The following is a 57671-nucleotide window of genomic DNA, read 5'->3' as shown; positions in this document are numbered from 1 at the left end:
CGGGCAATGGCATGATCCATCTCTTCCAGCACCAGGCAGCCACCGCCACCGGCGATGACAAAGCCATCCCGCTCGGCGTCGTAAGGGCGTGAAGCCTTGGTAGGCGTATCGTTGTAATTGCTCGACAGTGCGCCCATGGCATCGAACAGATGCGTCAGGCTCCATGCCAGCTCTTCGCCGCCACCGGCAAAGACAATGTCCTGCTTGCCCATCTGGATAAGCTCAGCGCCATTGCCAATGCAGTGTGCGCTGGTCGCACAGGCGGATGAAATGCTGTAGTTGACCCCTTTTATTTTAAAGGGGGTCGCGAGACAGGCGGAAACCGTGCTGCCCATCACCTGGGGGACGCGAAAGGCACCAACACGGCGTACACCCTTTTCTTTCAGGGTTTGCGCTGCATCGATAATGGCCGCGGTGGACGTACCGCCGGAGCCCATTACCAGTCCGGTGCGCGGGTTGGAAATATCGCTTTCTTCCAGGCCGGAGGTGCGCACAGCTTCCTGCATCGCAATGTAGGCGTAGGCAGCCGAGTCGCCCATAAAGCGCAGATGCTTGCGATCGATATGGTCTTTGAAATCGATGTCTACAGGGCCCGCAACTTGGCTGCGCAGTCCCAGTTCCCGATACTCTTCATTTTCGCGAATACCGCTGCGCCCGAGGCGCAGAGACTCTGTGACCGTCTCGAGGTCCGTGCCGATACAGGAGGTGATTCCCATTCCGGTGATAGCTACCCGACGCATATTTGGTCTCCAGTAATGCTTTTCGACAATTATTGAGGCGAGCGTACCGGAGCCTGATGACTCCGGTTGTGTTCGGCTCGTTTATTAGAAGTCGTCCGTGCTGGTGAACAGGCCTACGCGCAGGTCTTTTGCGGTGTAGATCTCACGACCATCCACTGCCACGGAACCGTCACCGATGCCCATGACCAGTTTGCGCTCAACCAGGCGGCTCATCTGGATATGGTATGTCACCTTTTTGGCGGTTGGGAGAATTTGTCCGGTGAATTTCACTTCACCGCAACCCAGCGCACGGCCGCGGCCCGGGTTGCCTTTCCAGGCGAGGAAGTAGCCGAGCAACTGCCACATGGCATCGAGGCCTAGGCAGCCGGGCATGACCGGGTCGCCGGGGAAGTGGCAGTCAAAGAACCACAGGTCCGGGTGGATATCGAGTTCGGCGATCAGCTCGCCTTTGCCGTGGGCGCCGCCATCCTTGGAGATGTGGGTGATGCGATCCAGCATCAGCATGTTGGGAGCGGGTAGCTGAGCATTGCCCGGACCGAACATCTCACCCTGCGAGCAGGCGAGGAGTTCTTCACGGGAATAGCTGCTTTTCTGAACGAAGTTACTCATTTTGTCCCCAATTTTGGGCGTTTTTGCAAGAGCAGGCATTCTAAAGTGTGGGGGTGTGATGTCCAGCCAGTCATGCAGCTTTTTGTGGCTGGCACACCCTTTGCTGACTAGATTGCAGGGGTGAACGCCGCAAATGCCCGGTTTCGGCGCAAAATCCAAGGCGGACCAAACAGGTGAACTGCGTCACAAATTTGTGCTAAGTTCCGGGCCCCGGGGGGGGCAAATTAGAACCATTGCCATAGGCAGGTCGAAATGCTGAGAAAATGTTTGTTCCCTGTGGCGGGCTACGGAACCCGGTTTCTGCCGGCCACCAAAGCCATGCCAAAAGAGATGTTACCGCTGGTCAACAAGCCGCTCGTGCAATACGGCGTTGAAGAGGCGATCGAGGCGGGGCTGAGCGAGATCGGATTTGTGACCGGTCGCGGAAAACGAGCCATCGAAGATCACTTTGATACCAATTTTGAACTGGAAGCACAGATTGCCGGTACCGGTAAAGAGCGCTTCCTGGAGTCGGTACAAGATGTGATCGACCGCGCGAGCTTTTCCTATACCCGTCAGGGGGAGATGCGTGGGCTGGGCGATGCCATCTTGCAGGGCGAGCGGCTGGTGGGTGACGAGCCTTTTGCCGTTGTGCTGGCGGACGACCTGTGTCTGTGTGACGAACTGGGTGTCCTTGGGCAAATGGTGCAGCTGCACAAGCAGTTTCGCTGCAGCATCGTTGCGGTGGAGGAAGTTCCGCTGGAGCAGATCCACAAGTTCGGTGTGATTGCTGGCAACGAAATTAAACCGGGCCTGTATCAGGTGACCAGCATGGTCGAGAAGCCCGCGGCGGAAGATGCGCCCAGTAATATGGCGATCATCGGGCGCTATATTTTGACCCCCGATATTTTTGACCTGTTGCGTGAGACGCCACCGGGGAAAAATGGCGAGGTGCAGATTACCGATGCCCTGCTGGCCCAGGCGCAGCGCGGGTGCGTGCTGGCCTATCGCTTCAAGGGGCGGCGATTTGATTGCGGGTCTGTGGATGGCTTTGTAGAAGCCACGAATTATGTTTACGAAAATATCTATTTACCGTCATAAAATGGGGATTTCTGATAGTGGAGAGTGATCTAGTGGCCGAATTGACTTGTTTTAAGGCCTATGACCTGCGGGGGCGGGTACCGGACGAATTGAATACGGATGTGGCTTACCGGGTAGGGCGCGCTTTTGCCCAGTTCCTGGGCGCGAAGAAGGTCGTGGTCGGTCATGATATTCGCCTGACCAGTGGCGAGCTGACCGATGCGCTGGCCAATGGCTTGCGCGATGCGGGTGCAGATGTCTTTCATATCGGCGAGTGCGGTACCGAGGAAGTTTACTTTGCCACTTTCCACGGGGATTTCGACGGTGGTATCTGCGTGACCGCGAGTCACAACCCCATGGACTACAACGGCATGAAATTTGTTCGCGCAGGCAGTCGCCCGATCAGTGGGGATACCGGCCTGCTCGATATCAAGCGCCTGGCGGAAGAAAATGATTTTCCGGCTGTTGCCCATCGTGGCGACCTGCAGCGTTTCGAAAGCCGTGCGGATTTCGTCAAGCACCTGCTTGGTTATATCGACACCACATCGCTCAAGCCTCTCAAGCTGGTTTCCAATCCGGGTAATGGTGGTGCCGGTGCGGTTGTCGAGGCGCTTGAGCCGCACCTGCCGTTTGACATTGTGCGCGTGCATCACGAGCCGGATGGCAATTTCCCGAATGGTATCCCCAACCCGATCCTGCCAGAAAACCGTAGCGCGACTGCAGAAGCCGTGAAAGCCAGTGGTGCTGACTTCGGTATGGCCTGGGACGGTGATTTCGATCGCTGTTTCTTCTTCGATGAGCAGGGTGAGTTTATCGAGGGTTACTATGTGGTGGGCCTGTTGGCGGAAGCCTTCCTGGCCAAGCACAAGGGTGCCAAGATCGTGCACGATCCCCGCCTGGTCTGGAATACCCAGGACATTGTCGAGTCCGCGGGTGGCGAGCCGGTGCAGAGCAAAACCGGACACGCGTTTATCAAGGAACGCATGCGCAAGGAAGACGCCATTTACGGTGGTGAAATGAGTGCGCATCACTACTTCCGCGACTTTGCCTACTGTGACAGCGGTATGATTCCCTGGCTTTTGGTGGCGGAGTTGGTCAGCTCTTCCGGCAAGTCCCTGTCCCAGCTGGTGGGTGAGCGCATGGCCGCCTTCCCCTGCTCAGGCGAAATCAATTCCAAGGTGGCGGATACTGCGGCATTGCTGAAAGCGGTTGAGGAAAAATACGGCCCGGACGCGGACAGTGTCGAGCACGTGGATGGCCTCAGTATCGCCTATCCGGACTGGCGCTTTAGCCTGCGTATGTCCAATACCGAGCCGGTGGTTCGCCTGAACGTCGAGTCCCGAGGTGACGTCGCGTTGATGGAAGCCAAGACGGCCGAGTTGCTGGAGATGATTCAGGGGTGAATGGCGCTATTGGCTTAGGGGTGCGCCGTGGCAATTCTGCTGCGGCCGGTCCTGTGCCTGTCTCGCTGTAGAGACTTCCCTCCAGGCGCTGCGCGGCCATCTTTGGCTGCGCAGGGTCTGACTCAACACCCGTCTTCGCAGGGTTTTCATTTCTGCCTGTCATCACCTTCCCGCATCTATCCGGGCAGCCCCAAGCCCTTCTTTTTCTTTATTTTGGGTCTTTTCTCAACGAGCGTCGAAGACTGCTGGACGGCTGTTTGCCTGTCTAACACTGGGAGTCAAGGAAGATCGGCTATAGGTGCGCGGTTAAACAGGAAGTACGGCCATGGGGGGCCGTGAAGAGCCAGCTGGGTTGCGACATGCGTGTCTTGCGCATCACTCCTGGCGGCAAGGCCGCCAGGGAGCTAGTGCGAAGTTTAAGCGGCAGCCGTGCAGATAAAGAGAAGCTTAAACAGTGCGTTCCACTGCAAATGAAGCCAGCTGCTGTAGTGCGGTTTTGTATTCTCCCGCTGGCAGGAATTCGAGTCGGTCCTTGGCCTGTTCAACCGCGGCACGTGCCCGGTCCAGGGTGTAATCGAGGGCGCCGCAGGCCTTGATCGCTTCGACAATTTCTTCGAGTTTTTCACCGCTACGCTCAGTGATCGCTTCCCGCACCAGTTGCGCCTGGGCTGTCGTGCCGTTGGCCATGGTGTAAATCAGGGGCAGGGTAGGCTTGCCCTCGGCCAGGTCGTCACCGACGTTCTTGCCGAGCTCTTCCGGGTTGCCCTGATAGTCGAGGGCATCGTCCACCAGCTGGAACGCCAGGCCCAGTTCGCGCCCATACAGTTTCAGTGCCTCGCGGTCTTTGGCGCTGCAGCCTGCCAGCACCGCAGCCGTTTCACAGGCGGCCTCGAACAGGGCGCCGGTTTTCTTGTGGATCACGGTAAAGTAGTTGTCTTCACTGACTTCCGGGTCGCCGGCATTCACCAGCTGCTGTACCTCGCCCTCCGCGATGGTATTGGTGGTTTCCGAGAGGATGGCCATGATGTCCATATCTTCCAGTGCGACCATCATCTGGAAGGCGCGGGAGTAGAGGAAATCGCCAACCAGAACGCTGGGTGCGTTGCCCCACTTGGCGTTGGCGGTCAGCCGGCCGCGGCGCATGTCGGAGGTATCCACTACATCGTCATGCAGCAGTGTGGCGGTATGGATGAACTCGATGATCGTTGCCAGGTCGATGTGGTTGGCACCGGTATACCCGGTGGCGCGGGCGCAAAGCAGCACCAGCAGGGGGCGCAGGCGTTTGCCGCCGGCTTCGACCAGATAGTGGCCGATGTTCTCAACCAGCGGGACGTCGGAGTGGAGCTGCTCCAGGATGCGCTGGTTGACGGCGGCAAAGTCATCTGCCGCGACCCGGTGAAATGGCAACATTCAAAGTTTCCTTATACTGCAAGTCAGGGGTTGCGAATGCCCGGCCGGCGGGCTTTTGCGGGCTGCCGGGGGCGAAAGGGCGGCTATTGTATCAATCTCCCGAATTGATTAGAATCTGCGCCCCGTTCTGGCTGTCCCTGTGGACGTCAGCGGTCTTTAATTGGTAATTACACGGCGCAAGCTCCCGAAATGCGTGGAGGAGGCTGCTTTTGGCACCCCTGGCGCTGCTTCGTGTCGTCCATTCCGGAGCATAGAGATATGTACGCTGTATTTGAAAGCGGTGGTAAGCAGCACCGTGTAGAAGAAGGTGAAGTACTTCGCCTCGAGAAACTGGAAGTCGCTACTGGCGAATCCATCGATTTTGACAAGGTGTTGATGGTTGTCGACGGTGACAGCATCAACATCGGCGCTCCGCTGGTAAGCGGTGCCAAGGTCACTGCTGAAGTGGTTAGTCACGGCCGCGGCGAGAAGGTGAAAATCATCAAGTTCCGTCGTCGTAAGCACTCCATGAAGCGTCAGGGCCACCGTCAGTGGTACACCGAAGTTAAAATCACTGGCATCAAAGGCTAATCACCAGGTAACAGAAGAGGAGTAGCTACTCATGGCACATAAAAAAGCTGGCGGTAGTACGCGAAATGGTCGCGATTCCGAAAGTAAACGCCTGGGCGTAAAGCGCTTTGGCGGTCAGGCTGTAGCAGCCGGCAACATCATCGTGCGTCAGCGCGGTACCAAATTCCACGCTGGCGTTAACGTTGGCATGGGCAAGGATCACACCCTGTTCGCGACCGCCGATGGCGTTGTGAAGTTCGAGGTGAAGGGCCCCAATAACCGCAAGTTCGTTTCCATCGAAACTGCGTAAGCGGCGACCCTGCCCGATCCGAAAAGCCCCGCCAATGCGGGGCTTTTTTATTGCGCCAGATTTGTTTCGGCCCGGCGCAGCCTGTGAGGAAGAATTCCGCAGATTACACTGCAGGAAGGAAAGAAAGCCGCTAAGGCGGTGGAGAAACCATGAAATTTGTCGATGAGGCCCCTATTCACGTCCAGGCCGGCAAAGGTGGCAATGGCTGCCTGAGCTTCCGCCGGGAGAAGTTTGTTGAGAAAGGGGGTCCCGACGGTGGCGACGGAGGGGACGGCGGTTCCGTCTATCTGTTAGCCGACGACTCGCTGAACACGCTGGTGGATTATCGCTACCAGCCGCGCTACGCCGCCGAGAGCGGCCAGCCCGGGCGTGGTCGCAACTGCACCGGTGCCAAGGGTGAAGACCTGGTTTTGAAGGTGCCGGTTGGTACCACCGTGATCGATGTCGAGACGGAGGAAACCCTGGGAGATTTGACCCATGCCGGGGAGCGACTCAAAGTCGCGCAGGGCGGCTTTCACGGACTCGGCAATACCCGTTTTAAATCGAGCACCAACCGCGCACCGCGACAGACGACCAATGGCACCCCCGGGGAGGAGCGCAGTCTCAAGCTGGAACTGAAGGTGCTGGCGGACGTGGGTATGCTCGGTTTGCCCAATGCGGGCAAGTCGACCTTTATTCGTGCAGTTTCTGCCGCCAAGCCCAAAGTGGCCAATTATCCGTTCACAACCCTGGTGCCCAATCTGGGGGTGGTGCAGGTGCAGAAGCACCGCAGCTTTGTCATTGCCGATATTCCGGGTCTGATTGAAGGGGCGGCCGAAGGGGCCGGCCTGGGTATCCGTTTCCTCAAGCACCTCACGCGCTGTCGAGTGTTGCTGCACCTGGTGGATCTCGCTCCGTTTGATGGCAGCAATGCGGTTGAAAATGCGCTCGCCATTGAGCGTGAGCTGGAGTCCTTCAGCCCTACCCTGGCGGGACGTGAGCGCTGGCTGGTGTTGAACAAAACCGATCTGGTACCGGCGGCTGAACTGGAAGAGCGCTGCCAGGAAGTGGTTGATGCGCTTGGCTGGGAGGGGCCGGTGTTCCGTGTCGCGGCGATCCGTGGTGAAGGGACGGATGTGTTATCCGGCCGTCTGATGGATTACCTGGAAGCGCGCCGTGAAGAGGAAGAGGCAGATCCCGCTGTGGCGGAAGCCGAGCTGGAGGCGCAGCGCCAGATGCAGCGCGAAGCGCGAGAGCTTATTGATGCGTTGCGCGAGGCCCAGCGTTCGCGTCGTCGCGGTGCCAAAGGGCAGGACGATGACGATGATTGGGACGACGATGATCACGATGTCGAGATAGAATATCGGCAGTGAGTTGTTACCGGGCAGAGGTTTTGCCCGGTTTTCCGCCCTTCGGGGCGTTTTCCAAGGGAGGGATACCGTGCACGCACGGCATCAACTGGCGGGTTGTCGCCGCTGGGTAGTGAAAATCGGCAGTGCGCTGCTGACGGATAACGGGCGTGGGGTAAACCGCGCAGCGATCGACAATTGGGTGGCGCAGATGGCCGCCCTGCGCGAGCGCGGAATCGAAGTGGTGCTGGTGTCTTCCGGCGCCGTTGCAGCCGGTATGGATCGTCTGGGGTGGAGTCGTCGCCCTGAGTCCATTCACCAGCTGCAGGCAGCTGCCGCCATTGGCCAGAGCCACTTGGTGCAGGTCTACGAGCAGGCATTCGGTCGCTTCGACTGTCGCACCGCGCAAATCCTGCTGGATCACGACGATCTTTCCAATCGAACGCGTTATCTCAATGCGCGCAGTACCCTGCGTACCCTGCTCGGCCTCGGTGCGGTACCCATCATTAACGAAAACGATACCGTTGTAACCGACGAGATTCGTTTCGGTGATAACGATACCCTGGCAGCACTTGTGGCCAACCTGGTTGAAGCGGATGCGCTGTTGATTTTGACCGATGCCGATGGCCTGTTTACTGCGGATCCCCGCGACAACCCCGATGCAGAGTTGATTGCCGAGGCAGCGGCCTCTGATGCGCGATTGCTGGGAATGGCTGGCGGTTCTCGCAGTGGGCTCGGTCGGGGTGGTATGACCACCAAGGTGCGCGCCGCGCAGCTGGCGGCCCGCTCCGGCGCGTTGACGGTCATTGCTGGAGGTGCGCGCGACAATGTCATCGAGCGCGCCTGCAATGGAGAGGATCTCGGTACCCTACTGCTGCCGGATGCCGACCCCCTCACTGCGCGCAAACGCTGGCTGGCCGGCCGCCTGCAGGTTAGTGGCGTTTTGACCCTCGATGCGGGGGCAGAGTTGGCGCTGCGGGAGCAGGGTAAAAGTCTGCTCGCGGTCGGGGTCTCTGCGGTTGATGGTCGCTTCCTGCGCGGAGAGCTGGTGTCCTGTCGTAATGTGGCGGGCGAGGAAATCGCCCGTGGTCTGGTCAATTACGATAGTGGTGAGACGGCGCGGATCCTCGGGCAACCGTCGGAGCGGATTGCCGAACTGCTCGGGTATCGCGACGATGATGAGCTGATTCATCGCGACAACCTGATCCTGCTTTAGCCCCCCCTGCTTGCCAGCTACGCCGGTGGTGTCATTCGCGCCACTGGCGGCTCCTTTTCCCTTTTTCCCGATCATTGCGGTTAGGCTAGATGTCCTGACAGCAGCGGAGGGGTCCATGGACAGGATTCAGGAATTGGAGCGGCAAATCGGCGAATTGATGGTCGAGCTGCGCGAGCTACGACGTGAGCATGCCGGTGCCCCGGTGGAAAACTATCGCTTTGAGACGCTGACGGGCCAGGTGTCCCTTGGGGATCTCTTTGCCGGGCGAGATCGATTGTTGCTGGTGCACAACATGGGGCAGGGCTGTCGTTACTGCACCCTCTGGGCGGACGGCTTTAACGGGTTATTGCCGCATCTCGAATCGGTGATGTCGGTAGTGCTGGTGTCCAAAGATGCCCCGGCGCAACAGCAACGTTTTGCCGGCAGTCGCGGCTGGCGCTTTCGGCTCGCCTCTCATGGTGGCGGGCGTTATCTGGAGGAGCAGTCGGTGATGCCCGGCATGGGGAACATGCCCGGTGCGGTACTTTATGAGCGTGACGGAGAACAGCTCTATCGCAAGAGCAGCTGCGTTTTCGGCCCGGGGGATATCTACTGTGCCATGTGGAGTTTGCTGGGGCTGGCGGGGCTTGGAGAGGGTGACTGGACTCCACAGTTCAGTTACTGGCAGCGTCCGCAACAGCTCGAGGATGGTGGCGAGAATATTCAGGAGTAAAGTCCGGTACCGGGCCGCTATCTTCCCAAAAATAAAAAGCCCCGCATTAGCGGGGCTTTTTTAAGCGTAACTCAACGCGAGATCAGGCAGCCAGGGCCTTGATCTGAGCGTTCAGACGGCTCTTGTGACGGGCGGCCTTATTCTTGTGAATAATGCCTTTGTCTGCCATACGGTCGATGACCGGTACTGCTTCTGCGTAAGCAGTCTTGGCTTTTTCCGCGTCACCTGCATCGATGGCTGCAACTACCTTTTTGATGTAGGTGCGCACCATGGAGCGCAGGCTAGCGTTGTGGTTGCGGCGCTTGTCGTTCTGGCGCGCGCGCTTCTTCGCTTGAGGTGAGTTGGCCACCGGTTGCTCCTGTAGGAATCTAAAAATCAGTAACTAACGGGCCGGGGCCCGATTGGGACGCGACATTATCCCCACAGTTGGTTGTTTGTCAACCGCTCAACCGACTGGAAACTGCTGGTTCGCGGGCAGTTCTGTGCGCTATGGATAGACTTGTCGGTCGCTCTGGCTGTGCTGCGCTGTGCGGACGCCTTCATCGCGCTCGAGGGAGTTCCAGTGTGAAGGTGACACCGTCGCCATCGGCGCGGTCTTTGGCAGAGAGTTTCCCCTCATGGAATTCGGCAATTAACCGGGCAATATGCAGTCCCAGGCCAAGGTGTCCGCCGCGGTCACCGTCAGCACGCACGGACACTAGCGAATCAAACAGCTTCCTGTTGAAGCCCTCGGGCAGAGAGGGGCCGTGATTGCTGACAGATAGCCGATAATATTGAGCGTCGGCGACTAGCGTCAGTGATATTTCACTGCCCTCTGGTGCGAAGCTCGCCGCGTTGTCCACCAGTTTGTCCAGCAGTTGGGCCAACAGTTCCGGGGCGCCGAAGCAAGGCTGTGGCGATGGCGGACAGTCGAGCGAGAAGACGTGCTGCGCATGCGCATCGCGGTAGCAATCGCACATCACATGAAGAAAGTCTGCCAGATCAAACTGCTCCTTGCTGCGCCCACCCGGCTCGCCCTGTGCCCGGCGAATGCTGGCTTCGAGATCGCTCGCCGCCGACAGGCTGTTGAGGATGCCGGTCAATCGGTTGCTGCCCTCCAGTGCACGTTCCGCAAACCGACGGCTGTCGCCGTCCAGGTCCCCGGCGGTGAGATTGTCGAGTGATCCGCGCACGACGGCCAGTGGCGTGCGCAATTCATGCGACAGCTTGCTCGCCAGGGTGCGCAGGTACTGGTGGTATTGATCCAGTTCCCCTAGCAGGCTGGCAAATGCGTGGTTGAGCGCGCCGAGCTCATCTCCGAGGCGGGAGCGCGGAAAGGCGCCGCGCAGTCGGCCGCTGGAATCTACCGCACTGCGGGCGGCCCGGTGCAGGCGCCGGATCCGCCAGGACAGCCAGCTGGCGTAGCCCAGTAGCAGGATCAGCGCGGTGCCGGCCGCGGCGGCCGAGACCAGCCACAGCTGGAAGCCCGCGGATTGGGTGAGGGCGGTTGCGGCATGGCCCGATTGCAGTGCGATTACACGACCGAGCAGCGGGCGCTCGATGATGTTATCGACACGCGTGATCACTGGTGCGCTTACAGCCCCCAGGCGGGTTTCCCGCGGACCGCTGAACCAGCTGCGCGCGATGTGGCGCCCGGACGGGTCGCGCCCGGTCAGGGCAGCGGCGAGTTGATGCGACGGTGGTTGTGGGGGCATTGCTGCCTGGCCTTGCAGGCGCCGATAGAACCAGTTCTTGAGCCAGTGAGGCTCGCTGCCCGATTGGGCGAAGGCCTCGGTATCACCGGCATCAGCCAGGATGAACCCTTCGCTGTCGACCACCACCAGGCGCAGCTGGTCGCGCTGGAAATGTTTGAGTTCCTCCTGCAGCCCCGCCAGTGGGTGTACCAGCCGACCCGGCAGGCCATCGCTGGCGAGGCTGGAGGTGCTGTGCAGTATGTCCCCTGAGGTCGACCGATCCAGAACACGCACACCGAAGTCGCCTGCGGTAAGTGCCAGAGGCAGGGTGAATTCAAGCTGGTAGCCGCCGGAGACGCGACTCCAGCGCCCGCGCAGGCGCAGCTCCCGCTCATCGCGACGGGTGCGGGGGTTGCGCCAGAAGGCTTTGGCGTTGCCCTGCGCCGCCACAGGGAGCGTGTAGGTGCGCGCGCGGGTATGGATCTCGATAGCGTCGCCGCTGGCGACTACATTGCTGCGGGGATCGTGCTCGCTGGGTGTGGCGTCAGCGACAGTGAGCAATCCATGCAGCGTGTCCCGGTGGCGTCCCAGGGTGATCAGGGCACGGTCGTCGCCGGCACCGTCCTGCAGTCGGCGGGCGGGGAGCTGCCATAGCCGCCACTCTTCCCCGTAGCCGTCGAGACGCGGTGCCTGTGGAAGAGCATTGAGGTATAGCTGCGCCCCTGGCGGGCGACCGAGTCGCAGAGTGTCCGGCGCGATCAGCTCCGGGGCACTGGCGAGGCGTCCTGCGACGGCCTGGGCGGTGGCCTCCAGGGCTTGCAACTGCCCTTCGGCCAGCGCGGCGTCGACCTGGCGCAGGTACTGGCAACCCGCCCATGGCAGGGCCAGGGCAACCAGACTGACGAGCAGCAACTGGCGGCGTAGTTTCACCTTGTTTCTACCCCCTGACCATGACCGTAGACCTCACACCTGCCAGCGATAGCCCATGCCATAGGCTGTGGCAATGGCGTCAAAGTCACCGTCCAGGCTCTGGAACTTGCGGCGAATTCTCTTAACGTGGGAGGTAATGGTGTTGTCGTCGAGCACCACGCGCGCGGACTCCATGAGCTGTCCGCGACTTTTGACATGGCCGGGTCGCTTGGCCAGCGCATGGACGATCCAGAATTCGGTGACGGTCAGGTCCACCGGTTGTGCCTTCCAGTGACAGTGCATGCGCGCAACGTCGAGTGTCAGGTCGCCCTGGGTGAAGGTGTCATCGGTATCGCTCTGGTCGCGCAGGACATTGACCCGGCGCAGCAGGGCATTGATTCGTGCCTGCATGTGGGGCAGGGAGATGTCCTTGGTCAGGTAATCATCGGCTCCGAGGCGCAGTCCGGAGATGATGTCGAGCTCGGAATCCCGTGCGGTCAGAAACAGGATGGGCAATGTCGGCGCCATGGCGCGCAATTCTCGGCAGAGTTCGAACCCGCCTTCTACTTCGGCACCGAGGCCGACATCGATCACGGCCAGATCCGGCAGGCGTTGCCTGAACGCGTCGAGTGCCTCTGGACGGCTGGTGTAAAGGTTCACCGCGTAGCCGGTGCGGCGCAACGCATCGCGGTAGTTTTCGGCGATCGCGCGTTCGTCTTCGACGATGGCAATGGTGGCAGTCATGCTGTTGTTGTCTGTCATGGCGATTTGAACGATTGCAGCGCGCATGGCGCCGTACTCGCCAAGATCATGCCGGAAAAAGCCGCTCGACACCAAGTGCCGGCTCGAAGGTGTAAATGGGGTGCGGCATTTCACGGCGACGCCTGGGGCGCCGCCGTGCGATTAACGGGATAGGGGAATTAGAAGTGTCCGGCGACCGCTTCTGCGGGGCGGAAGAAGATGTCTACCCGGCGCTCCATGGCGTAGGCGTCAGCATCACCGCGAGTGGCCTGGGAGTAGGTGGAGCCGAGTGCGCGACGACTGATCCGGCTCGGGTTAATACCGTGTGCTTCCAGGGCACGTTGAACGCTGAGAGCGCGCTGGTCGGACAGGACATTGTTGTAGCCGTCTGTGCCGCGGGGGTCTGCGCGACCTTCCAGTTCAATTTCCAGGTGCGGGTGACGCTGCAGGAAGTCCGCCAGTGCGGCTACCTGTTCGAGCTGGGATTCCTGCAGCTCGTCCTCACCAGTGGTGAACAGCATTTTGAACTGGAGGGATTCGAGGGCCAGTTGGCTGGCGTCGTTGGCCGACAGGCGAGTAGCGTCCAGTTGTTGTGCCAGGCTGGTGAGCTCTGCGCGGCTCTCGGTCAATTGTGATGCCAGCATATCTGCCTCTTCTGCTTGCTTGATCTGTTCGCCCAGCCAGGCTCCGCCGAGTGCACCAGCGATAAAGCCTACCGGACCGCCCACCGCGGCTCCTGCAATGGCGGCACCGCTGAATACGGTGGCCTGCTTAACCGGGGTTAGTTTCGATCCTTGAAACTCGTTCGATCCGTGAACAGCTGCTTGGTCGGCCTGCGCGGTGCCTGCAATCAGAGCGCCCAGGGTGGTGGCCAACAGAACCTTCTTGGTTGTCTTCATTAGTCTTCTCCTTGCGGTTTTCTTTGCCTTGGTGTCAGCGGGACTTTCTGTCCCGGTCGAGGCTTATTAAAAAACCGCAAGGAGGCCTTGGAGTGGCACCAATCGGGCCGATTCCAGCGCAATTATGGCGAATTATGGCTCTGTGGCTGTGTGACCCTTAGTTGGGTCAGCGTTGCTGGCGGCGATAGCGCCGGTCGCGCGGTGCATCAATGCGCACACGGACGCGCGGGGGGCGAGGCCCAAGCACTACCGCGACATACAGCACAAATGCCAGCGCAAGAGCGATAATCAAGGCGTTGAAGGTCATCCGTTATCTCCTTAACGCGGGCAATCCGTTGCTGCGCGCCATAATCACACTTTGAGTATAGTTTCCCAAGCCGGCGCAGGTAGGAACAAATTGGCAATTCTGGGCAGGCATCCTGGCGGCAGAATTGCGTTAGACTTGCGAGCCACGCCCAGTCATCGTCTTCAGGAGCCCGGTTTGCCCGACTCTCAGTCCGACCAAACGCCGCTAGAGCAGTCAAATCCGACGGCGGACACCCCAGCCGGTCAGAAACGGGATGGCGGGGCGCGTCGGCTACTGCAGGGTAGTTCCGTTGTGGGCGGTGCCACCATGCTCTCCCGGGTGATGGGGTTGGCACGCGATGTGGTGCTGGCCCGTGTCGCTGGCGCCAGCGATGCTGCAGATGCCTTCTTTGTCGCGTTCAAAATCCCCAATTTCTTTCGCCGACTGTTTGCCGAGGGGGCCTTTGCCCAGGCCTTTGTGCCGGTTCTGGCCGAGTATCGCCAGAACGGAGGTATTGCTGCCGCCCGCGAGCTGAACGATCGGGTGGCCGGCGCGTTGGGCGGGGCCCTGCTGCTGTTTACCCTGATTGGGGTGGTTTGCGCGCCACTGGTGGCCGGGTTGTTTGCATTTGGCTGGTGGTGGGATGGCGCCGAGCGGGAGAAGTTCGAGCTGGCAACGGATATGTTGCGGGTGACCTTTCCCTACCTGATGCTCATTTCCCTGGCGGGATTCTCCGGCGCCATTCTCAATAGTTTCGATCGCTTTGCGGTCCCGGCGTTGACGCCGGTGTTGCTGAATCTGGTGCTGATTGCCGCGGCACTGTGGGCCACCAACTGGTTCGACCCCCAGATTATGGCGCTCGCCTGGGGCGTGTTTGCGGCGGGTGTTATACAGCTGCTGTTCCAGTTGCCATTCCTCGCCCGTCAGGGGTTGTTACCGCGACCGCGTTGGGACTGGAAGCATCCTGGTGTTCGCAAAATCCTGAGATTGATGGCGCCGGCCATTTTTGGTGTGTCGGTGACCCAGATCAGCCTGGTACTCGATACTGTGCTCGCGTCGTTCCTGCCTTCGGGCAGTGTCTCATGGCTGTACTTTTCCGACCGCCTGACCGAGTTGCCACTGGGGGTGTTCGGTGTGGCCGTGGCCACCGTCATCCTGCCCAGCTTGTCGCGCCAACACAGCGGAGGGGATCCCGAGCGCTTTCGTCATACGCTCGACTGGGCACTGCGCAGCGTGACGCTGATTTCCCTGCCGGCGGCGTTGGCGCTGGTGGTGCTGGCGGAACCCCTGTTGACCACCCTGTTCCAGTACGGGCGTATGGAGCCCCGGGATATGGAAATGGCGGCCTGGTCGCTTCGCGCTTATGCGCTGGGGTTGCTGTCTTTTATGTTGATCAAGGTGCTGGCGCCGGGGTATTTCGCCCGCCAGAACACCGCGACACCGGTGCGATTTGGCCTGATCGCGATTGCCGCAAAGATGGTGTTGAGCCTGTTGTTTGTGATCCCCCTCAACCACTACCTGCAGCTGGGCCATATGGGGCTGGCGCTGGCCACCGCGGCCCAGGCGGCGATCAATGCCTGGTTATTGTACCGGGGCCTGCGTAGCGAAGGGGTCTACCGGCCGGAGCCGGGCTGGGCCGCCTTTTTGACCCGCCTGATACTGGCCTGTGTGGCGATGGTGGCCTGTTTACTGGTGGCCCTGTACTTCTGGCCGGGGTGGAGTGACTGGAGTTGGTGGGAACGCTCCTGGCGGATGGGGGTATTGGTCGCCAGCGGAAGTGGTGTCTTTGCCCTGACGTTGCTGGCGAGTGGTATGCGGCCCCGGCACTTCCGATTGGGGGCTGGCTGAGAGCGGCTCAACGGTGGATCGTTGATGGCGTTTGCACCCACTGACCGGTATCTGCTTATCCGGTATACTGCGGCGCTTGTTTTTGTGAGCACGGAAAGAGCATTTTGGCTGGCGAACGGGAATTGATCCGCGGACTGCATAACCTGCACCCCTGCCACCGTGGCTGTGTCGCCACGATTGGCTCGTTCGATGGTGTTCACCTGGGGCATCAGGCGATCATTGATCAGTTGAACGGTCGCGCCCGGGAGCACGGCTTGCCGTCGGTGGCCATGATTTTCGAGCCGCAGCCCCATGAGTTTTTTTCCGGCGAGCGCGCACCGGCCCGTCTGATGCGCTTCAAAGAGAAGGTCCTGGCCCTGTTTGAGGCCGGTGTCGACCGGGTACTGTGCCTGCAATTCAACCAGTACCTGCGAACCCTGAGCGCTGAAGACTTCGTTGAGCAGATACTGGTCGAGGGCATGGGCACCCGGCATCTCGTGGTCGGGGATGATTTCCGCTTTGGCTGCGACCGCTCCGGTGACTACGCCCTGTTACAGCGAATGGGCGCCGAGGCGGGGTTCAGCGTGGAAGATACGGCGACCCTGACCATAGCGGAGGCCCGGGTCAGCAGCACGCGGATTCGTGCAGCCCTGCAGAATAGTGATTTTGCCCTGGCGCAGACACTGCTGGGCAAGCCTTACCGGATTACCGGAAGAGTGGCGCGAGGGCGTGCTCTGGGGCGACAGCTTGGTGCGCCGACTGCCAACGTGCGCCTGCATCGTTACCGATCCCCGCTGGTCGGGGTTTATACCGTGAGCGTGACAGCCACCGATGGCGGTCCGCTCGATGGTACAAGAACCCAGGTGAATGGTGTGGCCAATGTGGGCTTCCGTCCCACCGTAGAGGGCGAGGGAGCCCGGCCGCTGCTGGAAGTGCATTTGCTGGACTTCTCTGCTGACCTTTACGGCCGCGAGCTGGCAGTCGAATTCCGCCATAAATTGAGGGACGAGGAGAAGTTTGCCTCGTTGGACATCCTCAAGGCCCGCATTGCGGCTGATATCGCCGAAGCGCGCGACTGGTTTGAACACCACGCCTGAGGCCCTGTGCCTGTCGAATAATTTTTGAGTCTTGAAACCGAAGTAGACAACTGATGACCGACTATAAAGCGACCCTGAACCTGCCCGAGACCGGTTTTCCCATGCGCGGCAACCTGCCCCAGCGGGAACCGGCGACCCTAAAGAAATGGCAGGAGAGCAAACTGTACGAAACGATTCGTGCAGCCCGTGCCGGGCGCGAGCAGTTTATCCTGCACGATGGCCCGCCCTACGCCAATGGCGATATTCACATTGGTCACTCGGTTAACAAGATCCTCAAGGACATCATTGTTAAGGCCAAGACCCTGAGCGGTTTTGATGCCCCCTATGTGCCTGGATGGGATTGTCACGGTCTGCCGATCGAAAACCGTGTCGAGAAAAAAATTGGCAAGGCGGGGGTAAAGGTTGATCACAAGACCTTCCGGCAGAAATGTCGCGATTACGCAGCCAAGCAGGTCGAGGGGCAGAAGAAAGACTTCTTGCGTCTCGGGGTGTTCGGCGAATGGGATAACCCCTATCGCACCATGGATTACCAGTTCGAAGGCGACATCATCCGCGCGCTAGGCCGTATCGTCGAAAATGGCCATCTCGCCCGCGGCGTTAAGCCGGTTTACTGGAGTGTGGTTGGTGGTTCCGCACTGGCGGAAACTGAGGTCGAGTACCAGGACAAGGTCTCCTTCTCTATCGACGTTTGCTATCCCGTTACCGATGAAACCGCGCTGGCGGTTGCGGATGCCGCCGGCGGTCACGCCGGTGATGGCCCGCTCTCTGTGGTGATCTGGACCACGACGCCCTGGACCCTGCCTTCGAGTCAGGCGGTCTCGGTGAATGGCGAGCTGGAATATGTCGTCGTGCAGCTGGATGGCCGACGTATCCTGTTGGCAGAAGAATTGAAAGATGCGGTGCTGGAGCGCGCCGGCTTGTCAGGCGAAGTCGTTGGCCGTATCCGCGGCGCGGCGCTTGAACACCTGAAAGTGAACCATCCGTTCTACGACAAATTGCTGCCGATGGTGCTGGGTGATCACGTAACTACCGATGCGGGTACCGGTTGTGTGCATACCGCACCGGACCACGGCCCGGACGATTTTCAGGTAGGCAAGCGTTACGGCATCGAAACCCTGAATTATGTCGATGACAACGGTGTTTACCGCGATAGCGTGCCGCTGTTTGCCGGTGAGCATGTGTACAAGGTCGATGGGAAAATTGTCGAGCTGCTGCGCGAGCGCGAAGTATTGCTGCACGAGGGCAAGCTGGAACACAGCTACCCGCATTGCTGGCGCACCAAAACCCCGCTGATTTATCGTGCGACGCCGCAGTGGTTTATCAGCATGCAGCAGAACGATTTGCTGGATCACGCCCAGAAAGCCGCGGATGACGTGCAGTGGATTCCGGGTTGGGGTAAAGCGCGTATCGATGCGATGCTGGATGCGAGCCCGGACTGGTGTATCTCTCGGCAGCGTACCTGGGGTGCGCCCATCGTGTTGTTCGTGCATAAAGAGACCCAGGAGATTCACCCGGATACGCCGGCGCTGATGCAAAAAGTGGCCGAGCGTGTCGATGCGGGGGGCATGGATGTCTGGTTTGATCTGGATCCGGCTGAACTGCTGGGCGACGAGGCTGACCAGTACCAGAAAGTCACCGACACCCTGGATGTCTGGTTCGATTCCGGGGTGACCCATTACGCGGTACTGGAGCGTCGCAAAAACCTGCGCTTCCCCGCGGACCTGTATCTGGAAGGTTCCGATCAGCATCGTGGCTGGTTCCAGTCGTCCCTGAAGACCTCCATCGCCATCAATGACTGTGCGCCCTACAAGCAAGTGCTTACCCACGGTTTCACCGTCGATGCCGAGGGTCGCAAGATGTCCAAGTCCATCGGCAACACCGTCGCGCCGCAGGACGTGATCAACAAGATGGGGGCAGACGTACTGCGTTTGTGGGTGGCGGCCACCGACTTCAGTGGCGAGATGGCAGTCTCCGACGAGATTCTCAAGCGTACCGCGGATTCCTATCGCCGCCTGCGCAACACCGCGCGCTTCTTCCTGTCCAACCTGGCTGGCTTTGATCCTGCCACCGACCTGTTGCCGGCGGATGAACTGCTGGCGCTGGATCGCTGGGCGCTGGACAAGGCCGCGCGCCTGCAGGATGAAATTATCGCAGCGTATGACGATTACCAGTTCCACCAGATCTACCAGAAACTGCATAACTTCTGTGTGGTCGAAATGGGTGGTTTCTATCTGGATATCATCAAGGACCGCCAGTACACCACCCGTGCCGACAGTGTTGCCAGACGCTCTGCGCAGACTGCGCTGTACCATATCATTCAGGCATTCGTCCGTTGGGTAGCGCCGATCCTCAGCTTTACCGCGGATGAATTGTGGCAGTTTATTCCCGGTGACAAGGGCGAAACCGTCTTTGTTGAGGAGTGGTACGCACTGCCCAAACTGGAGGCCGATGCGGACAAGGGCGCGGATTACTGGGCGGCCATTGCCGAGGTCAAAACTGCGGTGAACAAGGTGCTGGAAGAGCAGCGAAATGCCGGCAATATCGGCGGCTCCCTGCAAGCGGCAGTCACTCTCTATGCGGATGATCCGCTGCGGGAAAAACTGGCTGCCCTGCAGGATGAACTGCGCTTTGTACTGATTTGCTCCTCTACCTCTGTGTTGCGTCTTGCCGATGCGGCGGGCGCACATGACACGGAGCTCGACGGCCTGAAAGTCGAGGTGCAAAAAGTCGATTACCCGAAATGTGCGCGTTGCTGGCACCATCGAGAGGATGTGGGTGCCCACAGCGAGCATCCCGAGATCTGTGGCCGCTGTGTAGAGAACGTGGAAGGAGAAGGCGAGGAACGTCTGTATGCCTAAGGGCAATTTGTTAACCGGTCATCCCTGGCGCTGGTACTGGCTGGCGCTGGTTGTGGTTGCAATAGATATTGCAACCAAGGTATGGGCAGTCGATCGGTTTATGTATGGTCCAGCCATGCAAATTATTCCGGGCCTGTTGCAATTTACCTACGCAGAAAACTACGGTGCAGCATTTAGCTTTTTGGCGGATGCTGGAGGTTGGCAAATTTGGCTGTTCGCTGTCATAACGATCTTTTTCTGTGGACTGGTGATCCCCTGGATATGGCGTGTGGAGGCCGGTAAACGGTGGGAACCTTTTGCGCTCGGGTTGCTGTTGGGGGGAGCCCTGGGCAACTTCTGGGATCGTATGGTGCTGGGCTACGTGAGGGATTTTATTTCCGTGTATTACGGCAACTGGAGCTTTCCGGTGTTCAATGTCGCGGATATGGCGATTTGTATTGGCGCCGCAATGATACTCATCGAATTGATCTTTTTTGCCGAGCACAAACAAGGTGACGGCGATAAAAAAAGTGACAAGGGTTCTGAAGTAGAGAAAGTATGAGCGATAACGTTATCGGCGAACACAGCCGCGTGACTTTGCATTTCAGCCTGAAGCTGGATGATGGCACGGAAGTAGATAGTACCTTTGAAGGGGAGCCTGCATCCTTTTCTGTCGGGGATGGCAGCTTGCTGCCGGGGTTCGAGAAGGCTCTGTTCGGCCTCAAGGCCGGTGACGAAGCGGAGATCGAGATGCCGCCAGAGGCGGGCTTTGGTCAGCGGAATCCGTCCAATATCCAGAAGGTACGGCGCGATCATTTTGCTCCGGACATGGAACTGGAGCCGGGGCTGGTGGTGTCCTTCGACAATGGCAGTGGTGAGTTGCCAGGCGTCGTCCGTGAAATTGGCGAAGAGGACGTCACTATCGATTTCAATCACCCCCTTGCTGGCCAGACGCTGCTGTTCCACGTAAAAATTATTGAAGTTGCCTCGGTGAACTGATGACTGAAATTCGTCTCGCTAACCCGCGTGGTTTCTGTGCTGGTGTCGATCGTGCGATCGATATCGTCAATCGGGCCCTCGATGTATTTGGTGCGCCGATCTACGTGCGCCATGAAGTTGTCCACAACAAATTTGTCGTGGAGAGCCTGCGGGAGCGCGGCGCCGTTTTTGTGGATGAGCTATCGGAAGTGCCGGATGATGTGATTGTCATTTTCAGTGCACACGGGGTGTCGAAGGCTGTACAGCGTGAGGCACAGGAGCGCGGCCTGAAAGTGTTCGATGCCACTTGTCCCCTGGTGACCAAAGTGCATATTGAGGTTTCCAAATTCAGTTCGGAAGGCAGCGAGTGCATCCTGATTGGTCACGAAGGTCACCCTGAGGTCGAGGGGACCATGGGGCAATATGACACCAGCACGGGCGGTGCCATTTATCTGGTGGAAGATGAAGAAGATGTGGCCAACCTGCAGGTGAAAGACGAGAACAACCTGAGTTTTGTCACCCAGACAACCCTGTCCATGGATGATACCGCACGGGTGATCGATGCACTGCGTGCGAGATTTCCGCATATTCGTGGGCCGCGCAAGGACGATATTTGTTACGCCACTCAGAATCGCCAGGATGCGGTCAAACAGTTGGCGCTGGAGAGTGATCTGGTCCTCGTGGTGGGTAGTCCTAACAGCTCCAATTCCAACCGCCTGCGTGAGCTGGCGGAACGGTGTGGGGCCAGTGCCCAGCTGATTGATCGCGCTGATGATATCGATCCCTCCTGGCTGAACGGTAAAAGTGCCATCGGGGTCACCGCGGGTGCGTCGGCCCCGGAAGTGCTGGTGCAGGAAGTGATTCGACGCTTGCAAACTCTGGGTGCCGAACTGCCCCAGGAAATGCAGGGCCGTCCGGAAAATATTCGCTTCTCATTACCGAAAGAGTTGCGCTAGGCGACGCCTGTCGCCTAATTTATTATTTTTGGCGCGATAATCATTTGTAATTGGGTGTAATGGCAGCAAAAAATTCCCGCCTGTCGGTATTAATCTACCGTTTATCCTGCTGCTGGCGCTAATTGGTACAAACTCACAGCTTTCCCGCTCCCCTTCTTATATCAATGTATGCGTTGACCAAGGACTGGTGAACGCAGCCTTTACGGATATGAAGGCAGCCATTCATGATCTCCGGCGCTCTCTTCCGGGGTCCTCAGGGGGCACCCCCCGTCCAGTCCAGCTCGATTCTTGTAACGGTTCGCGATGTTTTGCAACTTGCGCGCGGATATGTCGTGGACCCGGCGAATTCTGTTTCTGCAGCCATGGAGGGCTACAGCGATGTCACATTCACAGCGTGGTGCAACGCTCATTGAAGTGCTCGTCACCATTCTGATTATGTCTGTTGGATTATTGGGCCTCGGGGCTACCCAGATTCTCAGTCTCAAAAATGCCAACAATGCCAATCATACTTACTTCGCCTCCCTGGCTGCCTACGAGATTGTCGAGCGCATGCGGGCAAACCCCATTGCGTTAGAAAGCAATGCCTATGTCGTCGAGGACCTCGACAAAGACGGTGCTGACCCGGTGACCTGCTCCACCGCGCAATTTTGCGGAACCCTGCGGCTCGCGGAAATGGATTTGTACGAATGGGCACAAACACTATCGGCGAATTTACCAGAGGGTAAAGGCAGTATCGCAACCGAGCATACGGTTGATTCGCTGGGTATTGTTATCGCGTCAACCGCAACGGTCACCGTGGAGTGGACTGAGCAGAATACCGGAGCTGAATATGGCTCCGCCACCGGTGGCAGCGCGGCACGTTCCTTTGAGCTGGTCGTGGAGCTTTGACCATGCAAATTTCCGGAAAAAAAACTCTGAATCGTCAGCTTGGTCTGTCACTGATTGAGCTGATGATTGCGATCCTGCTCGCGTCGATACTGTTACTCGGCGTTCTGCAAATTTTCGATGGCAACCGGCAGACCAGTCGACTGCAGGACGCGATATCGCGCATTCAGGAAAGTGGTCGTATGGCCAGCGACCTGTTATCGCGGGAATTGCGCGGCACCGCGTTTACCGGCTGCCTGGCCTTTATCGGTGCGCCTCAGAACCATGTGGGCACCATGTTCGACGGGAATAAAATTGACGGCCAGGACAACGTGCCCGACGGCATCGTGATTGGTGGGAAAACGGTGACCAAAGACACCGATGTCCTGACCCTGCAGGGCGCCGAGGATGCCTGTGGAGGGCAAGGACGCGTCAGCAGCACGGTCAATACCACCCAGTTGCAGCTGGAAGGCAGTTGCGCGGGCGTACAGACCGGCGAATATGTGTTGGTTTCCAGCTGTAGCGCCGGCGATATTACAACGGTGGTATCGATTGCTGGAGATCCCCCCATCCTCACGGTGAACAATAACCTGAGTACCAACTACGGGGTACAGGCGCACATTTATCGGCCTTATGTGCGCGAATACTTTGTCAGCACAGATACGGTCACCGGAAATCCCGGTTTGTTTATCAGTGAAAACGGCGCGACCGCGGTGGAGTTTATGCCGGGCGTCGAAGACCTGCAGGTCGTCTTCGGCCGCGATTCGGGCGGTGGTGACGATATCGTTGATGTCTGGGGTGGTCCTCCCTCGTCGGCAGATGAAGCAGAAGAAATTGTGGCAGTGCGTTTCCAGTTATTGATTGCCGCTGATGAAAATGTCGGTGCGGAACCGTTTGCCTACATTCCGCTTGGCACCACCACTGAAGTGAGCGCGCCGGACGATGGCAACCTGAGAAAAACCTATAGCGCACTCACCAAACTGCGCAACCGGGGGAGCCGCTGATGATCCATCCTCGATTATCTGACGAGAGAGGGGCCGTGCTGGTCGTCTGTCTGATTGTGCTGCTGGTCCTCACCCTCATTGGCACCGTTGGTGCGCGAAACGTCATGCTGCAGGAGCGAATGACTTCGGCTTCCCGCGACGCGCATCTCGCACTGCAGGTTGCCGAAACAGCCATCCGTGCCGCGGAGCGTGAAATCGGTCAGCTGTCTTCCACGGCGGACCTCGTGAGTTTTGTCAGTAGCGGTACGAATGGCCGTTACAGCGAGGGCAACGGGCCTCTCGATCTTTTCGCCGAAGCCACATGGGGCAACAGTGTTTCCCAGTCTGTACAGACCAGTATGGGGGAGCAGGATTTTGAAGGCCGATATTTTATGGAAGTGTTGGGAGAGGCTGATCCAAGGGTACTGGCCGGCAGTGTAGAAATTCGTGGCGGAAATAACGCGGCTGCACCGACAGCGACCATAAAAGTATTTCGTATCGTCGCGCGCGGATCGGGATTGAGCGGGTCAAATCGTGTGGTGGTGTCGTATTTCGGAAAGTTATTGGAAGACTAAAGGGAATCAGTCATGCATCTTGCAGGAGCGCTACCGCAAAAGCCGTTGCACGGCAGTATCCGCCGGACGTTAACCATCGTTGTCTCAGGACTCCTGGGGTTTTCTACCCTGGTGAGTGCCGAAACTGCGCCCGGTCCAATCTCCAATGTACCGCTCATCACCCAGGGCGGGGCGCCGCCCAACCTGATGATGGTGCTGGATTCATCCGGTTCCATGGCCAATCTGGTTTCCGGGACCGACGACAGCCGCTCGACGGTTATGAAGTCTGCGGCAAGCAATCTCATTGACAGCCTGTCCAACGAGAGTATGCGCGTTGGCATCGCCCGATTTAACGGGGGCAACGGGGCGCGGGTTCTGCAGAATCTTACGCTACTGACTGATGCAGAAAAGCTTACGCTGAAGACGACCATCAATGGTATTCCCGCAAGCGGGGTGACGCCTCTGGCGGAAGCAGCCTCTGATATCGGCCGTTATTTTACCTATGGGTATGATTCGGATAACAACCTGGTGCTGCACCCGGCCAACTCCTACCGTCAAACGGAAGAAAGTGCCTCTGTTGCCAGTATCTTTGAGGACGAGCCGGCTTATTTGAATTCCATATCGGCGCCATCCACGGCCGTCCAATATTATTGCCAGAAAAATTTTATGCTGTTGCTAACCGATGGCCGTCCCAATGGTGACTTCGACGTTAGCGATGATCTGAAAGACTATGACCTGGACTGCGAACTGGATACCGATGGCGACGGGGTATTGGATGGAGTAGGGGATGATACCGCTTGTCGAACGTATTTAGACGGCGACGGATCTGATTATCTGGACGATGTGACCACAGCCATGTTTGACATGGATTTACGCCCGGATCTCACCGGCCCGGACTCCTCCAGCCCGGTGAAAAACAATGTGACGTCGTACATGGTTGGCTTTGCCGGATCGGGCCTGGACGGCGATAGCCTGCTGACTGCTGCAGCCGAACAGGCGGGCGGTAAGTTTTTCTATGCGTCTAATAGCGCCGACCTTCAGACCGCTTTTCAGTCCGTGTTAACCGATGTTTTCTCCAAACTGGGAGCATCTTCGGCGGCGTCTTTTAATTCCACGCGCCTGATTCCGGGCACCGTTGTGTATACGGCAGGCTACAACAGTGGTCGCTGGTCAGGCACGCTGGAGGCGCGGCAGCTGGATATTGATGGCGTCCCCGCTGAGGATGCCATCTGGGAGGCCTCGGAAGAGCTGGACAACCGCTCTGCAGATTCGCGCTTGATTCTGACGTCGGAGGATGGCGTCGGAAAAAACTTCACGCTATCGCTGATCGGTGGCGATACGGAAAATCCGGCGACGCCCCAGGAAGCGGATTTGCAGGTGGATACTGCTACCGCGACGCCGGACACGCGCGCTGGCGAACGCCTGGATTACGTGCGCGGAGACCGTTCCAAGGAGGGCTCCAACGCCGACGAGTTCCGAATCCGCGATAGCAAGCTCGGAGATATCGTCAACTCCACCCCGATCTACGTCGCCGCGCCGCCCGCGGGCGTGTATCCGGACTCATCGGTGTTTGGCGCAGACGGTAATCGCTACTCCGAGTTTGTGACAGAGCAGGAAGCGCGCACGCCGGTGGTTTATGTTGGGGCCAACGATGGCATGCTGCATGCGTTTGCAGCCGATGATGGCGAAGAGTTGATGGCCTATATTCCCGAGCTGGTTCTGAGTACCGAAACGGATGAGGGATTGCACTACCTTACCGCACAGAGTTACGCGCATCGTTTCTACGTGGACCTGACGCCGACCATCGCGAGTATCTTTCTTGACGATCAGTGGAGGACAGTGCTGGTCGGCGGATTAGGTGGTGGCGGTAACGGATACTTTTTCCTGGACGTGACAGACCCTGACAGTTTTAGCTCAACGAATGCAGGGTCTATCGTGCTCGACGAGATCGGTCAGGACGATGAGGATATGGGCTTGTCGTTCAGTCGGCCCAAGGTCACGCTGCTTAACAATCAGCGCTGGGCGGCAATTTTTGGCAATGGCTACAATAGTGAAAGCGGTAAGGCGCTCCTCTACATTTATTACTTTGATAACGGTGATATCAAAAAAATCGATACCGGGTGGACCGGTGATGAGGGAGATAAAAACGGTCTGTCCTCGCCATCCCTGGTTGACCTGAACGGCGACGGCATTACCGATCGGGTATACGCCGGAGACGTACAGGGGAATATGTGGGCGTTTGACTTGTGCAACGATAGCTCCGGCCTGTGGAACTGTGAAGAGAGCGACGCAAACTGGGATGAAGCCTATGGCGAGCCGCTGTTTGTCACGGGCACTTCGAGTAATCGCGAGGCGATCACCACGGAGCCTCGCATCGCCATGAATCTCGATGCGCCGCCACTCAGCGGTGGCAGCAACCCGAATCCAAACCTCATGATTCTGTTTGGCTCGGGCCAATACCTGAATACCGAAGACTTCAAGGACACTGATGGAACTGCGTTCTACGGCGTGTGGGATGCCGGGGAGAGCGGGCTCGACTCCAGAGACCTCGCATCAAGAACCCTGAATCGTGTCGGACAGTTTCGCACTGTGTCTGGGGCGGATATCGTCTGGTATAACGGTATCTCGGGGGAGTTTGGCTGGACGATTCCCCTGCAGGATGGCAGTGCCTCACTGGAATCGGTCACCGGCGGCGAGCGGGTGATTACAGAATCGGCACTTTATGGCCCGGTAATCTTTTTCAATACAGCGATCCCCAGCAGTGAGACCTGCTCATCGGGTGGCACCGGATTTCTGATGAACGTGGACTTCAATACCGGCCTCGCCTTTGACGAACCAATACTCGACGGAAATGGTGATGGCGTTATCGATGACCTGGATGTGGGGTTCGTTGGCGTAACGGCGGAAGAGTTCGTCGATCAGAATGAGCCCCCGGGTGGATTGCCGGCAGAGGTTGGGATCCCAACGGGGCCCTCCCTGATCGAGAAAGGGGATGGCAGCATTCAGCTCTGTCTGAATGTGGCGGGCACCGCCGTGTGCGGAGACCGGGATGGATTCCGCCAATTGGAGGGACGCCTGTCCTGGTTGGAAATTACCCCATTCTAATTTCCGGTCGCAGTCAGTGAAAGTGAGCGGCCTCTGGCTGCCTGCTCTCGCTCCTCAGCAGGCCAGGGGGTTGCCGGAGCCATCTTCGGCAACCCCGTCTTCGTCCATATCGCGGCCGAAGTAAGGGCGTCCGCCGATATGGAAAATAAGCGTCCAGCCATCCGCGGCCTTTTGGCTTGCCGGGCAATAGGCGAAGTGCCCCGATGCATTCAGTTCGCCATTGGGTTTGAAACGCAGGTATTTTGCCGTGGCGCCGCCGCGAAACACCAGTGTGCTGCCAGTGTTCGTATCTCCGAAAACCCGTAGCAACACCTCGTCATTCTCTCGCTGCCCATTGGTATTGCGGTCGGCAAATACCATTCCACCACCTGACCAGTCTTCACTGGTCGAACAGGTGCTCTTGTCCGTTGTGCTACACACCACTACTGGTTGCTGCTGGGCGACCGCCATGCTGCGTGCATAGTTGAAAGTTTGCAGCATTTCTTCACTGGCCGCCCGGGTCTGATGGCGTTCGATCATCGCCGTAAACGAAGGCGCTGCGACAGCGATCACAATGCCGAGAACCGACAAGGTCACCAGGAGTTCTACCAGGGTAAAGCCCCGGTCGTCAGGCCGTCGCGATGGGATGGTTGCGGTGGTGGGGCACGAGGTCTTTGATCGGGTTGTGGAGAGCACCAGACAATTCCTATGTCATTGGACTGGGTACAGAGTACCCGGGTAACGCGCTGCGGTGGTGAACTGGCCGTCATAACTGCAGCTTTTGGTTGTTTTTTATGCCATACGTACCGTGGTCCACTGAAATGTGACGGCCGTCAGACTTCCGTTGCCGCTTATCGGCACTTCTCCGCCGCTAATCTCCTGCCGATTGCAGCCCGGCGTCTGATTCATTTAAATCCCACCCTGGTAAAAGTACGTCGCAAAAGAACGTACATCAGCCGAAGTCCCAGTTAACAGGTTAAATAATGAGCATATCTCGCCGAGAGCGCGGATTCACGCTAATCGAGCTTATGGTGGTCATTGCGGTGCTTGGTGTCGTGATCTCGATCGCCGTGCCGTCGTTCACCACCATGATCCAGAACAACCGGCTGTCCGCCACCCTCAACGATGTGACGGGCGCCTTCCACTTTGCCAGGTCGGAAGCCGTACGTCGCGGGCGCACGGTGGGTATCGAGGCGCTGTCGACCAGTGACCTGACCGACGGCTTCCGCGTCTGGTTCGACAGCAACGGCAACGGCAGTTACAACAGCGGCGAAGAGCTGCGAGTGGTGCGTCTGAGCAGCGTGGTCGAACTGCGTGCGACCAATTTTGTCGATGGTTCCGAAGCCTCCCTTGATCTCAGCTTCAGTCCCCGCGGTACCGTGAGCGGTGCGGGCAACGAGCTGAAACTCCAGTTTTGTGACAGCCGTGCCGGCAATCATGGCAAGCAGCTGCGGCTGCTCGCCTCCGGCGTGTTGCGAACCAGTTCCAGCCTGACCTGCAGTTAAAGGGGAGAAGCGACATGAAGTATCAGCGCGGCGCAACCATGATTGAGGTTCTCGTCACCATCCTGATTCTCGCCGTAGGCCTGCTTGGGCTGTCTGCGACTCAGGTGATGAGCCTCAAGAACAGTAACAACGCCCATCATCGTTACCTCGCCGCACTGGCGGCGCACGAAATGGCCGAGCGCATGCGGGCAAATCCCGATGGTATGGAGCTCAACGCCTATGACGATAAAACGGTCACCGGCGAAGAGACCGCTGTCGATTGCAGCGTCGCCTGCAGTGCCGCTGATATCGCTCGCCTTGATTTATATGACTGGGGTCGGGTCATCGCCAACAATCTGCCGGCCGGAACCGGACTGGTTGAGCGTGCCGGGGAAGTGGTGACCTTTACCGTGAGCTGGAAAGAACAGCAAACCGGTTCAGGTGCCGGAACGAACGGGCTGTTGGATTCGAACTTTGTAATGGTGGTGGAGCTGTGAAAAAGATGTCCCTGATCAAGCAGCGCGGCCTGTCCCTGATCGAATTGATGATTGCGCTGGTGCTGGCGGCTTTGCTACTGCTCGGCGTTTTGCAAATTTTTGACAGCAACCGAGCGACCATGCAAACCCAAACCGCTTTTGCCCGTTTGCAGGAGAGTGGACGCTTTGCGATGGATTTGCTCGCCAAGGAAATCCGTATCGCGGACTACTGGGGTTGTGCGCCTGATGCGGGCAGTATTCGCAACCATCTGGACACCTCTGACCCGGATTACTCCTCAGACGTGCTCGATGGCCTCGGTACCAATGGCGTGCTCGGTACAGACAATGTGAGCGCTGGCACCATGATCGGTGGGGTCGAAGTCAAGGCGGGCACCGATATCCTCTATTTGCGCGGTGCGGATGATGCGTGCGGTGGCACAGGACGTATGGTGCCTTCCACGACGGCGGCAGCCTTGATGGTCAGCCAGGACTGTGATGTGCAGATTGGGCAAACCATATTGTTGTCGAACTGCCAGAGTGGGGAGCTGATGACCATTACCAATGTGCAGAATGGAAGCGGTGGTAACTCCGGCAAGCGAACGGTAGTGCATAACACCGGTTCTCTAGCGAATGGCTTTATTGAGAATGCCACGAAGAATCTGCAGCGTGAATATGGCGCGGATGCACGGATTCTTATGCCTTATGAGCGGATTTACTTCGTTGCCACCGGTTCGGATGGCGGCTTCTCTCTGTACGTCAACGAAGATCGCGGTGGTGCCCAGGAGGTGATACCGGGTATCGATAACCTGCAAATCCTTGCCGGTCGGGATAGCAATAATGATGACGTGGTGGACTTGTGGAGCTCGATGAGTCAGGTCGCCAACGACATGGAACAGGTGCTTGCGCTCAAGGTTGAATTGGTCGCGGTCAGTGACAACAGGGTCAATGCCGACGACGTCACGCTCACTGATATCGACGGGACGGATACCACCTATACCGACGGGCGCCTGCGCAAGGTGTACCTGTCCTCGGCGAAAATCCGCAACCGGGGGGAGATGTAATGCACACGTTGAATAGAGGGCTCGCCTCGCAGAGGGGCGCCGTGCTGGTGGTCAGCCTGATTGTCTTACTGGTGCTGACATTGATTGGTGTATCCACCGCGCGGACTGTGCAGCTGGAAGAGAAGATGACCTTCGCTTCCCGCGATGCCAAGGTTGCACTGGAAGTCGCGGAGTCGCTGGTTCGTCACGGCGAACGGTATATCGACTCTATCCAGACGACTGGGGATTTTGGTACCGCGGCGTGGCTGCATACCGAGGAAGATGCGCCCAACAGTCTTTACGACAGCACTACCTGGAATGACACCAATTCTTCCGAGCTGGAAGTGGAAATGCTGGATGCCGATGGCAACAAACTGAAGGGCCGTCTGTATATCCAGTTGTCGGGGCTCGCGGACAAAGAAGATCCGGCCGATGACATTACTGTGGGCGGTTATGGCCAGACCACCGGTGGTGGTGAAATCAAAGTGTTCCGTATTGTGGCGATGGGGTATGGCCTGTCGGGGCAGCTGGAATCCGGTAGTACGACTCGCACCATTATCAGCCATTACGGCAAGCGCTTCTAAGGCGCCCTGGAAAGGAAAGAAAATGCATACCCGAAACTTTGCTCTCAAGCCGCTGGTCTTCGGCCTGTTTGGTTTTTCCATGACGGCAGCCACCTGTGTCAGTGCTGCGGATCCGTTGTCTTTGTCCCAGGTGCCACTGCAGGCTACCGGGCAGGTAGAGCCCAACCTGATGATTTTGATGGATTCATCAGGCTCGATGAGGCGCGAGGTCAGCAGTAATAATGAGCCGGCAAACGTCGAGGACTCGCGCCTCTATATTGCGCAGACAGCGGCAAAAACCGTTGTGAGCGGATTGGGCGGGCTGCGCGTGGGTCTGGCACAGTTTAATGGAGAAAATGGGGCGACTCTGCTGCGCGGACTGGAAAGCGTCGAGGACAGTGGTGTGCGTGCCGCACTGCTGACGGAAATCGACGCTATCGTCGCCGATGGCTATACCCCGCTGGGGGAAGCGGTTGCGGATATCGGCAGCTATTTTGTTGCGGGTTTCCAGAATGGGGGCAACATTACAATCCACCCGGGCACCGCGACCGAGCAGACCGGTCTGAATGCCGGGGACGTGATTGGCAACAGCCTAAATTACAATGGCATCTCCGCGCCGTCCGCTGCTTCTCCGGCCATTCAGGAATACTGCCAGAAAAACTTTATTTTGGCGCTGACGGACGGTGAGCCGACGCGGGACTCTGCCAGAACAACCTATCTCTCGGACTATGATGAGGATGGCAATACCGGCAATAACAACGCGCTCGATGATGTGGCCAAGGCCCTTTACGATATCGACTGGCGGCCGGACCTGACAAACCCGAGTGACACTGACCACAAGAACAACATCACCAGCTATTTTATCGGATTTGCCGATCCGAACCTAGCCGACAACCAGTTGCTGGAAGATGCCGGTTCCCACGGCGGTGGTAGTTACAAGTTTGCCAGCGATGCGTCCAGCCTGCTGTCCACCCTGAATGATGCGGTGAATGCGATTACCAACTCGATTGGTACCCAGGCGTCGGTTGCCTTTAACTCCACCTCGCTGGATGTTGGCTCGGTTATTTACTCCGCAAAGTTTGATACCTCGGATAACAGTGGCCGGCTATATGCCCGTTCCATGAATCCGGATACCGGCCGCATTGCCGGTGAGTTGTGGGAGGCGGCGGAAGAGTTGTCCAATGAGTCTTCTGCGTCCCGCCAGATCATCACCAGTTCCGGTGGCACCGGCCTGCCTTTTGTTGCCTCCAACTCGGGGGTAGAGGGGACAGCGCACGAGTCGGATCTGCAGGTGGATGACAAGGATGGCGTCACCGATGCGGACTGGTCGAACCGCCTGGATTTCCTGCGCGGTAATACCGCCAACGAAGGCACCGATACTTTCCGCAGTCGCGGTGCTTTCTCACCGTTGCTTGACGGCCTGTCCGGTCCCAAATTACTGGGCGACATTGTCCACTCGACCCCGGTTTATGTGGGTGAACCGCAGCTGAACTGGCCTGCCGATTTTGGCTCGAACAATGAGCCTTATGCGCAGTTCGTCATCGATCAGGCTGACCGTACCCCGATGGTGTACGTTGGGGCCAATGACGGCATGTTGCACGGGTTCAATGCCAGTACCGGTGAGGAAGTGATTGCCTATATCCCGGAGCTGGTGCTGAGCGCTGAGCGTTACAACGGCCTGCATGCGCTTTCCTCAATCGAGTATGCACACAAGTACTATGTGGACCTGACCCCCTCGGTCTCCGATGTCTACATTAATCCTGAAGGGCGCACCAATCAGCGCGACTGGACCACGGTGCTGGTGGGCGGATTGCGCGGCGGCGGCAAGGGGTATTTCGCCCTGGATGTCACCGATCCCTCCAGCCTCACCGAGTCCAATGCCGACGATATCTTCCTGTGGGAGTTTGACGGCGGCAATGATACGGATCGCGCTAACCTCGGTTTCTCCTATTCCGAGGCGCAAATCGCCAAGTTGAACAATGGCAAGTGGGCAGCGATTTTCGGCAATGGCTACAACAGTGAAAACGGCGTTGCCGGTTTGTTTGTGGTGTATATCGAAGACGGCGCCGATGGTACCTGGAGTACCGGCGACTGGAAGTTTATTTCTACCGGCTCTGGCACAATCGATTCGCGTAAAAACGGGCTCTCCTCACCGCGCCTGATTGATCTGAATGGTGACAGGGTGGTGGATGCCGTCTATGCCGGCGACTTGATGGGGAATATGTGGGCGTTTGATCTCTCGGCCAACAGCGACAGCAGCTGGGGTGTGTCTGGCGGGGCGCCGTTGTTCCAAACGCCGGACCAGGGCGAAGCGCACAGCGCTATTCTGGCGGCACCGCTGGTTGCCCGGAATACCGAAGCCACCGGTAGTGATCCCAATGTGGTGGTGCTGTTCGGAACCGGCCAATACCTGTCTTCTACCGATCTGGCGACAGGTGGCTCGCCGGGTGCGTTTTATGCGGTGTGGGACAACGGGACGCGCAGTCTGGGTCGCGACGACCTGGCAGTACGTGTGCTGGAAAACGTTGGCTCCAACCGCAAGATCCAGAGTGGCGCGGCGGTGGACTGGACGACCCAGTACGGCTGGTATTTCGATCTGGAGACCAATTCGGGTACCGACTATGCCGCGGAGCGTGTGATCACAGCACCGACGTTGCGACGCAGTACGCTGTTCTTCAGCACTATCAGTCCGAACCCGGAACCCTGTGCTTCCAGTGGTAAAGGCTACCTGATGGCGCTGGACTTCCTCAGTGGTATGGCTGGATCTGAAGGTGTGGCGGATTATAACGACGACGGAGAAATCGATGCCGGAGATGCGGGCTTTGTCGGGAAAGAGTTCGAGTCCTGCTCGGGGGATTCCTGTGGCCAGGGTGGCACCAGCGGCGAAGATCCCGGTATGCCGGGTCAGTCGGGCTTTATCGGCGATGTGCGCTGTACCCCCGGCAGCTCCGGTGACGTGATCTGTGATGACATTGATGTGGGTGACGAAGAGCGCGAGGGACGCCTGTCCTGGGAAGAGTTCTCACCGCGCTAAAAAATGCCGGGTAAACTGGCCGCCGGGTTCGCAGCGTGCACCCGGCGGTGTACCATCAGAATGCGATTGACCGCACAACATTGGGGTTTGAAATAATGAAGATGAACAAGCAGCAGGGTTTTACCCTGATTGAGCTGATGATTGCGGTGGCGATTGTTGCGATCCTGGTCGGGGTCGCCTGGCCTTCCTATCAGTCTCAGGTCCGTTCAGGCAATCGCGCCGATGCCCAGGGCGCGCTGATGGGGCTGGCGCAGGCGATGGAGCGGCATTTTACCGAGAAGGGCACCTACGATGGTTCCCACACTTCCAAGAAGCCCGACATTTTCCCGGCGGAATCCCCGGTTGATGGCAGCAACAAGGTCTATGACCTCACCATCGAGAGTGCCGATGCGACTTCCTATGTGCTGCGGGCCACACCCAAGAGCACAGGCGTGCAGTCAGCGGATGGATTCCTCGAACTGCGTTCGTCGGGAGAAAAAGGCTGGGATCAAAATGGCGACGGTACCCTGGCTGACCCGTCGGAAATGTGCTGGAGTAAAACCTGCAGCTAAGTTTTGCCGTCTGGCAGGTGCGCGCTGCTTTACTGAAGTTCAGTGTGCGCCTGTTGTTTTTTCTTTCTCTAAGTGGTCCATCGTGCGGATAGCCGCGGTGCTCTGGCTTTCTCCCATCTAGCTCTCATTTCGAAACGTGCTGTAACGCCGCCACTCAATCCTCCAGTCCCAATTTCTTCAGTCGATATCGCAGAGAGCGGAAACTGATTCCGAGCTTCTGTGCGGCTGCGGTACGATTCCAGCGGGTTTCCGCCAGAGCACTTTCCAGCGCTTCCCGCTCGATAGACTGGAGAAACGCGTCCAGGGATTGATGCTGGGCGGGGTCGAAGCGTAGCGCTGCGGGCTTGCTCCCCTGCTGCTGTGGTGCATCGGCAGGCTCTGTCATTGCGTCAGTATTGGTCGACAACTGTGGGGCACTGTCGAGCAACAGGTCTTCCCGCACGATTTCCTGCTGGTTACTCAGGGTGTACGCGCGCTCCAGAATATTTTCCAGTTGCCGCACGTTGCCCGGGAGTGGGTGATTCCTGAGTTCCCGCAACGCCTGCTCGGATATTTTGGGGACGGCCCGGCCCGCGCGCTCGGCAATGCGTTGCAGCAGTGCCTGTGCCAGTACGGGAATATCGTCGGTCCGCTCGCGCAGGGGGAGCACCCCAATTTCGATGACATTAATGCGATAAAACAGGTCGCTGCGAAATCGGCCTGCAGCCACTTCTGCAGCGAGGTCTTTATGGGTTGCGCTGAGTATGCGCACGTCGACCGCGTGCTCCACGTTCGCGCCAATCGGACGAACCGATTTTTCCTGAATGGCACGCAACAGTTTTACCTGGATATCGAGCGGTAGGTCGGCCACCTCGTCGAGAAACACCGTGCCGCCGGTCGCGGTTTCCAGTAACCCCTGTTTATCGCGGTGCGCTGCGGAGAAGCTGCCCCTCTTGTGCCCGAACAGTTCACTTTCCATCTGCTCGGCGGGCACGGCACCGCAGTTCACTGGCACAAAAGGCTGGTCTGAGCGCGCACTGCGCGCGTGGATGGCTCTGGCGACGGTTTCTTTACCGGATCCGGGCTCGCCACTGATATAGACCGGCGCATCACTGCGTGCGACCTTGTCGATTTGTCGTCGCAGCTGCTGGATGCCGGTACTCACCCCCTGCAGTTGACCTTCATCGGGCAGCGGCTGGTTGGCCGCGTTGCCATTGACCTTGAGGGCAAGTTGCACCAACGTCCGCAGTCGCTCCAGATTGACGGGCTTACTGACAAAGTCGAAGGCGCCGAGCTTTAGCGCCCGTATGGCGCAATCCATGTTGCCGTGCGCCGTAATAACGGCGATGGGGAGTTGCTGGGTATGCTGATTCTGAAGATAGGCGACCAGCTGCAGTCCGTCTCCATCGGGCAGGCGCATGTCGGTCAGGCAGAAATCGTAGCGGTTTTCCGCGAGCAGCCGATGCGCCTCCGCCAGATTGTTGGCGGTATGGCAAGTGACCTCCATTCGACGGAGGGTCATGGTCAGAAGTTCGCAAATATCCGGCTCGTCATCGACGACCAGGGCCATTGGCTGCATGGTGGTTCGCGTTTATTGTTGGTGTGTTCGCAAACGCCGATTATGGCAGAGATTGCCACAGAGATCTGCCTCAAACTGCGTGCGTGCGCGCTGGGATTTTCGCTGACGGTTGGGTCAGGCGAGGGGTAGCTCGACCCGGAAGCAGCTGTTGCCATCGGCATCGTGGCAGTAGATCAGGCTGGCCTGATTGGCCTCGCACAGTTCCCGCGCAAGATACAGTCCGAGGCCGTTGCCCCCGTGACCGGTGGTGAAGAAGGGTTCAAAAATCTGATCGCGCAGCTCGGGGGCCACGCCCTCGCCATAATCCACCACGTCCACGACTGCGCAGCCCTGGGATGCCACCTGGCGCACTGCGATTTTTACGTCTGCGCTGCCCGTGGCCCGCTCCGAGTAGCGCAGGGCGTTATTACACAGGTTGGTCATGACCTGGGCGAACTGCTCGCCGTCGAATCGGGCAATCACCGGGTCATCGGGCAAAACCACTTCCAGACGGGCCTGACCCGGCGCGCCCACCCGATATTCCGCAACAAACTGCTCGAGCCAGATGCCCAGTTCGTTTTCCCTGGGGGTGGCCGCGCGCCCCCGCGATAGTCTGAGGACATTCTCTACAATCTGATTCACCCGCTCGCTGTGACGGCAGATGATGGCCGCAAGATGGCGGTCCTCCTCCGTGACGTTGGCGGACTCCATCAGCAACTGGGCGGCATGACTGATGGCGCCCAGTGGGTTTCGAACTTCGTGGGCGATGGACCCGGTCAGTCTTCCCAGGGAAGCCAGCTTCAGCTTTTGCGCCTCCTGGGTAAGTTTCCGGTTGTCTTCGAGGAAAACCAGTGCGCTTTCGCGATCCTGGCTTTGCAGCGGGGCGAAGGACAGGCGCAGTTCCGTTGTGCCCGGGTTGCCGATGACGGCACTGGACTGTTCCGGGTTTTGGCGCCAGTTGGCCAGGGCATTGAATAGCTGTGTTTCCAGGTCGGTGTCTTCCGATCCGCGCAACCGCTGCGCGGCATTGTTCACCAGACGGATTTTGTTGCCACTGCCCAGTACCAGGACACCGGTGCGCATCCGCTCGACGATCTGTTGGGCGAGACGTTGTGCCTGCGCCGCCTCGCGGGTTTGTTGCTCGGCGCGGTAGTTGGCGGTACGCACCATTCCGGCGAGGTACTGCAACCCGCTGACGGCCGCGAACAGCATAATGCCCAGGCCGCCGGCCGAGACCACATCTTCCGCGTCTGCAGAATCTGTCGCTAGCTTATACAGCTGCTGGCCGATGATCCCGGTGCTGGCGACCGCGGCGAGGAAGGCGCCCATTCTGCGGTCGAGGAGCAGTGCCCCCACCGAGCAATTGATGATGAGCAGGTAGCCCAATCCCGAGCCAAGGCCGCCACTGGCCTGGATCAACAGCAGAAACACCGGGATATCGCAGCCCAGGATCAGGGTCACCATGCCGGCGTCGGCCTGATAGGCATTGCGCCGTAGCTGCAACAGCCAGCCAACATTCAGCAGGGCATAGGCGACGACGGTATACAGGTAGAGGGTCGGGGCATCGTTACCGATGCTGCCGCGGCCCATGTCGCTGGAAAATACGCCGAGCAAGGCCAGTGCGATTGCCACGCGGTAATAGGCGTAGATCTGCAACAGGCCGTGCTGCTGCAGGAAGGATTCACGCTGTTCGGCAACTGTACTACTCAAGGGAGAGCGCTCTTATTGTTGTGGCGAAGGCTTTCCGGCCGCGGTTTGTCGGGATGAAGTCCGCCCGGGCCGAGCGGCACCCCGGGGCGGGATGTATAATGCCGGCCTTTTACGACCCCGGACCCACCGGTCCCAACAGATCGCGGGCCATGTAGCCCTGAGCGAGATTTCGAGATGTCTACTTTGCAGCTAGTACTGGCACAAATCAATTCCCTGGTCGGGGATATCCCCGGCAATACGCAGAAAGTGATTGAAGTGACGCGCCGCGCCCATCAGGCCTATGGTGCGGACCTCGTCCTGTTCCCTGAGCTGACCTTGTGTGGCTATCCGCCCGAGGATCTGCTGCTGCGCCCGAGTATGCAGAAACGCGTGGATGCGGCACTGGAGGCGTTGCTCGGTGCCGGGCTACCCTGCGGTATCTTGATCGGCTACCCGAGGGTCGTGGCCGGAAAGGTGTTCAATATGGCGGGCCTGATACAGGACGGCCGGTTGGTCGCGGAGTATGCCAAGCAAAAGCTGCCGAACTATCAGGTGTTCGATGAGGAGCGCTACTTCGTCGCGGGTGACCGTCCCTGTGTGGTGGATATTGCCGGTATTCCCACCGCCATCACGATTTGTGAGGATATCTGGCATCCGGAACCGGTAGAGCAGGCTGCCGCAGCTGGCGCCAGGCTGATGCTGAATATCAATGCCTCGCCTTTCCACCGTGGCAAGGCCGGAGAACGTCTCAATTTACTCGCCAACCAGGCGCGGATGGGCCAGATGCCCATCGTGTACTGCAATTGGGTCGGTGGGCAGGACGAACTGGTCTTTGATGGTGGATCCTTTGCCGTTGATGCCGACGGCAAACTGTGCGCGCGCGCGCGGGAGTTTGAAGAAGAGCTCCTGCCGGTGCGGGTCGAGGCAACGGATGCGTCAATCGCGCTGACGGCAGCGGAGCCGGCGGCGCCGCTGGATGGCCTGGCTTCGGTGTATCAGGCATTGGTGCTGGGTGTACGCGATTACGTGAATAAAAACGGCTTTAATGGCGTGGTGCTGGGCTTGTCGGGTGGCATTGACTCTGCGCTGACACTGGCGATTGCCGTGGATGCGCTGGGTAAAGACCGGGTCGAGGCCGTGATGATGCCATTCCGCTATACCTCGGATCTCAGTAAAAATGATGCGGCCGATCAGGCCCAGCGCCTGGGTATCAACTACCGGGTGATCAGTATCGAGCCCATTTTCGATGCGTTTATGCAGGCGCTCGCCGGGGAGTTCGCCGGCACCGAGCGGGACACCACGGAGGAAAACCTCCAGGCGCGCTCACGCGGGGTCTTGTTGATGGCCATTTCCAACAAGAAAGGCGCTATGGTGCTGACGACCGGTAACAAAAGCGAAATGGCGGTGGGTTATGCCACGCTCTACGGCGACATGGTCGGTGGCTACAATGCGCTCAAGGATGTCCCCAAAGTATTGGTGTTCGAGCTTGCCCGGTATCGCAATACGCTGTCCGAGGTCATTCCGGAAACGGTGATCACCCGTCCGCCGAGCGCTGAGCTCGCGCCGGACCAGGTGGATGAGGACAGCCTGCCTCCCTACGAGGTCCTTGATCAGATCCTCAATCTCTACATCGAGCGCGATCTCAGTGCCGATGCCATCGTGGACAAGGGGTTTGAGCGTGCCGATGTGGAGCGGGTTGTTCGGCTGGTGGATCGCAACGAATACAAGCGTCGTCAGGCGGCCGTGGGTGTGCGGATCTCCGAGCGCGGCTTTGGCCGCGACCGCCGTTATCCGATTACCAACGGCTGGAAGGCTGGCGAATAAGTAGAGTGCCAGACCGCGGATGTCTGAAACGAAAAACGGCGCCAATTGGCGCCGTTTTCAAATGCTGGGGAGCTTACATCAACTCCGGCGGCAGCGGGGCTGCCTCGCGACGGGTTGCCGCGTTGTATTGTTCGCGACTGTCGAAGCCGCGGGGGTCCGATTTTTCGAACAGTCCCAGGGTTACCCGATGCACCAGGCTGCGACCGCGTGTGCCCTTGTAATAGTTGTAATTGAAGCTGCCATCATTGCGAAACGCCGGGTGATGGGGGTAGTTGGTCCGCAGTACGTAGAGTGCATCAGCCTCGAGGTCACGCATTTCGAGCAGGTGATAGCCCTGCACCATCACCGCCAGGGCGTCGGGAATCGCCGGGGTTTGCTGGAAGTTTTCCACCACGTAGCGACCGCGGTTGGTGGCCGCCAGGTAGGCACCGCGCTTGAAGTAATAGTTGGCAACGTGGATTTCATACCGCGCCAGCAGGTTGCGCAGATGGATCATGCGCTTCTGGGCATCCGCCGCATAGCGACTCTCGGGGTAGCGCGCCATCAGCTGCGAGAAGTAGGCGAAGGACTCGCGCGCCGAACCCGGATCCCGACGCGTCATGTCGGTCGGGAGAAAGCGCTCGAACAAGCCGCTGCCCTCAGTAAAAGAGGCGAGGCCCTTCATGTAATAGGCGTAATCCACGTTGCGATGTTGGGGGTGCAGGCGGATAAATCGGTCTGCGGCAGCGATTGCTGCGTCGTTCTCATAGTTGCGGTAGTACGCATAAATCAGCTCAAGCTGGGCCTGTTCCGCGTAGCTGCCGAACGGGAAGTTATCTTCCAGTGCCCGCAGGTTCTTGATGGCGAGGTCCCACTGACTGGAACGCAACTGGCGCTGGGCGTTCTCGTAGAATGCCTGCTCAGTTCGGCTGCCACTGGGCAGTCCTTCTTCCTCATCGGTGCTCGCACAGGCGACCAGGATCGCCGAAAGTACTACCAGCCATAGCGTCTTACAGGCCTGCATGGCGCCTCGCTCTATCATTATGTCTCTCTTTCTACCATCTATTCGGTGATTCGCACCCCGATACCCCCGGTGCGCGCGTGTACAAATCATGTTTCGCGCGGTGCGGTGCGGTACACTTGCCGCCAGTTTAGTAAGCCGGTCGGCGGCTCGCCATTTAACCACAGACGTGCAGTGGTCCAAAGTATTTGCCATGAGTGATCGATTAGAGATCGATATCGAGGTTCCCGCCCAGCTGGCGGGACAGAGGTTTGACCATATCGCCGCGGAAATAATTCCCGAGTTTTCCCGTGCCCGCCTGCAGGGGTGGATAAAAAGTGGTCAATTGACAGTGGATGGTCGTGTCGCCAAGCCCAAGGAGAAGCTTTTCGGCGGCGAGAAGCTCAGCTTGCGTGCCGAGCTTGAGCCCCAGGGAGAGTGGGAGCCCCAGGATCTTCCTCTGGATATTGTCTATGAGGATGACAGCCTGCTGGTTGTCAACAAACCGGCAGGCCTGGTGGTGCACCCGGCCGCGGGCAACCCAGACGGTACTTTGCTCAATGCATTACTGTTTCACTGTCCGGGGCAGAGTGCGATCCCGCGCGCGGGCATCGTGCATCGCCTGGATAAAGAAACCAGCGGCCTGATGGTTGTGGCAAAGACGTTGCAGGCGCAAGCGGATCTGGTGGACCAGCTTAAGGAGCGCAGTGTGAGCCGCCAGTATCTGGCGGTTGCACAGGGATTGATTACTGGCGGTGGCACCGTGGATGCGCCCATCGGCCGTCATCGACAGAACCGGTTAAAGATGGCCGTATTGCCCTTTGGCGGTAAGGAAGCCGTCACACACTATGCGGTCGAAGAGCGTTTTCGCGCCCAGACCCTGCTGCGCTGCCGGCTCGAAACCGGCCGTACGCACCAAATTCGGGTGCATATGGCGCACATTCGCCACCCGCTGGTCGGTGACCCGCTCTATGGTGGCCGACCGAAGTTGCCGCCCGCCGCCGGGCAGGCGCTGGTCAGTGTGCTGCAGGGTTTTGATCGCCAGGCACTACATGCTGCGGCGCTGGCGCTCGACCATCCGGTCAGTGGGGAGCGCCTGCACTGGGAGGCGGCGATGCCGGAGGATATGCTGGCGCTGGTAGAGGCGCTTCGCGACGATCGCGCCGAGGCGCAAGAGGAAGGCGAGGGAAGGCAGTGAGTAAACCGATCGATGAATGGCCGCAGGCGAGCGAACACTATCTGATCCCGCAATGGCCGGCCAGGCCTCAGGTACGGGCTGTGACTACGCTGCGCTCTGGTGGTCACAGTGAGGACGCGTTCGCTTCCTTTAATATGGCGGCACATGTAGAGGATGTGCCGGAGCGGGTTGTGGCCAATCGTGCCCAGCTGGTCCGGGAGCTGAATTTGCCGTCGGAGCCACAGTGGCTGGAACAGATTCACAGTGACCGGATCATCATGGCGGAGAGTGATGGGTTGGTCCGCACCGCCGATGCCAGCTTTACCCTCTCTCACGGGATTGTCTGCGCCGTCATGACGGCCGATTGCCTGCCATTGCTGGTGTGTGATCGCGCCGGCAGTCGCGTGGCGGCCATTCACGCGGGCTGGCGCGGATTGGCTGAGGGTGTGGTACGCAACAGTATTGCAGCGCTGGATTGTGATCCCGACGAGTTACTGGTGTGGATGGGGCCGGCGATCGGGCCCGCAGCCTTCGAGGTTGGTGTCGATGTCCTCGAGGTATTTTTTGAGAATGCCATGGATGGTGAGCACACCGAGGCGATCGCCCGTTGTTTTCGCCCCCATGTAGAGAAACCGCTGCACTTTCTCGGTGATATGTATGCGCTCGCGCGCGCCGAATTGGCCAGATTGGGGGTGCACCGGCTGTTTGGTGGCGGGGAGTGCACCCACACGGACAGCGAGCGCTTTTACAGCTATCGTCGCGATAAGGTCACCGGACGTATGGCTTCCCTGATCTGGCTCGAGTCCTGACCTCCGATATCACCCGCGCGTCAGCTGGCGCGCAAAAGTTATCTCCGCCGAATTTATTTCCCCTCTGCTTTTTTTCCTACCATTGAAAAACGAATGGTGACCCTCACTTAATTAACAGGTGGGGAGTCGTTGTTGGTAGTGGCGAAAATATTGGCCGCGTCCCGACAATGCCTGTACCAGGGAACTTTTCGTTCAACCATTCCCGAGAATGATTTCCAAGACGGTGAGGAGAGGGGTCGTCCATGCGTATTGATCGAATGACAAATCCTTTGCAGGCTGCGATCGCAGATGCACAGTCGCTGGCGGTAGGACGCGACCACAATCAGATTTATCCTGAGCACTTGCTTCAGGCGCTGCTCGACCAGAATGGTGGCAGTGTACCTGCATTTCTCTCGCAAGCAGCATTTAACGTCAATGGCTTGCGTAATGACCTCGCCAAGCGCCTGGATAGTTTGCCAACCGTCTCGACCCCCACCGGTGATGTGGGGATGTCACAAGAATTGATGCGCCTGTTCAACCTGGCCGATAAAAAAGCCCAGCAAAAGGGCGACTCATTTATAGCGAGCGAAACGGTATTGCTGGCCGCCTTTGACCCGGCTGCGGGTGAAGTGTCGAAAATCCTGCGTGCCGCCGGTAGTGAAGAACAGCTGCAGGCCGCCATCGACAAGGTCCGTGGCGACGAGAAAGTCGACGATGCTGGCGCCGAAGATGCTCGACAGGCGCTGGATAAATATACCCTCGACCTGACCGAACGCGCGGTGGCGGGCAAACTCGACCCGGTGATCGGCCGCGATGATGAAATTCGCCGAACCATTCAGGTATTACAGCGCCGCACCAAAAACAATCCGGTCTTGATCGGTGAGCCCGGTGTGGGCAAGACCGCCATTGTCGAGGGGCTCGCCCAGCGTATTGTGAACGGCGAGGTGCCGGAAGGCTTGAAAGACAAGCGCCTGCTGTCTCTTGATCTGGGGGCCTTGCTCGCCGGAGCAAAATTCCGCGGCGAATTTGAAGAGCGGCTGAAAGCGGTGCTGAACGAGCTTTCCAAGCAGGAAGGCCGCGTCATTCTGTTTATTGATGAATTGCACACCATGGTGGGTGCCGGCAAAGCGGATGGCGCAATGGATGCGGGCAATATGCTCAAGCCTGCACTGGCGCGTGGAGAGCTGCACTGCGTCGGTGCGACCACGCTCGATGAATATCGGCAGTACATCGAAAAAGATGCCGCGCTGGAGCGTCGCTTCCAGAAAGTACTGGTGGATGAACCGACAGAAGAAGACACCATTGCGATCTTGCGCGGGTTGAAAGAACGCTATGAAGTGCATCATGGCGTCGATATCACCGATTCCGCCATTATCGCCGCGACAAAACTGTCGCAGCGCTATATCACCGACCGTCAATTACCCGACAAAGCCATCGATCTGATTGACGAAGCCGCCAGCCGGATCCGAATGGAGATCGACTCCAAGCCGGAGGAAATGGATAAGCTGGATCGTCGCCTGATCCAGTTGAAAATTGAGCGGGAGGCGGTCAAAAAAGATAAGGACGATGAGGCTGCGGCCAAACGACTGGAAAAGCTGGAAGAAGAGATCGACCAGATCGAGCGTGAGTATTCAGACCTGGAAGAGGTCTGGAAGGCGGAAAAGGCCCAGCTGGCTGGCAGCCACGATATCAAAGAGAAACTCGAGCAGGCCCGGCTGGATATGGAGGCCGCCCGTCGCGCCGGTGATCTGGCGCGCATGTCGGAAATTCAATACGGCGTGATTCCCCAGCTCGAGGAGCAGCTCAAGTCCGCCTCTACCGCAGAGTCTGGAGAGGGCGGCGAGGAAATGCGCTTGCTGCGCAATCGCGTGACCGATGAAGAGGTAGCCGAGGTGGTCTCCCGCTGGACGGGTATTCCCGTATCCAAGATGCTCGAGGGTGAGCGGGAAAAACTGCTGCGGATGGAAGACGAATTACACAGGCGTGTGATTGGCCAGGACGAGGCAGTTGAGGCAGTCTCCAATGCGGTACGACGTTCTCGCGCCGGTCTTGCAGACCCGAATCGCCCCAACGGTTCTTTCCTGTTCCTCGGTCCTACCGGGGTGGGTAAAACCGAGTTATGCAAGGCGCTGGCTGAATTCCTGTTCGACACACAGGACGCCATGGTGCGAATCGATATGTCCGAGTTTATGGAGAAGCACTCCGTCGCGCGCCTGATCGGTGCACCTCCGGGCTATGTCGGGTACGAAGAGGGTGGCTACCTGACCGAAGCGATTCGTCGCAAGCCCTACTCGGTCGTGTTGCTCGATGAAGTCGAGAAGGCGCACCCGGATGTGTTCAATATCTTGCTGCAGGTGCTGGAAGATGGGCGCCTCACCGATGGCCAGGGGCGCACTGTGGATTTCCGCAACACCGTGGTGGTCATGACCTCCAATCTGGGTTCTGACATCATCCAGAAATTTGCCAGCAGTCAGGAGGGCGATGAGCTGGACGAAGAGATCCAGTACCGGCAAATGAAGAGTGCCGTGATGGACGTGGTCGGGTCGCATTTCCGTCCTGAATTTATAAATCGTATCGATGAGGTCGTGGTCTTTCATCCGCTGGGCAAAGACCAGGTGCGGGCCATTGCCGAGATTCAGCTCGAGCAGTTGCGCAAGCGGCTGGCGGAGCGGGATCTCAAGTTGGAGATCAGCGAAGCCTTTATGGATCAGTTGGCCGATGTTGGCTTCGACCCGGTGTACGGGGCGCGTCCGCTCAAGCGCGCGATTCAGATGTGGATTGAAAACCCGCTCGCGCAGGACGTCTTGGCAGGCAAGTTCGCTCCCGGGGATACCATCCACGCCAAGCTTGAGGGAGACAAACCGGTATTTACCAAATAGCTTTTCCTTCAATAGGGGTGACTGAAGGCATTCAGTCGCCCCTTACCTTTCTTCTCTGGCCCCAAATCGACCAACGCAAGCTCCCTCCCGCCACGGGTCGTCATTCCCTTCCACTTGCCAACTAAACTGAATGCATGCCTTCCCCGGGGTAGGCCGTGTTGTGGTTTTTGATAGGGAATCAGTAGTGTCCCAGCGCCATCCAATTTTCAACTGGCGGATGTTCTTGATGCTGTTGGGGTGCCTGCTGGTATTCGGCGGAATCTTTGCCTTCAAGAAATTTGGCAACGTCATGATGAATCGCGCGTTTGACACGATGACACGGCCTCCAGCGACGGTCACTGCGACCAATGTGATGCGCGCCAGTTGGCAGGAAACCCTGCGCGCTGTCGGTACCATGCGCGCGGTCAATGGCGTAGAGGTGACGACGCGTGCGCAGGGCGTGGTGCAGGGGATTTACTTCAAGTCGGGTCAGTCGGTGAAAAAAGGCGCAGTGCTCGTACAGCTGAGTGTCGGACCAGAGGCTGCGCAACTGCAGGTACTCGAGACGGAGCTGGGGCTTGCAACACGCAATCATCGCCGGATTCAGCGGCTGCATACCCGCGGCGTCGCGACAGAGCAGGAGCTGGATGATGCGCGTACCACCATGGAACGCATCGCCGCGAATATTGCTGTGCAGGAAGAGACGGTCGACGAGCGCAGGGTGCTGGTACCTTTCAATGGGCGTGTCGGTATCCGTCAGGTCGACCTTGGGCAAAATGTCGGCCCAGGCGACCCGGTGGTGACCCTGCAGCAGCTCGATCCGATTTATGTCGATTTTTCTGTTCCGGAGCGGCATCTCGCACTGCTGAAGGATGGGCTGGTGATCGCGCTGCAGACGGACGCATTCCCCGGCAGGGAATTTAGCGGGCGAGTTTCCGCCGTGGACCCCCGCGTCGACAGCGGCAGTCGCAATGTGCTGGTGCAGGCCACTCTCAAGAATCCGAAGGAAGAGCTCCATCCCGGCATGTTCGCCGACGTCACGATAAAGCTTCCCGGGCGCCGACAGGTGCTCTACGTTCCCCGCACGGCGATTCGATTTTCGCCATACGGGAACGCTGTATTTGTACTGATACCGAATGAAGCGGGCGACGGTTATACCGCGGGCAGCCGATTTGTCAAAACCGGCGAGGAACGCGGCGACCTGGTGGAATTGGTTGAGGGGGTGGAGGAAGGGGAGCTGGTCGCCACCAGTGGATTACTCAAGCTCCGCAATGAGCGTGCGGTGATCGTGAATAACGATAACGCACTGCCTGCAGAAGCCAATCCGCAGCCCGAAAACCAGTAACGGCAGGGATCTGAGACAGCGTGAACTTCACTGAGATCTTTATCCGCAAACCGGTACTGGCAGTGGTGATCAGTTTATTCATCTTTCTGTTGGGACTGCGTGCGGCGGTAGAGCTCAATGTCAGGGAGTATCCGGAGCTGCAGAATGCGGTCATCACGGTGACCACTGTCTATGTCGGTGCGGATGCGGATCTGGTGCAGGGCTTTATCACTACGCCGCTGGAACAGGAGATCGCCACCGCCGATGGCATTGATTACATGGTGTCGACGAGTGTGCAGAGTGGCTCGACGATTCAGGCTTATGTGCGCCTGGATTATGATCCCAATGAAGTCCTGACCCAGGTCATCACCAAAGTCAGCAAGTTGCGCAACGAACTGCCGCAGGAATCAGAGGACAGTACCGTTGAGTTATCGATCGGCCAGACGGTGGCCGCGATGTATCTGTCGTTTTCGTCCGAGATTCTCACCAACAACCAGATTACCGATTATCTCGCACGGGTCGTACAGCCCAAACTGTCGACGATTCCCGGTGTGCAGCGTGCCAATCTGCTGGGTGATCGCACGTTTGCCATGCGCATCTGGCTCAACCCGGCGGAAATGGCCGCGCAGGAGGTAACGCCGGCGGACGTTTCCCTGGCGCTGCGACAAAACAATGTACTGGCGGCAGTGGGCGGCACCAAGGGTTCCTGGGTGCGGGTCGATTTGTCCGCAGATACGGATATCGCTTCGGAAAGTGCATTTCGCCAGCTGGTAGTGCGCGCGGATGGCGATCGTATTGTACGCCTGGAGGATGTGGCGGAAGTGGAGCTGGGCTCGGAGTCCTATGACAGCTCGGTCACCTTCAACGGCCGCACCGCAACCTTTATCGCCGTGGAGTTGACGCCCAACGCCAATGCATTGGAGGTGATCCGCGAGGTGCGGGAAAAACTTGAGGGTGAGATCTTCCCGCAATTGCCGAAAGGGCTCCTTGGCGAGATTCCTTACGACAGCACCAAATATATCCAGGACTCGATCGACGAGGTGATTCGCACCATCGCCGAGGCAGTACTGATTGTTATTGTGGTGATCTACCTGTTTCTGGGCTCTGTGCGGGCGGTGATCATTCCTGCAGTGGCGGTGCCCCTCTCCCTGGTTGGTGCATTGTTTCTGATGCTGCTGATGGGGTTTTCCATCAACCTGCTGACGTTGCTGGCGATGGTGTTGGCCATCGGCATAGTTGTGGATGACGCGATTATTGTGCTGGAAAATGTGCACCGGCATATCGAGGAGGGCCTGACGCCATTTGATGCGGCCATTGTCGGAGCGCGTGAATTGGCGTGGCCGGTCGTCGCAATGACAACAACCTTGGTGGCGGTATTCCTGCCTATCGGGTTTCTCGGTGGCCTCACCGGAACGCTCTTCCTCGAATTTGCCTTTTCGCTGGCAGGCGCAGTGCTATTGTCGGGTGTGGTGGCGCTGACCCTTTCGCCCATGATGACTTCCCGTATTCTGCAACCCAAGGGGCAGAAAGTGTCGCGCGTTGAGCGCTGGCTCGGGGGATACTTTGACCGCCTGCAGGCCGCGTACCAGAGGCGATTGCACAGTGCCCTCGATGATCGGTTTGTCATTCTGCTGTTTGGTCTGATCGTGCTGGGCAGTTGCTATTTCTTGTTCGAAAGCGCACCGAAAGAGCTGGAGCCCAAAGAAGACCGGGGATTGGTGCTGACGATTTCTTCGGCCGATGCCTACGCCACACTGGATTACCTCGAGCAATTTACCAATGAGCTCAACGTCATTGCGGAGAGTCATGACGAAGTCAGGAACCTGTTTTTGATCAACGGTTCCGGTGGCAGTGGGCGGACCAGTGCCATTGCCGGATTTGTGCTGGGTCCATGGACAGAGCGCGACAAGGACACCCATCAAATGCAGGCGCTGATCAGCCAGGATGTCGCGCCGATCGCCGGATTGAAAATTGCGGTCGTGGTGCCGCCGAGTCTCCCTACAGCCGGTGGGCGTCTACCCATTGAGTTTGTTGTGGGTTCAACGGAGCCGCTGGAAAATCTCAACAGCCTGGCACAGGAGTTGATGCAGCGTGCCAGGGATAGCCGTAAATTTATTTTCGTTGACGCCGACTTGAAGCTGGACCAGCCGCGGCAGCGCGTTGTCATCGACCGTGACAAGGCGGCAGCGATGGGCGTCACCATGGCAGACATCGCGCGGGAACTCGGCAGTATGATGTCGGGTGCCTATACCAATCGCTTCTCGCTGGATAATCGCAGCTACAAAGTTATACCCCAGGTACTGCGGGTCGATCGCCTGACCGCGGACCAGCTCAAGGACTATTACATCCGCACCGGTACGGGTCAGCTGGTACCCATGGCCACGCTGGTGACGTTGCGGGAAACCGTGGAGCCACGGCAGTTAAAACGTTTCCAGCAGCTCAATGCCGTCACGATTTCCGGGGTGCCGCGTCCTGGAGTGACGCTGGGTGAGGCACTGGATGTGCTCGATGAGGCGGCGACGGGTCTGCTACCTTCGGGCTATTCCATTGATTACGCCGGGCAGTCGCGGCAGTACAAGGCAGAAGGCAATGAGCTGGTAGCCACTTTCTTTTTTGCGCTGGTGGTGATTTACCTGGTGTTGGCGGCGCAGTTTGAAAGTTGGCGCGATCCGCTGATCATGCTGGTGACGGTACCCATGAGTGTTTGCGGGGCGATGATCTTTGTCAGCCTTGGCCTGACCAGCATGAATATCTATACCCAGGTGGGGCTGGTGACATTAATTGGCGTGATATCCAAGCACGGTATCCTGATCGTCGAATTCGCCAACAAGTTGCAGCAGCAGGGGCGCGACAAGCGCACAGCCATCGAGGAAGCCGCCAGTATCCGTTTGCGCCCGGTATTAATGACCACAGCGTCGCTGGTTTTGGCGATGGTACCGTTGCTGGTTGCCTCCGGCCCCGGTGGCGGTGCTCGCTTTGCGATGGGGCTGGTTGTGGCGAGTGGCATGACCATCGGCACTTTGTTCACCCTTTTTGTGCTGCCGGCGATGTATCTGTATCTCGCGCGTGACTGGTCAGTAGAGGCGCTATCGGAAAGCCCCGGTACGTCGTAGCGACCGCCGGTAGAATTTTCCACTCTATTTTGAAGATGTGGTGATGACATCGTCACCCTATACTCCGCCGTGACTATCCACCCCGGCATCGAATCAGTTGTCAATTTCGGCTGCCGGGACTCAGTCTTTTGGAGGTATGCAATGCGTTTCATGCACTTGATCGGACCCCGTTTCCTTCTGGCCCCGCTGCTGATAGTGTTCTGTTTCTGTGGTTTTGCACAGGCCGGTGATCATCACAAAAAGGCGGACAAGACGATCGTTGAAAATGCGGCAGCATTAGAGGATCTTTCCACCCTGGTCGCAGCAGTCAAAGCGGCGGACCTGGTCGACACCCTGTCTGGCGACGGACCCTTTACCGTATTTGCGCCGTTGAACTCCGCGTTCGCTGCGCTGCCTGCCGGTACTGTGGAAGAGCTGTTGAAGCCCGAGAACAAAGGTAAACTCACTACCATCCTGACTTATCATGTCGTTCCCGCAAAGGCGACTGCGGAAGCCGTGATGAAGATGATCAAGGACGGTGGTGGTAGTGCCGAGGTGCCTACCGCACAGGGTGGGAAGCTCACCCTGAAGCTGGATGGAGAAAAAGTCACGGTCACGGATGCGAAGGGTAATACTGCGACTGTGGTCAAAGCGGATGTGATGAACAAAAATGGTGTGGTTCACGTCATCGATAGTGTTCTGATGCCGGCGCAATAAACGCGTTTGCTGGAGTCACCAGGGCGGCCATCAGGCCGCCTTTTTTCGTTTGGCATGGGGATCGTCGCGCAACACTTGCGCCGTCAGGTTGACAGCTAGACTTTCCGAGAAGTCCTGTTTTCGGAACGGATACCGTGAATACATTTATTACCCCTCGCGTGCGCGCTTTTCGTATTTCTGCACTGGTTGTTGCCTTGCTGGGCGCATCGGCTGCCCTGAGTGAGCAGGGCGAGCAGTTTTCTCCCTATGTTGATCGAGACTATCCCACCCAGGTTTTTTGGGGTGACACGCATTTGCATACCGATGTTTCTGTGGATGCCGGCACAATGAATCGGCTGGGCCAGGAGGAGGCATTTCGTTTTGCCCGAGGGGAGGAAATAACGACAACCCATGGTCTCAAGGCCCGTCTCGGCCGGCCGCTGGATTTTCTGGTGATTTCGGATCATGCGGAAATGTACGGGCTGATGCCGCAGCTGCTCGCGGGAGACAAGGAAATCCTGGCGACGGAAAAGGGCAAACGCTGGTATGACATGCTGACTGGTGGTGATCGCGATAAAACCTTCCAGGCGGCGATGGAGATTGTCGCGTCTCTGTCCGAGGACGAACCTCCATTCAAAAGTGACGATATCGTCAAGGATGCCTGGCAGCGCTACACGGCACTGGCGGACAAATACAATGATCCCGGGCGGTTCACGGCGATTATTGGTTACGAGTGGACAGCTATCGGTGGGGACAACCTGCATCGTAATGTCCTGTTCCGGGGGAATGCGGCGCAGGCCAATAAAACGGTGCCCTTCTCCCAGTTCGACAGTAAGAACCCGGAGGACCTGTGGCGCGCTCTCGATAAGTACGAAGAGCAAACGGGAGGGCAGGTCATGTCTATCCCTCACAACGGGAATCTGAGCAATGGTCGACTCTTCAATATGGAGACATTTTCCGGCGAACCATTGACCAAGGACATCGCCGAGCTGCGCAACGAGTTTGAGAAGATTGTCGAGGTCACGCAGATCAAGGGGGATGGTGAGGCCCATCCATTGCTCTCCCCAAATGATGAATTTGCTGATTATGAGACCTGGGACCGCTCCAATCTTGATGGCACTGAGCAGAAAAAGCCGGAGATGCTGCGCTGGGAGTATGCTCGTGAAGCGCTGAAGACTGGCCTGATCCTGGAGCAGATGCTCGGCATCAATCCGTTTAAATTCGGCATGATCGGCAGCACCGATGCGCATACCAGTATGGCGGCGGTTGAAGAGGAAAACTTTTTTGGCAAGCATTCTGGGGTAGAGCCGGAACCGAAGCGCTGGGAGCACATGGTGATTGAGGCACCCGATCCTGAATTTACCGTGTACGGCTGGCAGCAGGCCGCGTCCGGCTATGCCGCAGTATGGGCGAAGGAGAATACACGGGAAGCGTTGTTTGATGCGATGGAGCGCAAAGAGACGTACGCCACCACTGGTCCCCGTATGGTGGTTCGATTCTTTGGCGGCTGGGACTTTACCGATGCGGATTCGAACGTGCGTTCGGTCGCTGAAGCAGGGTACGCCAAAGGCGTACCCATGGGGGGTGACCTGCCGGACTCGCCCAGTAAAAGTGCCCCCACGTTTCTGGTCGCAGCGCTGAAAGATCCTGTGGGTGGCAACCTGGATCGAATCCAGATTGTGAAAGGCTGGCTGGACAAGGACGGCAAGGTCCATGAGAAAGTTTACGATGTGACCTGGAGTGGCGATCGAAAACCCGGTCGCGACGGGAAAGTGCCGCTGGTCGGCAACACGGTCGATGTAAAGAATGCGACCTGGACAAACTCTATCGGGGCTTCGGAGTTGAGTAGTGCGTGGCGTGACCCCGACTTTGATCCGACCCAGAAAGCGTTCTACTACGCACGGGTGATTGAGATTCCGACGCCGCGTTGGACTGCCTATGAGGCCAAGCGCTTCGGGGAAGATATGAACAAGGCGGTGCCGATGACGACCACGGAGCGGGCCTATACGTCGCCCATCTGGTACAACCCCAAATAAGTCGGGTGGGTACCCCTGGCGGCGACACTATGCCGTCGCCAGGGAGATGGCCAGATCAGCAATTATCGCGAATGGTCTGGCGGGCGGTAGCGATGCGCTGCTGACGCTCTTCTTCCGGCAGGATCCGCTGATTGCCGCTGGCGTCGACCTCGCGTACACGGGAGTGGGTGAGGAGTTCCTGCAGATTCGACTGCGCTTTCTGGCAGCGCTGGTTGCGAACTGCCTGCTGCGCGCGTGCGGCTTCGCGCTCCGCCTGCTGTTCCTCTGCTGTCTTGCCGTATTGGCGCGACGCCGTCGCAACGGCGGGTTGAGCCGCTACCGCCTTGTCAGGGTTGGCTGCTGCCTCGGTCTGCTGCCACTGACGGTAGCGTTCTGACTTTGGCTTGCGGACCACAGAGTAATCCCGGTCCTTTGGTGGCTGCGACCCGTAGTGGATCACACCGTTGTCATCTGTCCACTGGTAAATACCGTCCGCGTGGGCGAAAGCTACCAGGCTGGAAATCAGGATCGCAATGGCGATGCGCATGTACTGCCCCTGTTTGTTATAAGTGTTGTAATCGATGCTCTTGATTGCCGCTCATTGTACCCCTCTGCAGTGGCTTTGATACCACTATCTCCACACTTTCGCGGATCCATGCCGCTGAACTATTGACATGATGGTCACAGTTTGCAGAATCGTGCGCTTCTCTCGGCGAGTAGATGTACCGCATACCCCGCGGCTTTCTCTACCCTCCAGCGGGCCATCCGTCCGCTCCTTTCCTGCCGGGAAGGCCCTCCCCACCCTGGAGGCCTGTGAGATCGCTGCGGCACTGCAAAGTAGCTGGGCGATCGTTGGCGCATATTTCCTCCGAATGAAGTCATCCTAATTTTCGGTTATTTTTGCGCCGCAGGCTGATATTTATCATCAAAATCCTTTACAATCGCGCCCTGCCTTGCGCGGAAAGGCGCTGGCAATTGGTCTTGTGTGATGAATATCCTAATTTTTGGGAAATGTTAGGGGGTTCCTGTGGAATTACTCTCCGGCGGCGATATGTTGGTTCGCGCGCTGCAGGATGAAGGCGTTGACCTGATCTTCGGTTATCCGGGTGGGTCGGCGTTGCATATCTACGACGCCATCTTTCGGCAAAAGCATATTCGGCACATTCTGGTGCGCCACGAGCAGGGTGCGACCCATTCTGCTGACGGCTACGCGCGCGCCACGGGTAAGCCGGGTGTGGTGCTGGTGACGTCGGGCCCCGGTGCTACCAATGCCATCACGGGTATTGCGACTGCTTATATGGATTCCATCCCGATGGTGGTGATCTCCGGGCAGGTACCTACAGACAAAATTGGTGAGGATGCCTTTCAGGAGACCGACATGGTCGGTTGTTCGCGTCCGATCGTGAAACACAGCTTCCTCGTCAAGAGGGCCGAGGATATCCCCGGTGTGGTCAAGAAGGCTTTCTATATTGCGACGTCGGGACGTCCCGGCCCGGTCGTGATCGACATTCCCAAGGATGTCACCAATCCGGCGGATCGATTCCCGTACGAGTATCCGCAGAAGCTGCGCATGCGCTCCTACACGCCGGCGGGCAAGGGTCACGCCGGCCAGATCCGCAAGGCGCTGGCGTTGCTGCTTGCTGCCAAACGTCCGGTGATTTACGCCGGTGGCGGTGTTATTCAGGGCGAGGGCTCTGAGTTGCTGACCGAATTGGCGCAGCGATTGAACTTTCCAGTCACCAATACCCTGATGGGGTTGGGCTGTTATCCGGGCACGGATCGCCGTTTCCTGGGCATGCTGGGTATGCATGGCACTTTTGAGGCCAATACCGCGATGCATCATGCGGATGTCATCTTGGCGGTCGGTGCGCGGTTCGATGATCGCGTCACCAATACACCGGGCAAGTTCTGCCCGGGCGCGAAGATTATCCACGTTGATGTGGATCCTGCTTCTATTTCCAAGACCATCGTTGCGGATGTGCCGATTGTCGGCACAGTGCAGTCGGTGCTGGGTGAAATGCTGGACATGCTCAAGGCTTCCGGCGAAGACACGGATCAGTCTGCAATCGTCGATTGGTGGCATCAGATCGACGACTGGCGTGCGCGTCACGGTATTTACACGGCGCCGCGATATCGCACCGACGGCGACATGCTGATGCCGCAGGAAGTGATCACTGCAGTACATGAGATTACCGGGGGTGACGCCTTTGTGACTTCTGATGTCGGGCAGCACCAGATGTTTGCGGCCCAGTACTACCGGTTTAACAAGCCGCGTCGTTGGATCAACTCCGGTGGCCTCGGCACCATGGGCTTTGGTCTCCCCGCGGCGCTCGGGGTAAAGATTGCACACCCGGACAGCGAGGTTATCTGCGTAACCGGCGAAGGCAGTATCCAGATGTGTATCCAGGAACTGTCGACGGCGACCCAGTACAACTTGCCGGTGAAGATTCTCTGCCTGAACAACCAGGCTCTGGGAATGGTGAAACAGTGGCAGGAAATGCAGTACGACGGTCGCCTTTCCAATAGCGTGTATGAAGAGTCCTTGCCGGACTTTATCAAGCTCGCCGAGGCCTATGGTCATCTGGGCATGAAGATTGAGCGTCGGGACGAACTGCACGACAAGTTGCGCGAGGCGTTTGCGATCAAGGATCGCACGGTCTTTATCGATTGCTATGTCGATCCGTCAGAGCACGTGTATCCCATGCAGGTGATGCCGAACGGCTCTATGCGGGATATGTGGTTGAGCAAGACTGAGCGGACCTAGGGAAGTCACAAAGATGCGCAGAATTATTTCAGTCCTGATGGAAAATGAACCCGGGGCCTTGTCCCGGGTAGTTGGGCTCTTCTCCCAGCGCGGCTACAACATCGAAACCCTGACCGTGGCGCCGACTGAGGATGAAACCCTCTCGCGCCTCACCATGGTTACGATCGGTAATGATCACAAGATCGAGCAGATCACAAAAAACCTGAACAAGCTCATCGACGTGGTGAAGCTGGTGGATCTCACCGAGGGATCTCATATCGAGCGAGAATTGCTGCTGGTCAAGGTGCGTGCCTCGGGCGCGCAGCGTGACGAAGTAAAGCGCAGTGTCGATATCTTTCGCGGCCAGATCGTGGATGTCACCAGCAATATGTACACGGTGCAAATCGCCGGCACCAGTGAAAAATTAGATGCGTTCCTGCAGGCGCTGGGCGAACACACCATTATGGAAGTGGTGCGTTCCGGGGTCTCTGGTATAGCGCGTGGCGAAAAAATCTTGAGTGTTTGAATTGGTAAGAAACAGGAAGAGAACTATGCAAGTTTATTACGATAAGGATTGCAACCAGTCCCTGATTAAAGAAAAGACAGTTGCCATTATCGGCTATGGCTCCCAGGGGCACGCCCATGCCAACAACCTGAAAGACTCTGGTGTAAAGAATGTTGTGGTGGGCCTGCGCAAGGGTTCCGCTTCTTGGGAGAAGGCTGAGAAGGCTGGCCTGCGTGTGGCGGAGATTGCCGACGCAGTGAAAGATGCCGATGTGGTTATGATTCTGGCGCCCGATGAGCACCAGGCGGCGATTTACAAGGCAGAAGTGGCCCCGAACCTGCGTGCCGGATCTACGCTGGCGTTTGCCCACGGCTTCAATATCCACTTTGAATTCATTGTTCCGCCAAAAGATGTCGACGTCATCATGATCGCGCCGAAAGGTCCGGGTCACACCGTGCGCTCTACCTACCTCGAGGGTGGTGGTGTACCGACTCTGATTGCGGTGTATCAGGATGCGTCCGGCAATGCCAAAGAGGTGGCCCTCTCTTACGCTTCGGCAAATGGCGGTGGTCGCTCTGGCATCATCGAGACGAATTTCCGTGAGGAGACCGAGACCGATCTGTTCGGCGAGCAGGCGGTACTGTGTGGCGGCGCTTCCGCGCTGGTGATGGCTGGCTTTGAAACCCTGGTGGAAGCTGGCTACGCACCTGAAATGGCGTACTTTGAGTGCTTGCACGAGCTGAAGCTGATCGTCGATCTGATGTATCAGGGTGGTATTGCCGATATGCGCTATTCTATTTCGAATACCGCTGAGTACGGCGACTATGTCACCGGTCCGCGTATCGTCACTGACGAGACCAAAGCCGAAATGAAGCGCGTGCTGAAAGACATTCAGTCTGGTCGTTTTGCCAAGGACTTCATGCTGGAGTCGGTTGCCGGCCAGCCGCGCCTCAAGGCTGAGCGTCGTATTGGCGCGGAGCATCAGATCGAGCAAACTGGTGCCAAGCTGCGCGCCATGATGCCCTGGATCAAGGCCAACAAAATCATCGACAAGACCGAAGGCAATAGCTAAGTCTTGCCTGAAAGTCGGCCTGTAGAAACGGCGGGGTTTGCCCCGCCGTTTTTTTTTGTCTTGAGACTGTTGTGCGAAAGTTTCGGGATGGCGTTACACTCGCCGCCTGCGCAAGAGTGTTTTTGGAGCGATTATGACTACAGATCAGGGACAACATAACAATGAAGGCCAGGAACCGGGGCGTAAGTCCGGGGGTGGGACCAAAAGCCCTGAGGATATTCGTCTGCCCGTCGATGAGCATGTGGAGGAAGAGGTGTCAGCCAGCGGTGCCCGCGTGCGAGCTCGGGGCGTGTACCTGTTGCCAAACCTGGTAACGACCGGCGCACTGTTCAGTGGCTTCTACGCCATTATTGCGGGCATGCACGGCAACTTTGAGGCCGCTGCGATCGCGATCTTTGTTGCCATGGTGCTGGATGGGCTCGATGGGCGGGTGGCTCGGCTCACCGATACGCAAAGTGCCTTCGGTGTGCAATACGATTCGCTCTCTGACATGGTTTCTTTCGGTTTGGCCCCGGCGCTGGTCGTGTTCAGTTGGGGGTTGGGCGAGCTGGGTAAGTTCGGCTGGGCGGCCGCATTTCTTTATGCTGCCTGTGCGGCCCTGCGCCTCGCGCGCTTTAATACGCAGGTCGAGACGGTCGATAAGGGGGTTTTTGTCGGCCTCGCCAGTCCATCGGCGGCGGCCATCGTGGCGAGCCTGGTGTGGGCCGGCCACGACGTCGAGGTTGGCACGGGGCTCGCCTTCCTGGCTGCATTGGCAACCGTCGCAGCGGGCCTGCTGATGGTGTCCAATTTCCGCTACACCAGTTTCAAAAAGCTCGACTTCAAGGGGCGGGTGCCCTTCGTCATGATGCTGATGGTGATTCTGATCTTCAGTCTGGTCACTATCGATCCTCCCAAGGTCCTTCTGACGCTCGCGATCCTGTATACCTGTTCTGGTCCGGCGGCGTGGTTTTTGCGTCGACTGCGGGTGCGTAAAAAGCAGGAAGCTGCCAGCGCAAATAAAGTGGGTGCTCGGGACGACGGCGACAGCGAGTAAATGGCGGCTTGATGTTTGCGGGCATGCGACGGCGATACTAGGGTTACAGAGTGGTGTCGCGGATATTTCAATTGGATAAATCGGGGGTTTGAAAACTTTTTCGCGCATTTGCGAAAAAGTGCTTGCGAAGCCCCGCTCCCCTCCGTATAGTTCGCGCCCTCGCT

At 58.2% G+C, this 57671-nt stretch carries 48 protein-coding genes (1 of these 48 running past the window's edge); 35 read left to right on the top strand and 13 right to left on the bottom strand.

Annotated features, from left to right (window positions below; all coding sequences use genetic code 11):
• On the bottom strand, positions 1 to 740 hold the 5' portion of the coding sequence (gene fabB / locus ACXAD0_RS17880; RefSeq protein ID WP_475090109.1) for a beta-ketoacyl-ACP synthase I. 487 nt of this gene lie to the left of the window's left edge; 740 of the gene's 1227 nt are visible here — the first part of the coding sequence; its start codon is at positions 738 to 740; its stop codon lies off the left edge, out of view.
• An 84-nt stretch (positions 741 to 824) separates the two neighbouring features.
• Entirely contained in the window at positions 825 to 1349 is a 525-nt protein-coding gene (gene fabA, locus ACXAD0_RS17875) for a 3-hydroxyacyl-[acyl-carrier-protein] dehydratase FabA (RefSeq protein ID WP_475090107.1), read from the bottom strand.
• A gap of 252 nt (positions 1350 to 1601) precedes the next feature.
• Here fabA and galU point away from each other — a divergent pair, with 252 nt between their 5' ends.
• Together galU and ACXAD0_RS17865 are read left to right on the top strand one after the other, a co-directional pair.
• Entirely contained in the window at positions 1602 to 2429 is an 828-nt protein-coding gene (galU, locus tag ACXAD0_RS17870) for a UTP--glucose-1-phosphate uridylyltransferase GalU (RefSeq protein WP_475090105.1), read from the top strand.
• Positions 2430 to 2461: 32 nt separating this feature from the next.
• Entirely contained in the window at positions 2462 to 3811 is a 1350-nt protein-coding gene (locus ACXAD0_RS17865; protein ID WP_475090103.1) for a phosphohexomutase domain-containing protein, read from the top strand.
• 447 nt (positions 3812 to 4258) lie between these two features.
• On the opposite strand, the gene ispB is transcribed toward ACXAD0_RS17865, so the two are convergent.
• The gene (ispB, locus tag ACXAD0_RS17860; RefSeq protein WP_475090101.1) at positions 4259 to 5221 is read right to left on the bottom strand and encodes an octaprenyl diphosphate synthase; all 963 of its coding nucleotides are present in this window, start codon (positions 5219 to 5221) and stop codon (positions 4259 to 4261) included.
• Positions 5222 to 5479: 258 nt separating this feature from the next.
• Here ispB and rplU point away from each other — a divergent pair, with 258 nt between their 5' ends.
• The 5 genes from rplU (at position 5480) to ACXAD0_RS17835 (ending at position 9336) form a co-directional block, all read left to right on the top strand.
• The gene (gene rplU, locus ACXAD0_RS17855; protein ID WP_475090099.1) at positions 5480 to 5791 is read left to right on the top strand and encodes a 50S ribosomal protein L21; all 312 of its coding nucleotides are present in this window, start codon (positions 5480 to 5482) and stop codon (positions 5789 to 5791) included.
• A gap of 31 nt (positions 5792 to 5822) precedes the next feature.
• Positions 5823 to 6080: a 50S ribosomal protein L27 gene (gene rpmA / locus ACXAD0_RS17850; RefSeq protein ID WP_067086922.1), complete on the top strand. Its 258-nt coding sequence runs from the start codon at positions 5823 to 5825 to the stop codon at positions 6078 to 6080.
• Positions 6081 to 6229: 149 nt separating this feature from the next.
• A complete protein-coding gene (gene cgtA / locus ACXAD0_RS17845) occupies positions 6230 to 7432 on the top strand; it encodes an Obg family GTPase CgtA (RefSeq protein WP_475090098.1) in 1203 nt (400 codons plus the stop codon).
• A gap of 67 nt (positions 7433 to 7499) precedes the next feature.
• Positions 7500 to 8624: a glutamate 5-kinase gene (gene proB / locus ACXAD0_RS17840; RefSeq protein WP_475090097.1), complete on the top strand. Its 1125-nt coding sequence runs from the start codon at positions 7500 to 7502 to the stop codon at positions 8622 to 8624.
• Positions 8625 to 8739: 115 nt separating this feature from the next.
• Positions 8740 to 9336: a DUF899 family protein gene (locus ACXAD0_RS17835; RefSeq protein WP_475090096.1), complete on the top strand. Its 597-nt coding sequence runs from the start codon at positions 8740 to 8742 to the stop codon at positions 9334 to 9336.
• A gap of 82 nt (positions 9337 to 9418) precedes the next feature.
• Here ACXAD0_RS17835 and rpsT read toward each other — a convergent pair whose 3' ends face one another.
• From rpsT to ACXAD0_RS17810, 5 genes are all read right to left on the bottom strand, one after another.
• Positions 9419 to 9685, bottom strand: a complete 267-nt coding sequence (rpsT, locus tag ACXAD0_RS17830) for a 30S ribosomal protein S20 (protein WP_091517007.1) — start codon at positions 9683 to 9685, stop codon at positions 9419 to 9421.
• A 190-nt stretch (positions 9686 to 9875) separates the two neighbouring features.
• The gene (locus ACXAD0_RS17825) at positions 9876 to 11939 is read right to left on the bottom strand and encodes an ATP-binding protein (RefSeq protein ID WP_475090095.1); all 2064 of its coding nucleotides are present in this window, start codon (positions 11937 to 11939) and stop codon (positions 9876 to 9878) included.
• Between the two features lie 33 nt (positions 11940 to 11972).
• Positions 11973 to 12662, bottom strand: coding sequence for a proteobacterial dedicated sortase system response regulator (pdsR, locus tag ACXAD0_RS17820; protein WP_475090421.1), 690 nt, complete (start codon positions 12660 to 12662; stop codon positions 11973 to 11975).
• Positions 12663 to 12838: 176 nt separating this feature from the next.
• A complete protein-coding gene (locus ACXAD0_RS17815; protein ID WP_475090094.1) occupies positions 12839 to 13558 on the bottom strand; it encodes an OmpA family protein in 720 nt (239 codons plus the stop codon).
• Positions 13559 to 13724: 166 nt separating this feature from the next.
• Entirely contained in the window at positions 13725 to 13865 is a 141-nt protein-coding gene (locus ACXAD0_RS17810; RefSeq protein ID WP_475090092.1) for a hypothetical protein, read from the bottom strand.
• 273 nt (positions 13866 to 14138) lie between these two features.
• Here ACXAD0_RS17810 and murJ point away from each other — a divergent pair, with 273 nt between their 5' ends.
• From murJ to ACXAD0_RS17760, 10 genes are all read left to right on the top strand, one after another.
• Positions 14139 to 15692, top strand: a complete 1554-nt coding sequence (gene murJ / locus ACXAD0_RS17805; protein WP_475090420.1) for a murein biosynthesis integral membrane protein MurJ — start codon at positions 14139 to 14141, stop codon at positions 15690 to 15692.
• Between the two features lie 104 nt (positions 15693 to 15796).
• Positions 15797 to 16768, top strand: coding sequence for a bifunctional riboflavin kinase/FAD synthetase (ribF, locus tag ACXAD0_RS17800; protein WP_475090090.1), 972 nt, complete (start codon positions 15797 to 15799; stop codon positions 16766 to 16768).
• Between the two features lie 53 nt (positions 16769 to 16821).
• Entirely contained in the window at positions 16822 to 19626 is a 2805-nt protein-coding gene (ileS, locus tag ACXAD0_RS17795; RefSeq protein WP_475090089.1) for an isoleucine--tRNA ligase, read from the top strand.
• Complete coding sequence (gene lspA / locus ACXAD0_RS17790; RefSeq protein ID WP_475090088.1) at positions 19619 to 20167, top strand: signal peptidase II; 549 nt, start codon at positions 19619 to 19621, stop codon at positions 20165 to 20167. The genes ileS and lspA overlap by 8 nt, the downstream gene beginning before the upstream one ends.
• Positions 20164 to 20604: an FKBP-type peptidyl-prolyl cis-trans isomerase gene (gene fkpB / locus ACXAD0_RS17785; RefSeq protein WP_475090087.1), complete on the top strand. Its 441-nt coding sequence runs from the start codon at positions 20164 to 20166 to the stop codon at positions 20602 to 20604. Before lspA ends, fkpB begins: the two co-directional genes overlap by 4 nt.
• A complete protein-coding gene (gene ispH / locus ACXAD0_RS17780) occupies positions 20604 to 21539 on the top strand; it encodes a 4-hydroxy-3-methylbut-2-enyl diphosphate reductase (RefSeq protein WP_475090085.1) in 936 nt (311 codons plus the stop codon). The genes fkpB and ispH overlap by 1 nt, the downstream gene beginning before the upstream one ends.
• Before the next feature lie 378 nt (positions 21540 to 21917).
• The gene (pilV, locus tag ACXAD0_RS17775; protein ID WP_475090084.1) at positions 21918 to 22427 is read left to right on the top strand and encodes a type IV pilus modification protein PilV; all 510 of its coding nucleotides are present in this window, start codon (positions 21918 to 21920) and stop codon (positions 22425 to 22427) included.
• A gap of 2 nt (positions 22428 to 22429) precedes the next feature.
• The gene (locus tag ACXAD0_RS17770; RefSeq protein ID WP_475090083.1) at positions 22430 to 23407 is read left to right on the top strand and encodes a PilW family protein; all 978 of its coding nucleotides are present in this window, start codon (positions 22430 to 22432) and stop codon (positions 23405 to 23407) included.
• Positions 23407 to 23961, top strand: a complete 555-nt coding sequence (locus ACXAD0_RS17765; protein ID WP_475090082.1) for a pilus assembly PilX family protein — start codon at positions 23407 to 23409, stop codon at positions 23959 to 23961. The genes ACXAD0_RS17770 and ACXAD0_RS17765 overlap by 1 nt, the downstream gene beginning before the upstream one ends.
• Before the next feature lie 12 nt (positions 23962 to 23973).
• Entirely contained in the window at positions 23974 to 27045 is a 3072-nt protein-coding gene (locus ACXAD0_RS17760; protein ID WP_475090081.1) for a PilC/PilY family type IV pilus protein, read from the top strand.
• A 54-nt stretch (positions 27046 to 27099) separates the two neighbouring features.
• Here the strand turns inward: ACXAD0_RS17760 and ACXAD0_RS17755 are convergent, their stop codons facing one another.
• A complete protein-coding gene (locus tag ACXAD0_RS17755) occupies positions 27100 to 27720 on the bottom strand; it encodes a GspH/FimT family pseudopilin (protein ID WP_475090079.1) in 621 nt (206 codons plus the stop codon).
• A 287-nt stretch (positions 27721 to 28007) separates the two neighbouring features.
• Between ACXAD0_RS17755 and ACXAD0_RS17750 the strand changes: the two genes are divergently transcribed.
• The 6 genes from ACXAD0_RS17750 (at position 28008) to ACXAD0_RS17725 (ending at position 34172) form a co-directional block, all read left to right on the top strand.
• Positions 28008 to 28529, top strand: a complete 522-nt coding sequence (locus ACXAD0_RS17750; RefSeq protein WP_475090077.1) for a GspH/FimT family pseudopilin — start codon at positions 28008 to 28010, stop codon at positions 28527 to 28529.
• Between the two features lie 14 nt (positions 28530 to 28543).
• Positions 28544 to 29005 (top strand): type IV pilus modification protein PilV, encoded by a 462-nt coding sequence (gene pilV / locus ACXAD0_RS17745; RefSeq protein WP_475090075.1) that lies wholly within the window; start codon positions 28544 to 28546, stop codon positions 29003 to 29005.
• Between the two features lie 5 nt (positions 29006 to 29010).
• Positions 29011 to 30045, top strand: a complete 1035-nt coding sequence (locus ACXAD0_RS17740) for a PilW family protein (protein ID WP_475090419.1) — start codon at positions 29011 to 29013, stop codon at positions 30043 to 30045.
• Positions 30045 to 30608 (top strand): pilus assembly PilX family protein, encoded by a 564-nt coding sequence (locus ACXAD0_RS17735; protein ID WP_475090074.1) that lies wholly within the window; start codon positions 30045 to 30047, stop codon positions 30606 to 30608. The genes ACXAD0_RS17740 and ACXAD0_RS17735 overlap by 1 nt, the downstream gene beginning before the upstream one ends.
• Before the next feature lie 22 nt (positions 30609 to 30630).
• The gene (locus tag ACXAD0_RS17730) at positions 30631 to 33621 is read left to right on the top strand and encodes a PilC/PilY family type IV pilus protein (protein ID WP_475090072.1); all 2991 of its coding nucleotides are present in this window, start codon (positions 30631 to 30633) and stop codon (positions 33619 to 33621) included.
• Positions 33622 to 33716: 95 nt separating this feature from the next.
• Positions 33717 to 34172, top strand: coding sequence for a type IV pilin protein (locus tag ACXAD0_RS17725; protein WP_475090070.1), 456 nt, complete (start codon positions 33717 to 33719; stop codon positions 34170 to 34172).
• Positions 34173 to 34326: 154 nt separating this feature from the next.
• Here the strand turns inward: ACXAD0_RS17725 and ACXAD0_RS17720 are convergent, their stop codons facing one another.
• Together ACXAD0_RS17720 and ACXAD0_RS17715 are read right to left on the bottom strand one after the other, a co-directional pair.
• Positions 34327 to 35730 (bottom strand): sigma-54-dependent transcriptional regulator, encoded by a 1404-nt coding sequence (locus ACXAD0_RS17720; RefSeq protein WP_475090069.1) that lies wholly within the window; start codon positions 35728 to 35730, stop codon positions 34327 to 34329.
• Between the two features lie 114 nt (positions 35731 to 35844).
• Positions 35845 to 37419: a sensor histidine kinase gene (locus tag ACXAD0_RS17715; protein ID WP_475090068.1), complete on the bottom strand. Its 1575-nt coding sequence runs from the start codon at positions 37417 to 37419 to the stop codon at positions 35845 to 35847.
• 174 nt (positions 37420 to 37593) lie between these two features.
• Between ACXAD0_RS17715 and ACXAD0_RS17710 the strand changes: the two genes are divergently transcribed.
• Positions 37594 to 39222, top strand: coding sequence for an NAD+ synthase (locus ACXAD0_RS17710; RefSeq protein ID WP_475090067.1), 1629 nt, complete (start codon positions 37594 to 37596; stop codon positions 39220 to 39222).
• 73 nt (positions 39223 to 39295) lie between these two features.
• Here ACXAD0_RS17710 and ACXAD0_RS17705 read toward each other — a convergent pair whose 3' ends face one another.
• A complete protein-coding gene (locus ACXAD0_RS17705) occupies positions 39296 to 40243 on the bottom strand; it encodes an outer membrane protein assembly factor BamD (RefSeq protein WP_475090065.1) in 948 nt (315 codons plus the stop codon).
• Between the two features lie 172 nt (positions 40244 to 40415).
• Here ACXAD0_RS17705 and rluD point away from each other — a divergent pair, with 172 nt between their 5' ends.
• From rluD to ACXAD0_RS17670, 7 genes are all read left to right on the top strand, one after another.
• On the top strand, positions 40416 to 41399 hold the full coding sequence (gene rluD, locus ACXAD0_RS17700; protein WP_475090064.1) for a 23S rRNA pseudouridine(1911/1915/1917) synthase RluD: 984 nt from the start codon (positions 40416 to 40418) through the stop codon (positions 41397 to 41399).
• Entirely contained in the window at positions 41396 to 42187 is a 792-nt protein-coding gene (gene pgeF / locus ACXAD0_RS17695; protein ID WP_475090063.1) for a peptidoglycan editing factor PgeF, read from the top strand. Before rluD ends, pgeF begins: the two co-directional genes overlap by 4 nt.
• A gap of 242 nt (positions 42188 to 42429) precedes the next feature.
• The gene (clpB, locus tag ACXAD0_RS17690; protein ID WP_475090061.1) at positions 42430 to 45045 is read left to right on the top strand and encodes an ATP-dependent chaperone ClpB; all 2616 of its coding nucleotides are present in this window, start codon (positions 42430 to 42432) and stop codon (positions 45043 to 45045) included.
• A 184-nt stretch (positions 45046 to 45229) separates the two neighbouring features.
• Positions 45230 to 46369: an efflux RND transporter periplasmic adaptor subunit gene (locus ACXAD0_RS17685; RefSeq protein ID WP_475090059.1), complete on the top strand. Its 1140-nt coding sequence runs from the start codon at positions 45230 to 45232 to the stop codon at positions 46367 to 46369.
• Positions 46370 to 46389: 20 nt separating this feature from the next.
• Positions 46390 to 49461, top strand: a complete 3072-nt coding sequence (locus tag ACXAD0_RS17680) for an efflux RND transporter permease subunit (protein WP_475090057.1) — start codon at positions 46390 to 46392, stop codon at positions 49459 to 49461.
• Between the two features lie 141 nt (positions 49462 to 49602).
• Positions 49603 to 50157, top strand: coding sequence for a fasciclin domain-containing protein (locus ACXAD0_RS17675; RefSeq protein ID WP_475090055.1), 555 nt, complete (start codon positions 49603 to 49605; stop codon positions 50155 to 50157).
• Positions 50158 to 50291: 134 nt separating this feature from the next.
• Complete coding sequence (locus ACXAD0_RS17670) at positions 50292 to 52172, top strand: DUF3604 domain-containing protein (protein ID WP_475090053.1); 1881 nt, start codon at positions 50292 to 50294, stop codon at positions 52170 to 52172.
• A 55-nt stretch (positions 52173 to 52227) separates the two neighbouring features.
• Here ACXAD0_RS17670 and ACXAD0_RS17665 read toward each other — a convergent pair whose 3' ends face one another.
• Positions 52228 to 52698 (bottom strand): DUF4124 domain-containing protein, encoded by a 471-nt coding sequence (locus ACXAD0_RS17665; RefSeq protein WP_475090051.1) that lies wholly within the window; start codon positions 52696 to 52698, stop codon positions 52228 to 52230.
• A gap of 480 nt (positions 52699 to 53178) precedes the next feature.
• Here ACXAD0_RS17665 and ACXAD0_RS17660 point away from each other — a divergent pair, with 480 nt between their 5' ends.
• The 4 genes from ACXAD0_RS17660 to pssA all read left to right on the top strand — a co-directional run bounded on the left by ACXAD0_RS17660 (position 53179) and on the right by pssA (position 57507).
• Complete coding sequence (locus ACXAD0_RS17660; protein ID WP_475090050.1) at positions 53179 to 54915, top strand: acetolactate synthase 3 large subunit; 1737 nt, start codon at positions 53179 to 53181, stop codon at positions 54913 to 54915.
• A gap of 13 nt (positions 54916 to 54928) precedes the next feature.
• The gene (gene ilvN, locus ACXAD0_RS17655; protein ID WP_475090048.1) at positions 54929 to 55420 is read left to right on the top strand and encodes an acetolactate synthase small subunit; all 492 of its coding nucleotides are present in this window, start codon (positions 54929 to 54931) and stop codon (positions 55418 to 55420) included.
• A gap of 25 nt (positions 55421 to 55445) precedes the next feature.
• Positions 55446 to 56471 carry a ketol-acid reductoisomerase gene (gene ilvC / locus ACXAD0_RS17650; RefSeq protein ID WP_475090046.1) on the top strand — a complete coding sequence of 342 codons (1026 nt, stop codon included), beginning with the start codon at positions 55446 to 55448 and terminating at the stop codon, positions 56469 to 56471.
• A 133-nt stretch (positions 56472 to 56604) separates the two neighbouring features.
• On the top strand, positions 56605 to 57507 hold the full coding sequence (pssA, locus tag ACXAD0_RS17645) for a CDP-diacylglycerol--serine O-phosphatidyltransferase (protein ID WP_475090045.1): 903 nt from the start codon (positions 56605 to 56607) through the stop codon (positions 57505 to 57507).
• Positions 57508 to 57671: the final 164 nt, after the last annotated feature.

The sequence above is a fragment of the Microbulbifer sp. ABF4_148 genome, from assembly GCF_056158985.1.
This window is presented reverse-complemented; position numbering and strand designations above follow the sequence as displayed.

What these genes read in the sequence shown, in the direction of transcription:
- cgtA (WP_475090098.1), top strand. Translation starts at nt 6,230, where the DNA reads ATGAAATTTGTCGATGAGGCCCCTATTCACGTCCAGGCCGGCAAAGGT.
- ileS (WP_475090089.1), top strand. Translation starts at nt 16,822, where the DNA reads ATGACCGACTATAAAGCGACCCTGAACCTGCCCGAGACCGGTTTTCCC.
- fkpB (WP_475090087.1), top strand. Translation starts at nt 20,164, where the DNA reads ATGAGCGATAACGTTATCGGCGAACACAGCCGCGTGACTTTGCATTTC.
- pssA (WP_475090045.1), top strand. Translation starts at nt 56,605, where the DNA reads ATGACTACAGATCAGGGACAACATAACAATGAAGGCCAGGAACCGGGG.
- ACXAD0_RS17710 (WP_475090067.1), top strand. Translation starts at nt 37,594, where the DNA reads ATGTCTACTTTGCAGCTAGTACTGGCACAAATCAATTCCCTGGTCGGG.
- lspA (WP_475090088.1), top strand. Translation starts at nt 19,619, where the DNA reads ATGCCTAAGGGCAATTTGTTAACCGGTCATCCCTGGCGCTGGTACTGG.
- ACXAD0_RS17705 (WP_475090065.1), bottom strand. Translation starts at nt 40,243, where the DNA reads ATGATAGAGCGAGGCGCCATGCAGGCCTGTAAGACGCTATGGCTGGTA.
- pdsR (WP_475090421.1), bottom strand. Translation starts at nt 12,662, where the DNA reads ATGACTGCCACCATTGCCATCGTCGAAGACGAACGCGCGATCGCCGAA.
- pilV (WP_475090084.1), top strand. Translation starts at nt 21,918, where the DNA reads ATGTCACATTCACAGCGTGGTGCAACGCTCATTGAAGTGCTCGTCACC.
- ACXAD0_RS17810 (WP_475090092.1), bottom strand. Translation starts at nt 13,865, where the DNA reads ATGACCTTCAACGCCTTGATTATCGCTCTTGCGCTGGCATTTGTGCTG.
- rluD (WP_475090064.1), top strand. Translation starts at nt 40,416, where the DNA reads ATGAGTGATCGATTAGAGATCGATATCGAGGTTCCCGCCCAGCTGGCG.
- ACXAD0_RS17675 (WP_475090055.1), top strand. Translation starts at nt 49,603, where the DNA reads ATGCGTTTCATGCACTTGATCGGACCCCGTTTCCTTCTGGCCCCGCTG.
- galU (WP_475090105.1), top strand. Translation starts at nt 1,602, where the DNA reads ATGCTGAGAAAATGTTTGTTCCCTGTGGCGGGCTACGGAACCCGGTTT.
- clpB (WP_475090061.1), top strand. Translation starts at nt 42,430, where the DNA reads ATGCGTATTGATCGAATGACAAATCCTTTGCAGGCTGCGATCGCAGAT.
- rpmA (WP_067086922.1), top strand. Translation starts at nt 5,823, where the DNA reads ATGGCACATAAAAAAGCTGGCGGTAGTACGCGAAATGGTCGCGATTCC.
- rplU (WP_475090099.1), top strand. Translation starts at nt 5,480, where the DNA reads ATGTACGCTGTATTTGAAAGCGGTGGTAAGCAGCACCGTGTAGAAGAA.
- ACXAD0_RS17665 (WP_475090051.1), bottom strand. Translation starts at nt 52,698, where the DNA reads ATGCGCATCGCCATTGCGATCCTGATTTCCAGCCTGGTAGCTTTCGCC.
- ACXAD0_RS17750 (WP_475090077.1), top strand. Translation starts at nt 28,008, where the DNA reads ATGAGCATATCTCGCCGAGAGCGCGGATTCACGCTAATCGAGCTTATG.
- ACXAD0_RS17760 (WP_475090081.1), top strand. Translation starts at nt 23,974, where the DNA reads ATGCATCTTGCAGGAGCGCTACCGCAAAAGCCGTTGCACGGCAGTATC.
- ilvC (WP_475090046.1), top strand. Translation starts at nt 55,446, where the DNA reads ATGCAAGTTTATTACGATAAGGATTGCAACCAGTCCCTGATTAAAGAA.
- ACXAD0_RS17740 (WP_475090419.1), top strand. Translation starts at nt 29,011, where the DNA reads ATGTCCCTGATCAAGCAGCGCGGCCTGTCCCTGATCGAATTGATGATT.
- ispH (WP_475090085.1), top strand. Translation starts at nt 20,604, where the DNA reads ATGACTGAAATTCGTCTCGCTAACCCGCGTGGTTTCTGTGCTGGTGTC.
- ACXAD0_RS17720 (WP_475090069.1), bottom strand. Translation starts at nt 35,730, where the DNA reads ATGCAGCCAATGGCCCTGGTCGTCGATGACGAGCCGGATATTTGCGAA.
- ilvN (WP_475090048.1), top strand. Translation starts at nt 54,929, where the DNA reads ATGCGCAGAATTATTTCAGTCCTGATGGAAAATGAACCCGGGGCCTTG.
- fabA (WP_475090107.1), bottom strand. Translation starts at nt 1,349, where the DNA reads ATGAGTAACTTCGTTCAGAAAAGCAGCTATTCCCGTGAAGAACTCCTC.
- ispB (WP_475090101.1), bottom strand. Translation starts at nt 5,221, where the DNA reads ATGTTGCCATTTCACCGGGTCGCGGCAGATGACTTTGCCGCCGTCAAC.
- pilV (WP_475090075.1), top strand. Translation starts at nt 28,544, where the DNA reads ATGAAGTATCAGCGCGGCGCAACCATGATTGAGGTTCTCGTCACCATC.
- ACXAD0_RS17735 (WP_475090074.1), top strand. Translation starts at nt 30,045, where the DNA reads ATGCACACGTTGAATAGAGGGCTCGCCTCGCAGAGGGGCGCCGTGCTG.
- ACXAD0_RS17730 (WP_475090072.1), top strand. Translation starts at nt 30,631, where the DNA reads ATGCATACCCGAAACTTTGCTCTCAAGCCGCTGGTCTTCGGCCTGTTT.
- ACXAD0_RS17770 (WP_475090083.1), top strand. Translation starts at nt 22,430, where the DNA reads ATGCAAATTTCCGGAAAAAAAACTCTGAATCGTCAGCTTGGTCTGTCA.
- ACXAD0_RS17765 (WP_475090082.1), top strand. Translation starts at nt 23,407, where the DNA reads ATGATCCATCCTCGATTATCTGACGAGAGAGGGGCCGTGCTGGTCGTC.
- ACXAD0_RS17835 (WP_475090096.1), top strand. Translation starts at nt 8,740, where the DNA reads ATGGACAGGATTCAGGAATTGGAGCGGCAAATCGGCGAATTGATGGTC.
- ACXAD0_RS17815 (WP_475090094.1), bottom strand. Translation starts at nt 13,558, where the DNA reads ATGAAGACAACCAAGAAGGTTCTGTTGGCCACCACCCTGGGCGCTCTG.
- ACXAD0_RS17725 (WP_475090070.1), top strand. Translation starts at nt 33,717, where the DNA reads ATGAAGATGAACAAGCAGCAGGGTTTTACCCTGATTGAGCTGATGATT.